The following is a 57,671-nucleotide window of genomic DNA, read 5'->3' as shown; positions in this document are numbered from 1 at the left end:
CTGTCTGCAAGTAATGATAGCGAGATTACGCTGCTGGAAGCGATGAAGAATTATCCGGCTCCAGAGGTTAATGTTGAGGGCGATCGCTTAGTCGAAGCTTACGGCAAACTTGTAGCTTTGTCTGAACAATTTGGCGGCGTTTCAGAACGGCTGCAAGACATTTTGAACAAGATTCGCCTGCCTAGATTGTAGCGGATTTTCTCCTGGAGGGTTGATTTGTGCGATCGCAGCATCTTTCTTTCGCTGCATAAATTACAGCGGAGTCACATTTTATTTGTGCAAAATTTGCCGGATTTTAACTTGCCTGCAAAAGAAGTGTCGCGATAGATGTTCGATGGTCTACAAAAAGTTTAAATAAAATAACCGTATTTTTACTGAGGCAATTATTTTGACAACAAAATGCGGGCAAGAGCTTGTGTATCCCCCATCAACTAAAATACGATCGGGTAGCACCTTGCAAATTATCTATCTTAAGATAGAGAAACGGTGTCAGAGCAAGGCGCTGGCGGAAAAATGGCAGGTCATTAGTAAGCTCCTACTATAAAAAATGCCATTACGCAACGGATTGCCCAAAACTCTTGACCAATAAAAGCTAAAAAAACGGTGAGAGACTGGATTAATTAACAGCACCTCAAATCTCAATAAGTCGTACCGCTCGGGGTAGTAAACTTGCACTCCATTGACTCTATTTAGTTGGTAAAACTAGCAACATGAACAACAATCCTATTCGTTCAAAAGAGCGTTTCTTGGTTTTCGGCTCTCCGGCGATCGAAGATGCTGAAATTCAAGAAGTGGTGTCAACAATGAAAACAGGTTGGTTGGGTACAGGCCCGAAAGTCATGACTTTTGAAAATGACTTCAAAGCTTAGAAGGTTTCCCAGCACGCGATTGCAGTCAATTCCTGTACGGCGGCACTCCACTTGAGCATCCTCGCTGCTTCGTTAAAGCTGGGGGATGAGGTCATTACTACTCCGATGACTTTTTGCGCTACAGTTTCAGAAGAAGGCGCTCCTGACTCAATCGCGCTCATCCTAGAACTCAAACTGAACGTACATTGATTAGGCGACACGCCGGTTACGCTCGCTTTTGCTACAACATAGCGCGTACCCTTTACTCGGGTTCGCTTTAGATAAATCTTATGTAGCAGAAATACTCTCCCCTGCAATTTGAACTCCGAAGTTGAGAGTTCACTCAGATAGCATATTGGAGGGGATAGGGGCGGAATTTGACGTTGAATTTCACAAACCATTACAATCTCTGGTCTTGCTACGCTCAGTAAGCCAAAGTTTCTAAAGTTTCCCGCAGATAGGAGCGAACCTGCTGATCGATGGTGACATTTTGCTGCTGCAGGTCAAAATTGAGTTCTAGCTGCCAGCGTTGAAATCCTGAACTTGCGCCGATCGCGGATTTGAGACTGCCCCAGATTTCAGAATCTTCGCACAGCTCGATCGGCTCTGCGGTGTGAGGTTCTTGTGCGATCGGTAGATAATTCGCCATATTTTTATACCTCTGTTTTAATCCCCTGTAAGGATTGAAAGCTTAGCTTGACACTCTCTATTATAGATTCTTCTCTCCAAATAGCCAATATAAAATATCCACAACCTGCGATTAAAATTTAAATATTAAGACTATTAATAATCTCTATCTGAGGAGGGGGATTACCTATTTTTTTTCACAGCATACATCTGTACAAATTAAAGTAGCTTAAACTACAATTGTGCTCATCTTAATTTTTTATTTCACTTTTTTTCGCTCGACTGTTCGGGTAGAGATGTAACGCCGTTGGTGTCAGCAGCTTTTGGGTTGACAATACTGCCGGCTGACGAATTCCCAATTGCCGATGCTGGCCCAATTGACTCTGCGGGTGCAGCCACAGCGGCAGTTGTCTCGGCTGCCAAAGCCGGCAAAAGTCGATCGCAGGGCCAAGGTGCGATCGTAAAATCCTGCCTAATTTTTTCTAAAACATGAGGCTTTGTCGCTGCAAATTCTGATTCCGGCGTCAGCAAAACCGCCATCACACTAGCAGACACCTGCAAAAACAAATTGCTCGCTAAAAAAGCCGAAGCTGCCAACAACAATCCAGCCCACCGCCAGGAAGGAGGAAACGGAGCAACCGTTGCCGCGAGGGGAGCAAATCGATATAGTTGCCACAAAATTACTGCCAGCAAAACAGCGACAAAAAGAGCGACTCCTTGATTTAACTTAGTTTTAAACCGAGCCAGAATCCGCTGCTGCAAAGAAGTTAAATTCTGCGGTTTCACCGCGACAACTAAAATACTAAAAATGTAAAAAGGGCGGAACCACTGCATCCACAGCACAGGAGCAATACCTGCTACAGCCACTATAAACACTTCTAACCAGACAGGGAGCATGGGAGAACCCACTGCGAGTCCCAGCAAGCACAGTCCGAGGAAAATCGGCAGTGCAGCCGCCCCAGAAAGGTGAATCCACAAGAAAGGATCTGACCAAAAAGAACGCACTTTAATTAATTATTAGCGATGAATTATGAGTTTTGAATTTGGAATTTTGAGATTCTTGGATGCACTCTTGACCCTGAAACCCAATGTGAGGAGTAAATATTTAGCGCTAAAACCGAGGATGTTGGGGATAAACCCGGTTGCTTTGCGTAAGTCTTATTTGAGTGCGTGAATTTTGAATTTTAAGCAAGGGTAAAGACGATTAGGAAGTTATTAATTCCTTCTTCCTTCTTTCTTCTTGTTTCGGTCAACTGTCACAGGTCAACTGTCAACTGTCAAGGGGTCAACTGTCACAGGTCAACTGTCACAGGTCAACTGTCAACTGTCAAGGGGTCAACTGTCAACTGTCAGATGAGTTTGGGAGTATTGAGTGAAGAGAATAGTTGCGAGCGATCGGCAATTTAGTTGCCTTCACTCAAAACCTCTCTTCCAACTCAACACTCACAACTCAACACTATTGAGATAGAGTCCGGCGCTTAGTAACCATGCGGTAGGCTTCAATAATATCGCCTTCGGCCCAGTCGCTAAACCCGCTCAAGGAAATACCGCATTCGTAGCCTGTATTGACTTCCTTGGCATCTTCCTTCATCCGTTTGAGGGAGTCGAGGACACCTTCGTAAACGACACTGTTGCCGCGGCGCACCCGCACCTTACAGTTGCGGATGACCTTGCCTTCGAGTACGTAACATCCAGCCACAGCCCCGCGACCGATCGCGAAGACAGCGCGCACTTCCACCTTACCCAGAGGTTCTTCCACCAGTTCTGGTTCCAGCAGACCTTCCATCGCCCCTTGAATGTCATCCAAGAGGTTGTAGATGATGCTGTATTCCCGCACGTCTACGCCCGCAGAGTCTGCCGCTTGGCGAGCGCCGGTGGCGAGAGTAGTATTGAACCCGACAATCACAGCATTGCTGGCTGCTGCTAGGTCAATATCCGTTTCTGTGATTTCCCCGGGAGCAGATAGCAGCAGTCGGAGTTGAACTTCTTTTTGAGGAAGTTGAGTCAGAGCGCCGACAATTGCTTCGAGGGAGCCTTGGACATCTGCCTTCAAGATCAAGTTTAGTTCCTTAAGAACGCCTTCCTTAGCTTGTTGAGAGAAGCCGCTGAGGCTGATCCGGCCGCCTTGCAGCAGGCGGGAATCTCGTTGGGATGTAGCTCTTCCGCTGGCGATCGCCGCTGCTTCTTTTTCGTTTGCGAAGACATCAAACTCGTCTCCGGCGCGAGGAACTTCCCGCAGCCCCAGCACTTCCACCGCAAAGGAGGGAGTTGCTTGGTCTACGCGATCGCCCCGATCGTCGATCATTGCCCGCACCTTACCCAGAGCCGAGCCTGCGACCACAATATCGCCCACTCGCAGAGTACCGTTCTGCACCAGCAGAGTTGCCACCGGGCCCCTTGCCTTGTCGAGGTGAGCTTCAATCACAGTACCCTTAGCAGGTCGGTTCGGGTTAGCGTTGAGGTCTTCCATTTCCGCGACTGTCAGGATCATTTCCAACAGCGTATCCAGGTTTTCCCCTCGGATAGCGCTGACTGGAACCATCGTGATATCGCCGCCCCAGTCATCTGCGACCAAGCCGTACTCAGTAAGCTCTTGCTTCACCCGTTCCGGCTGAGCGCCCTCCTTGTCAACTTTATTGATAGCCACAACAATTGGCACTTTCGCCGCTTTCGCGTGGCTGATAGCTTCAATTGTCTGGGGACGCACGCCGTCGTCCGCCGCCACCACCAAGATGGCGATGTCCGTAACCCGCGTTCCGCGAGCCCGCATTGCTGTAAAGGCTTCGTGGCCGGGCGTATCCAAAAATACCACCTGCTGGCTGTTGCCTTCGTGTACCACATCCACGTGGTAAGCACCGATGTGCTGGGTAATTCCCCCAGCTTCTCCCTGAGCCACCTTTGTTTTGCGGATCGAGTCTAGCAACGTAGTTTTGCCGTGATCCACGTGGCCCATAATCGTTACCACTGGCGGACGGCGCTGGAGGTATTCCAAATCTGCTTCGTCCAGCATCTCGATCACTTTGATCGCTGGGGCTACTTTTTCGGGAGTTTCTACCTCTACGCCCATTTCTTCGGCTACCATTCTCACCGCTGGAATGTCCAGGGTTTCGGTAATGTTGACCGCAATGCCTTTAGAGAACAACCGCTTAATAATTTCGGTTTCGGGAACTGCCAAAGTAATTGCTAGTTCTTGAACGGTCATCGGCCTGCTCAGCAGCAGCTTTTCAGGACGTTCTACCTTAGCTTCGGCTGTTTTGCCGCGGTTGCCGCGTCCCCCGGTCGAACCTGAAGAACTTTTATCGTGAGAAGGGCCCGGTCTCTTATTTTTGCCGCTGCTTCCGGGTGCGCCCGGAGTTGGTGTTGACTTGGGTGCTGCTTGTCCTTTTGCTTTAGCTGGGCGGGCTAGGGACAGGCTGACGGTGACTGGTGCTGGCAGATCCAAGCCGTTTTCTAAGTCATCGTCATCCTCGTCTATCGGTTTGAGGCGAGAACGTTTTGCCTTAACAGCCTTGGCAGCTTTGGCAGCATCTGAGTTTTCGTCATCATCTTCTTCCCAAATGACCGATGTCTTTTTGGCAGGACGAGGGAGAGTTGGCCTGCTCAGGAGAGGAATCTCCAGCAACGGCGTATTATCTTCTTCATTGTCATCAGTGTCATCCCCTGCGGCTCCGGTGTCACCGCCCCGGCTGCGCAGCCCGGTAGCTGTCGTTGCGGGGGCAAGGCTCCGGCGCGGGCCACCGGGCTGGGGTCGATCGGCAAGTTGAGTTTTGACTGGGCCACCAGCGCCTTCCCGGCGCGGTATGCGCGCGTCGCGAGATTCGGTAGGAGATCCCGGTGTAGGTCTGCTGGGGCGGCTCGGTTTAGCCGGCGCTTCCAGAGTTTCTGCCTGTTCTGATTGCTCTTGCGAGGGAATGGCAAGTTTCAGTACCGGCTTGCTTCCGAGATTTTGTGGGTTGCGGCTGGCCGACTCGGACGCCGGTCTGACTGGTGGCGACGTGAGTTTTGCCGACGGCCCGGGGGGGGCGACCGGCGGGCGCTGGGTGCGTTCGGGAGCCTTGGACGACGGCGCGATCGGTGCTGCTGGTGCTTGAGCCGGGGCGGTTGTTTCCTCGGAGATCGCACCTACAGTTTCCGACACTGTTTCTGACTCCGACGCCGACACAGCGACATTTGGCTTCGACAGTACAGGTCGATTGATATTTGGTTTAGCTGGAGGCTGGAGTTGTTGAGCTGCAGGCGATTTGGGAGGAGTTGCCACGGTTGCCCCTGGCTGGTTTTTTTGCTCCCCGTTGCCTGCAGGCTGGGAGGAAGCACCAGCCTGCCGTACTTTTGGACTGCGTATTTCTAAAATTTGCTGCTTTTTTTGTTGGTCGTTAGGGTGAGGGCCAGATTCTCTAGATGGCGCTGCTGCTCTTTCGGGGGGAGCTGGCTTGCCGGGGGAAGAGTGGCTGCTGGCTACGTATTTTTCCGCCGTTTTGCGAATGCGTTCTGCTTCTGATTCTGTAATTGTGCTGCTGTGGCTCTTGACTGAAATATTGAGCCGCTCGCAAACTGCCAAGATGTCTTTATTATCCAAATTTAGTTCCCGTGATAATTCGTAAATTCTTACTTTGCCGTTGTTCATCCACTCTGCCCTCTTTTGTGCCAACCAGTTTTTACATTTTGATTTTTTGTTCTAATGACGACATCATTCGCTGTGATTGATTCAGTGTCAGGAATCGGGTTTTGGTACTCGCTCAGCAATTTTATCTAAAAGATGCAACTCGCTGAAGTCTGCGGTTGGAGAATTCTCAAGTCTTTTTGGGAACGCGGGAACTCTGGAGTCTGAATTTTGGCAACTGCCACTTTCTCAAGCTTCAAAGTTTGCCTTTCCACCTTGAGGATACCTCTGCTAGTACCCTACCCTTATCTAATCTGACACAAATCTTTCCAGACTGGTGGGCAGATCGGATTGGGGTTTGAGAGCTGGCGCTACCAGTAATTATCTGGTTTGGGGTGCCTAGAGTGTTTATGTCGAGGCCGAACTCTTGTCGGTTTGGCGCCCGGTTGAGGCACTGTCAGATGTACAGTCAGATGTGGCTAAACGCTGCCCAAGTGTTTGGTACAGTTCGTCAGGCACAGGCGCTTTGAGCGATCGCCCAAGTCGATTTTTTTTCTGAGCTGCTTTGAGGCATTCTACTTCCGGACAAAGGTAAGCGGAACGACCGAGGCCACGATCTAATTGTACCTGATGAGAAGGATAGAGCCTGACTACTCGCCAAAAAGCTTCCTTATGACCTATTTTTCGACAACTTGCACAACACCGGTAGTTCGGTTTCATTTCTTGTCATCCGGGGAGAGGGGGAGACGGGGAGAGTGTCGGAGGGGGAGAGAGTGTCCGAGGGGGAGAGTGGGGGAGTTCTCCTCCTTGTCTCCCGTGCGGGAAAATAAGAGTGAATCTCGCACTTTTTAGACTGTGGCAGCCGTTTCGTCCGTGGCTGCTGCCTCCTCTTCCTCAAATTCTGCGGTTTCCGGAGCGCCGTCGAAGCCTGATGCTTCGTCTTCGTCTTCGTAGTCATCGCCTGCTAGTTCTTCGAGCCTGCTTGCTTCTGCTGCCAATTTGGTGTCTTCGGCGTCGCGATCGTACTTAGCAATATCTTTGATATCGATTTTCCAACCAGTCAGGCGGGCTGCGAGGCGGACGTTCTGACCTTCTTTACCAATGGCGAGACTCAGTTGGTCTTCAGCGACCAAAATGTGAGCGCGCCTGCCTTCTGGGGCAACCAAACGCACTTCATCTACTCTAGCTGGGCTCAGAGCGTTGGCAATATAGGTTGCTGGGTCTGGAGACCAGCGGATCACATCTATTTTTTCGCCGCGCAATTCGTTGACTACTACCTGAATCCGCGATCCCCGCGCTCCGATGCAGGCTCCTACCGGGTCTACGTCGCGATCGAGGGTATCTACTGCTATTTTAGTCCGGGGGCCGACGTGGCGGGAGGGCGGATTTGCCTCCCTGGCTACGGCAACAATCCTCACCACCCCGTCTTCTATTTCTGGTACTTCGTTAGCAAACAGGTAAACCACCAAACCTGCGTCTGCTCTAGAAACAAGTAACTGCGGCCCTCTAGTAGAGCCTTCGCCTACTTTTTTGAGATAAACCTTGAATGTAGCGTTGGCCCGGTAATTGTCGTTGGGCAACTGTTCGCGCTTGGGGAGTTCGGCATCTACTTCCGGCTGACCGAAGCTGCTGGTGACTGCTAAAATTACGGACTGCCTCTCAAACCTTAGCACTCTTGCTTGAAGAACGGTTTCTTCTAAATCTTTAAACTCTTCTTGAATCATTTTGCGCTGTTGGTCGCGCAGTTTTTGAGCGAGAACTTGTTTGGTCTGGATGGCTGCCATGCGACCAAATTCTTTTTGATTTGGTGTGACATCTACGAGCACGATGCTCCCAGGCTGAGCTTCCGTCGCTACTTCTTGCACTTCCGAAAGCGATATTTCGTGATCGGGATTGACGACTTCTTCGACAATAGTTTTGTTCGCTAAAACGCGGAAACCTTCTTGTTCTGCGTCGAGTTCCACATCAAAGTTGTCGAAGTATTCTTCGCTGAAGTGGTCTAGTTTTTGGGTGCGGCGGTAGCGTTCGTATCCTTTGAGCAGGGCTTCTCGCAAGGCTGCTTGGACGGCGTGTTTGGGTAAATTTCGCTCTTTGCTAATACCTTCGACCATTTCTTTTAGTCCGGGCAGGGGAACCATTGACATAATAAAACACTCCTTTTTTGCTGTGACAATACTTAACTGGTAATCGGTAATCAGTAATGGGTGATTTTAGAGAGAAAGTGATGGCTGATGATTGATGAGTTACAGGAGAGGATTAGGGAATTTGGGTGTTGTAACAATTTATTTTTGGTTCAATTATTCAACCCGCTCCTCTAGATGAGATGTGCTTAAAAATTAACTCGCAGCGAAGCATTTTCAGCTTACTGCGAGGCAATCTCAAAACTCAAATCTCTCGGTGAACAGGGGCACCGCCCCTACAACTCAAAATTCAAAATTTCCCTTTACTACTCCTTTCCTTCGTCTAGTTCAACTTTGACAATCTGAGGGCGGGGAATTTTCACCTGTCGCCCTTTTTGATTGAGATAAACAGTTGTTTCATCCCGGCCTACCAGTAGTCCTTTCCACTCTTTGATTCGCGAGTCCGGTTCGGTGGCTTTGACTGTGACGGGGAAACCTTTAAAAGTAATGAATTCTCGATCGCTGCTGAGCGATCGGGATATTCCGGGACTGGAAATCTCTAGCACGTAGGCGTCGGGGATGATGTCGGTTGCGTCTAACTCGGCTTCCAGGGCTGTGCTCATCCGCTCGCAGTCGGCTAAACCCGTGTCTTGCTGGAGGTTGCGGATGTCTACCCGCAAGACGGGAGGATTTTGGTTGGTGTGAAACACTGCTCCCACTACTTCCAATCCCAGTGTTTCCGCAACGGGGGTAGCTAAGTCAATGATTTGTGGGATTAGGGGATGAGTCATATCGAATACTTAAGTTAAAACTCCTGAACTCGTCTAAGGCAAGGAAAAATTTCGTGTTGAGATTGCTTTGCTTTGAGGTGGTTTTATTGGGTTGCTGCGACTTTCGCCTTCAACTTTGGGACTTACCCAACATCGCTGCTGGGGAGCTCAAGCGGGGGAATTATCCCTACTGGATGCGTCCTCAACGGGCAAGTCTGACGCCCCGATCTCTTTTCCTGCGACTAATGCAACAAAAAAAGTGGGCTTGACCCACTTCTAGGTAAAACAATTTCTTCCAAGAAGTTTGAGGTCCGCTTCCGATCGAAAGTCTGCCTCATTTTTCATTTTAGCTCGATCGCCCGCCCAGTGACAAACCGCCTTCGGAACGAGCCCATTGGCGGAGTGGGGAATTGGTCAAACAGGGCATTGAGCATGGGCCTGCATAGGGCATCGGCCTGCATAGGGCATCGGCCTGCATAGGGCATGGGGCATTAAGCATCGGCCTGCATAGGGCATCAGGCATTGAGCATCAGGCATTGAGCATTAGTTCGCCAACTGTCAACTGTCAACTGTCAACTGTCAACTAACTAACGCGGGGCTATGCGTTGCAGTTCTTTAGCTTGTTCTAAAATTTTCTCGAAGTCTTCTTCGCTCAAGCGCTGGATGTAGTTGATTTTGAACTCTTCTAGGAAGTCGCACAGCAGCAGTTGTATTTCTTGCAAGGTTTGCTGCTGTTGCAGTTCTGCTCCTAAAGCTTGCCCGAAATGCTGGACTAGCTGGCTTGAGAGTTTGGTACCTACAGGGTCTTCGCTGGCGATTTTAAAGGCTTCGTAGGCATCTTGGGGGCCGATGGTGACTAATTTGGATAGTTCTGCAACTAATTGCTCTGCTAGCTGTGCGGGAAGGTTTCCCAGTCCGGGTACTTGCTTCCATCCTTGATAGAGGGGGGATTGCTTGAGAAATATTTCTATATTGTAGCCCAGGAGGGCTTCTAGGTCTGGCTGGAGTTGGGGCAGGACTTTGTAGACGGTGATTTGGACTAGATGGGTGGCGATCGCTTCTATTTCATTGATATTGTTAATGTCTAGATAGCGCTGTTTGTGGGATTGAAACAGTTGACGGGCTAGTTCGCCTGTGGTAATTGATTGTTGCATCTGGTTGATCAGTTGAATTACTACTACTTCGGTCAATTCTTGGGCGAAGTTGGCGACGAAACCTCGGCTGATTTGAGTGCGTATGGGTTGGAGGTCGGGCATTTTTGCTTGGTGGATGCGAATTGTGACGGGTAATACTCGCAACAAGCGCCAGAATGGGAGGAACAGAAAGATGTCGTACCACCGCCAGAGCATGGCCGATCGCCAAGTGACGCTGGGGTGGCGGCGGCTGATCGAGTAGGTGCGGGCTAGAAATTCGATCGCGAATATGGCAATAAATGGCAGGTCGAGAAGCCAGAAGTTGTCGGTAAATTCGCCGTTTTCTCCGATCGTGCGGTAATAGTTGATGGCGATTAAGGGCTTGATTTTGGCGTCAAACCATTTGATTTCTTGTTGCCAGCCTTGTTTGTTTAAATAGTCAGGGTTCCAGAATGTTTGGAATGATTGTTTGGCGGAGTCTTGCGGATTGGGGGCGCGATCGCGTATCCGGTCTTTGATTTTTTCTAGGCTGCCGCTTTTTGATGCTACTCGAAAGGGATCTTCGTCGATCATGTTGGCGCTCAGATTGTTTATTTCCTGCAATTTGGCTGCTACTTCTGGAGAGGGCAAGCCTGTTTGCACTACTTGATTTTTTAATTGTTCTAAGGTTTCTAGATATTTCTGGGTGTCTCGGTGGGCTTTAATTCCTTTAAAGGGGTCGTATATTTGGGTGATAACTGGTAGTTGCCGGAAGTAGAAATCTCGCCATGGGACATAACTTATATCAAATAATACGAGGCTTAAATTTCCTAGGGCGACCAGTGCCATTAACCGCTCGAACAATGGTACTTTGGGTGATTGTTTGCGGGAGTTGGAAGTTTGAGAGGGCTGTAGTTTTGGTGTCACTGGCTATTCCTAATTAAGTAGACCGATCGAAATAAATGTAACTGGTAATAGCTGAAAAAAGGAAACAGCTTAAACTGGCTAATGGTCGCGATCGCGATCGGATTGCGGTCGAGCAAGCTAGTATTTATTTTAACCTCGGGAGAGTTGGGAAGTTTTGGATGGTTGATTTTACCGGGTTGGGTAAACTTTTATACTTGTAAAAGATTAAGGTCGATTCCAGCGGACAATAGCTTCGCTGCGCGTACTTGAGGGAAGCAGCAGCTCCGGTTAGTCTGGTTCTCTCTCGCAATAAAATTATATCTCAGGCAGAATCCTAAGTTTTTTTTCGGCGTTGCAGAGCCAACTGGGCTGGTAATAAATTACTATTTTTGTTTAATCTGCTGGCTGTTTGACCGCTAAATCAAATGTATTGCACCGATCGCAGTTTAAGGTTAGATTTGGACTTCGAGTTTGAGGTCAAACCCTCTTGAGGGTTATACTTGCTCAGGGGCTGTCTGGTGAGAGCGCCCCCGAGTGAGCGCGACGGTGGGTGCCACCTCCGTAAGGTTCGGGGTCTAGCCTCAACAAAAACCAGCTCGCGATCGGACTCTTGAATAAAATGACACCCTGAGTATAATTTTGTTCGCATTTTTTTAATATATGACATACTGCCTTAATCTCGATTGCCCAAAAGACAAGCGTCAGAACCCACCAGGCACAAAGTATTGTCTTAATTGTGGTTCAAAGCTGTTGCTAAAAGACCTTTATGCAGCAACTGAGCCGCTGCGCGACGGAGGATTTGGCAGGACTTTTAGAGCAGTAAATCATGGAAAATTTGAGGAATTGTGCGTTATCAAACAGTTGTCGCCGCCCCAGGAGTTTCAGCGGAAGCCCGCTCATTTTAAAAAGTATGTTCGACTGTTTGAACAAGAGGCAAGGCGGCTTTACGAACTGAAACACCCACAAATTCCTCAGCTAATTTCTTATTTTGAGGAAGATGGGCGCTTGTATTTGGTGCAAGAGTTTATTGATGGCAATAATTTAAAGGATGAGTTAGAAAAGTACGGTGCTTATAGCGAACTTAAAATTAGGGAACTGCTGTTAGATTTGTTGCCTTTGCTGAATTTTGTTCACGAGCGCAATGTAATTCACCGGGATATTAAGCCTGAGAATGTGATCCGCCGCAATCGCGATCGCAAGTTGGTGCTAATAGATTTTGGGGTTTCCAAACAGGTAGTAGCTGAGGCTCCGACCAAAACAGGAACTAAGTTGGGAACTCCCGGCTACGCAGCTCTAGAACAGCGGCACGGTAGGGCTGTTCCTGCTAGCGACCTTTACAGTTTGGGGGTGACTTGCATTCGCTTGCTGACTTCTGTTATGCCTTATTTGGATATCTACGGGGACATTCACGATGACCTTTACGACCCGCTCGAAGGTCGCTGGCTTTGGAGGGAGGCTTTGCCGAAAGGAACCAAGATTAGCGAGGATTTAGGTCAGATTTTGGATAAGTTGATTCAGGAATATGTTAAAGACCGCTACAAATCTGCTCTGGAAGTTTTTGAGATTTTAAAACCTGCTGCTGTTGTTGTCCCACCCGATTCTAAGTTGCAGCAAGCAACTGTTCTTAGTGCTTCTTTACCGACTCAACCTGTGACTCAGACTCCGCTAGTTTCTGTGAATTTAGAGTCGGAAAAAGGGATTGATTATTCTCAGTTGGAAAGGCTGCTGGCTGCTAAAAATTGGCGGGGTGCTGATGAGGAAACTTCTGTGAAAATGCTGGAAGTGATGGAGCAAGTTTCAAGGGGTTATTTGAGCGAGGAAGATATTAGAAAGTTTCCCGCTAAGGATTTGCAGACTATTGACCAACTTTGGGTGCGGCACAGTCACCGGAGGTTCGGTTTTTCTGTGCAAAAGGGTTTTTGGGTAAAGTCGGGGGGAAAGGCTGGTGTTTATGATGCTACAGTTTGGGAGAAGTTTGGCGATCGAGTGGGCTGGCGGGTTAACAATCAGTGGGTATACTATTCTGAACTGAATTTTACTTCTAAGGCAAAGCCTGGACATTTGCCGGGAGGGACTGTTTTTGGGTGGGAAGGTGGGGTTTTGTGCGGTGTTTTGGGTTTGGGTGGGATCTGGTTTTTGCTGTCGCGGCGAGATTTGTAGCAAGAAGGAAGTTCGCTGGCGGATTTTATAACGGATTTAACGGAGGGATTTGGAGGTGCCAGGGAAGAAAGTCCGAAAGGGAAGAAGGCGCTCAAGGCAAGAATTAGGGAATAATTGCAAAGGTGGCAATTATTTAAAGAGTTAACAGGTTTTTAATTCATTTCTTAATCAGGTGTCGCGTATTTGAATTGCATAATATTTCAATTAATGGCTCAAAAGCGTCAAATCCTCTTGGGTTCTCCGTTTCTTCCCCTCTACTCCGGACGTATCTACAGACGTTTTAGGTGGTAGCCGCTGATTACAGGTTGGGGATGGTCAGCGATATGTTATGTAGAAATTAGGTAGAAAAAAAGGAAAAATCAGATATAATCCAAAACCATTTTTTTTGTGATATGTTTTGAGAGAAGGGCAAGTTTACGAAGCTACAGACCAGTCCTTATCCGTAGAAAAGTATGAGGACGGGCTTTGGCTCCAATTTACCAAGGAGATTTCTCTACTATGTTGCAAGAAAAACGTCTGAAGCCGTGGACTGTAGTTCGATCGCTTCCGAATGTGGAAAAGGTGGTTGTGGGTCAGTTTCGCAGTTGGTCTGATGCAGACGGTCACTTAAAAATTCTCAAACGGATGGTTCCGGCTGACCGCTTGACTGTTGTGTTCGATCCCGTAGTTCCAGCGTAATGTCGCTACTAAATTGATAAGCGTGCGATCGCTCGCGCGAACTCAGCGATCGCCTCTTTTGTTACATAAAAATTTATATTAAAATTTATATTAAAAATTGCGATCGCGCGGGCGATCGCAACTAAAGTCCTTGTCCTTAACTGCGGCGAATTTCAGTAACTTGGTCGGCAACATCCAAAATTGCTGGCGGCATAGAAGGCCCAGTCAAAATAATATCCAAATCGTGCGGCTTGCTGTCAATCAATGCCAGCACTTCTGCTTCGGGAATCAAGCCTAAATTCACCGCTAAACTCAATTCGTCGAGAATAACTAAGGCGTAACTGCCGGAGAGCACCGCATTTTGAACGTACTGCCACAATTGTGCGATCGATCGCGTTTCCAGCTCATTTAAATCGGCCTTGTCAATGCAGCGGGGCAAATCGCACCGCACCCAATCTAAATTTTGCCCGAGCCGCACCGGATGTTGATGCCCTTGATTGATTCCCCCTTTGAGGAACTGCACCGCCAACACCGGAGATCCCTGTCCTGCAATTCTCAGGGCCCCAGCCATGACACTGGTAAAAAAGCAGCGGTGCGGGCCTGTAAAAACTTGCACCAGCCCTTGAACTGTGTAGGGCAAGCTGTGGGTTAAATTGAGTTTAGGGGTTTGTAACTGAGCAACCATAGGGCAATATTTAATTAGCAACTAAGTCTTGAGTGCAGCTTTGACCGAAGAGCGCGGCTGAAGCCTGCTTAACAATATATAGTGTACTTGGCCGATCGCAAATCCGATCGAACGCTAGATATACAAATTGTCAAAAGCTAGTGGCAGTGGGATGCGCAGTCGTTTGTTCGATTTTTTGAACTCAAGCACAGCACTTGCGCACAAATCGGCTTTTTTTACCAAAATACGGAACGGAGCGCGACATTTATACAGTTATAGGCCCAAAAACCAAGGTGATGAGAGTCTTGCAAAGTCCAGGACTGTCAAGAAAACGTACACACATCGCGTAAAATTTGAATGTCGCGGCACTAGGAGCAAGCACTGTGAGATTGGTGATTCTGGGAGGGCCTGGAGCGGGAAAGGGAACTCAGGCACAGCAATTGTGCAGCAATTTGAGCATTCCTTTAATTTCTGTGGGGGACATTCTGCGAGAAGCCATCGCATCTCAAACAGATTTGGGCAAGTTGGCCGCACCTTATGTGCAATCCGGGGAGCTAGTTCCCGATCCAACTATGATTCAATTCATTCGCCACCGACTGCTAATGTCGGATGTGACTAAGGGTTGGCTGTTGGATGGCTATCCGCGAACGGCTTTTCAAGCTGAGGAGTTGGATTTTTTGCTGGACGATTTGGCTCAGCAGCTAGATTGGGCGATTTGGTTGAAAGTGCCGATCGAGGTTTTGCTGAGGCGATCGAGCGATCGGGCGCGATCGGACGATCGTCCAGAAATTTTACAGCGCAGGCTCGATTTGTTCCACGAACGCACTATCCCGATCCTAGATTATTATCAGTATCGCAACAGGCTGTTAACTGTCAACGGCGATCGATCCCCCGAAAAAGTCCTGCAGGATATTCTCAACACAATCGAGGCTAATAGCAAATAGTCAGACCATTTTAGATTTTAGATTTTAGATTTTAGATTGAATGACTGCATATGTAACGAATCAAAGAAAGCTGGAATATTAATGCCCACTTCCCAATTTTTAATTCCCAATTACCCATTACGAATTACCTAAATATTATGTCTTTCCAGCGTCCCGACGGCCGACAACCCAATCAACTTCGTCCGATTAGTTTCGATCGAGAGTTTACCAAATTTGCTAGCGGTTCCGTACTCGCAAAAAGTGGCGATACTCAGGTACTTTGCAGCGTTACAATCAAGCCGGGAGTGCCGAGATTTCTGGAGAATACCGGACAAGGTTGGCTAACAGCGGAATACCGAATGTTGCCTGGTTCTACGCCGCAGCGACAAGAACGGGAATTTATGAAGTTATCGGGACGCACTCAAGAGATTCAGCGGTTGATTGGGCGCAGTTTGCGATCGTGCTTGGATATGCAACTATTGGGAGAACGCACAATACTTGTCGATGCCGATGTTTTGCAAGCTGACGCGGGGACTCGCACAACTTCAATTACTGGCGGGTTTGTGGCTGTGGCTGACGCTTTGAACAAGTTGGTGCAAAAAGGTGATTTGGTGCGATCGCCCGTTATTCGTCAAGTGGCGGCCGTGTCTGTCGGACTTTTGGAAGGAGAGCCGTTTTTAGATTTGAATTATATTGAAGATGTGGCGGCTGAAATTGATTGTAATGTGGTAATGAATGGAGATTTGAACATTATAGAAATTCAGGGAACTGCGGAAGCAGGAAGTTTTAGCCGCAGTCAGTTAAATCAAATTTTGGATGTGGCAGAAACAGGAATTCAGGAATTGTTGGAGGCTCAGCGCCAAGCTCTTTAACACGGAAATTATTTATTAGACATCGACCAAATAGCAAGTCTTGGCAGGCAGGATGCCTACCCGATAAGAGTTATTGGAGATGTTTATTCATCCCCAACGAACTCAGCCAAAATGCTGCGAATCTCATTAGGACTGATATCTTCTCGGTCGGATTTAGCATAAATGGTTAATAGAAGTACGCTAGTCGGTGACTCAACTTGATAGATCAGTCGATAACCAGCGCTTTTCCCTTTTTGGATATTGCTATTTCTGACTCTTACCTTTAATATGAAATAATTTTCACCCATTCCGGGGATGCGATCGCCAGTAAAATTCCCCCCTTGGAATTGTTCAATAATTGGCTGAGTATCTAACCTGACATTGCGATATTTTTTTGATAATTCACGCAAATTCCGTTTGTACTCAGGCGTTAAATCAATCTGTACGAAAGGCATTTCATTCGACATCTATTCCCTCCCACATTTCCGATAGGGGGATGCGTTGTCCGGCTTTTGCTTGCTGTAATGCTCTCCTGAGACTTGCTTTCACTTCTGCAATGGGAGTATCATCAGGATCGGTTTCGACTTCCTCTGTTACTTCGGCAAAAAGTACGATAACTCGCACGCGGCTGGGGGGGAAGTCTTCGATCGCGCGATCGAGAAATAATTGACCTTTCTCATCTATAGTTCCCAATACTTCAACAGCTTTCATCTGTTTCTCCTCAAGGTATTTTTTACCAATTATGTCATATTTTATCAGGGTTTAGCAAACTTGATATTTGAGTGCGATCGCTCTTTGAATTAAATTACTTTTGTTCCCTGTTTTATTTCTCAGTACCAATCCCTTCACAGACAGTGCGATCGCCCGACGAGATCGAATTCCCGAGTAAAACAGCAATCATTCATCATATTTAGCAATTTCTGAAAAAAGGGCTTGACAAAAATTCCTCAACGCGCTATGTATGGTAAATACCGCTTAAAGCGTCGATCGCAAGTTGATCACTTTGCCCTCCGAGTAGTGAAAGCTACGCAATTAATCCAGGGACGCGAACAGCCATTGCTTTCAACTCCCCAAACCTTTGATGCCGTCAGGCGATAAACTCATCACTCCAGAGAAGGCTAGTGAATACTACACCTCTCAAAAATCAAATGTTTGCACTCCGAGTACAAAACTCGACAGACATTTCTTTCAGAGTTCACGGCTTAGAACTCCCAGCAGACCACGGTTACGGGCTGTTTGCGGCGATTTGCGAACAGGTGCCGATTTTGCGGGCCGATCGCACAATTCGGCTGCTGACGGTGGCGGGACATCCAGACAAACACGGGAAAATCACCCTGAAGCGATCTCGCCCCGGGGATTTGTCGCGAATGCGGATCAGGGTGGCAGAGGAAAACGCGCACCATTTCTTTAAACTGGGCGGGCGGCAACTGTCTGTAGGCATCCACCAAATTGTGCTGGGAGTGCCGACAATATTGCCGTTAAAGCCCGCTGCTGACTTGTTTGCGCGGATTGTGGTGATTGCTGACTACCAACAGCCGGATACTTTTTTAGCGGCGGTGAACCGACAATTGCGATCGCTGGGAGTGCGATCGGGCAATGCGGAAATTCCCCTCAACAAATACGGCCAAATCGCCAGAAAAACTATCAAAGTTAAGGGCGATACCAAGGTAGGTTATTCGGTTAAAATTGCCGGACTTACTGATGAAGATTCTCTGTTGGTGCAGCACAACGGTATTGGCGGCAAAGGACACATGGGAGGCGGATTTTTTGTGCCGCACTGGGAGGGAAAATGAAGCCAGTGCATTTTCCTCGACTTTTTGCTAAATCTTTGCCCGCTGATTTTGGCGCTCGCCCCAAGCAAATTCGGGAAACTTACTTTTTGCCCGGACATACCGCAGCGGTATATCGATCGGCCGAAATCATTCTCAACCAATTGCTGCCGGCCATCCTCCATCAATTAGGTTTGGGCGATGAATGGGCTCCATTGCTGCTGAAAACAACTTTGATGGGATGCTACATTCACGATTGGGGGAAAGCTAACGAGCACTTTTTGGGATTGATGGCCACCGAATCAGCTTATTTAAAAAATGAATGTGAGTGGTTGCAAGAGATTAAGAAAAAACTGCCACTTAACGAAAAAAACCAAGTCGATCAGAGAATTCGGCACGAAATTTTGAGCGGTATTATGGTGCTGCAAGTTCCCGAATTCCGGCAGTGGCTGGAAAGTTGCGAAGATGTCGATTTGTTGGCGGCTGTTTGGGGGGCGATCGGACACCATCTTAAAGTTGACCCAAACCGTGAATTTGTCAAAACCAAAGAGTGCGGCAATGCCCCGCTTTATATATTTTCCCAGCATCAAGCAGCTTCTAAATCTGCGGAAAAGTCAGTCAAAAATGACTGGAGAGCGCTGCTCAAAATTGGCACGGGAAGCCAGTTAAAACTGCCGCCAGCACTGCCGCTCGCCAAAAAACGCAAGTGGACGCCAGAAGAACTGACGGCTGCTGTAGAGGCACTGACGGACGAATGCGAAGCCCTAGCAACAACGATTGAAAAAAATAGCGATCGCCAGCGGTTTATTGCCGCAGTCAAAGCTACTGTCGTTGCAGCAGATATTGCCGGTTCTGCGGTGCCGCAGATCGCAAATCCGCGGGAATGGCTGAGGCAAGTTTTGCAGCAAGTATTGAGCCCGGAAGAGATACAGCAAGTTATCGATTCCCGACTCAAGAAACAGCAGCCGCGGGGTTTTCAAAAGTCGGTTGCTGCCACTAAAACTCGAATTACTTTAGTGAAAGCTGGATGCGGAACGGGCAAAACTATTGCTGCTTATTTGTGGGCGTTGATTTGGGCGATCGACCGCAAGCTGTTTGTGCTGTATCCTACTACTGGGACTGCAACTCAGGGCTTTTTGGATTACGCGGCGCTGACGGAAGCGGAGACAGCATTAATGCACTCGCGATCGAATATCGACTTAGAGGTTTACGAAGCTTTAATCAATGAAAACAACGACCACACTGAAAATGAGGACAGACTCCAGAGTTTCAAAACTTGGACGGCCAAACTCATCACCGGCACGGTAGATTCAGTTTTGGGGTTAATGCAGAACAACCGCAAGCCGATTTATGCTTGGATTGCGATCGCCCGAGGTGCATTTGTTTTTGATGAAGTTCACGCTTACGACAGCAAATTGTTCAGCGCTTTGCTGAGATTTATCCAAACATTTAAAGGCGCGCCGATTTTGCTGATGAGTGCTAGTTTCACTCAGGAACAGTTGCAAAAGATTCGTGCTGTAGTGGCAGAATTGGGCGAAGAGATGACCGAGATTGCAGGCCCGAAAGATTTGGAAGATTTGCCGCGCTATCAATTTCAAGTAGTTGAAAAATCCACCGATGTCATGGTGGATGTCGCGGCTGCTTTAGCAGCAAAGCAGAAAGTTTTGTGGGTAAACAATTCTGTTAAAAGTTGCGTTGAGACTTACCATACTGTTTCCGGCGAGTTAGCGAAGTACCCAAATTTAGATTTTTTGCCTTTAGTTTACCACGCTAGATATCGGTACAAAGATCGGGTCGATCGCCACATTCAAGTCATGTCAGCTTTTTCAGCGGAAGAAACTAGGGGCGTGCTGGCTGTCACCAATCAAATTTGCGAAATGTCCCTCGATTTGAGTGCCGATTTGCTAATAACTCCAGTTGCGATGTTTGCGGCGCTGATTCAGCGATTGGGCAGGCTCAACCGCCAAGTTAAATTTGATGAATCTGGCAATTTGGTACTCGCATCGGGACGAATCTGCAAAGCTGTATTCTACCCGACTAGCATCCCGTATCCCTATAAACCAGAACAGGTAAAAGCCGGGAAAGATTTCGTTCTAGAACTTGCTGAATTGGGCGAGATTTCCCAGACTGATTTGATGAATGCTGCCTTGAAAATCACCGGTGAACCAATAGAAGAATATGACTCTGCATGGCTAGACGGATTGTGGTGCAGCCATTCTCAACCTTTGCGAGAAGGTGGCAATACTATTACTGCGATTTTAGCAGAAGATAGGAAAGAAATCAACCAGTTTGCCGAGAAGCGCATGGCCCAAAAAGGCATCAGCAAAAACAAGGCTTTATCCGAAGAAGCACAGCGCTGGGCTGTTCCCCTGCGGCTTCCCCGCCCTATTTCCCAACTCCAAGATTGGAAAAGATTTCAAAAGATATATCCGATCGCCCCAGCAGGCGCAGTGATTTACAATGAGGTAACGGGAGCTAGTGAACAGTACAAAAATTGAAATTGTTCTCAACTTGCACAGCCCGCATTATACGGATATGCACGCGGCGGGTTTGGCTGGTTTGTACATGACTTTAAAGCAATTAGAAAAGAAAGGCATTGCCTGCGATAAACTCAAATGGCAGCTTGACGAATACGAAGTTAAAGTCGCTATTGAAGGAAGTCATTTAGCAGCGATTCAGTGGTTGCTCGAACAGTCTTTTTTGCTAGATGACGGATTGATTGGCTTTGGGGGAATTGATTCTGAAAATCTGTCAATCGAGTCGAGAGTAGCGCTGCATCAAGGGCTGTTGAATACATTTTTGCAGCAAGGAATACTTTCTAAAAGCGACGGGGTAAAATCAAAAGCATTTGAGATTGAAGAGGGAAAGTTGCCGATAGTAGTAAGTTACAAATCGCTAACTGAATACAGCCATCAAAAGTTTGCGAAAAGTTTGTGCGATAACCGCACTGGCTTGCTGCTAGAAAAACCCGTTGCAGTAGCGGGCTGGCTGAATCCGGGCGCGACAGTCAAACACACTGCTTTCACCAGCAAAACTAGCATCGAACAAAGCGCTTTGGATGCTTTAGTGTTGCTTTACGCCCCGGTAGTTTGCTGTTATTTCAAAATTCGATCGTTCACAAAGGGAGAGAAAGCATCTGCCGCTTTGATTGTTCCCGAAATACTCAATCTCGCAGAGTTTGCTGAGATCAGAATGAGTTACGCCAAGCGCTGTCAAGCCTACAAAGGTCAAGCCTACAAAGATTTTCACGCTTCCGGGATTGGAGATGCAGCGCTGCGTTTTTTAGTTACTTACGAATCAGCAGTTAGCATTGCGAAAACCTACCGAGTCAATCGCTGTCGTGCTGTGATTTTTGGCAAAATGCCCTGGAACGAAAAGCAAAAATCTCCGACGGATAAGTATTCGGTAACTGCTACTGCAAAAATCTGCAAAGCCTACCAGCAAGCGCAAAATGCTTTCAAGGAAAAATATGTAGTTTACGGCGATTCTGGGAGTGCTATTGTTCCTAGCTTGGCTAAGGATTTAATTGCTGGTGCTTTGATTAAACATCTGCCTTGGTACGGCGAGTTGGCGGCGAAAATTACTAGCAAGGATTTGTTCGATCGCCTGTGTTATGAAAGTAAAGGATTTCGAGATATGGTAAAATATGCAGAATGGAAGGAAGCATCGCACGGGCGGTTTGTTGAGGCTTGTCACGATGCTTTGAGAGGGATTTACGCGCGTTCTTTTGAGTTGGGAATAGACGAAGCCAAGCGCCAAAAAGCCACCAGCGAAGAGCATGGGAAAGATTTAGGTAGAAAGCGGATTTCAGATGAGCGTGAAAAAGTGCGATCGAAAATGATTCGGTGCAAAAACTTGTCTGCATTTTGTTCTTTCATCACCGAATTCTGGTCGAAAGCAGCTTTGTCACGAGTTCAACAAGAACATCAAGCAGAATTGTGGAATTTAGTATTAGATGATTGGGAAATGGCAAGAAATTTAGTTTTGCTTTCCCTCGTCAGTTACAAACCTCGCGAATCTGCTGATTTGCCGCCTCAATTGCCGAGCAGCGATAGGAGTAAGGATGAAGATTTTGATGATAATGAGGATGAGGATGATGATGATGGTGACAGCGTGTCTTTGCCACAATCCCTTCGCAATTTACGTTAGGCGAAGGTGCGCGGTTTATGGGTGTCAACAAACACGGGCTTCCCCACTACGAACTTTCCCACAATCCGGCAGGGGTTTAAACCCCTGCCGAGAGAGCGAAAGTCGGTTGAAACCGACTGGGAGTTTGATGAAAATTGCGAGGGATTGCAGTCCTCTTGTAGAGGGCTCTTAAATTCATCTTTTAGAGGACTTTTAAGTTCATCAGCTTGAGCCCGCAGTCCGGCAGGGGTTTAAACCCCTGCCTCATAGCAAAAGTCGGTTGAAACCGACTATAAAATCTCATAAAAATTGCGAGGGATTGCAGTCCTCTTTTAGAGGACTTTAGCTATGAGACGGGGGTTTTTAACCCCTGTCGGAATGTCGTACTCCACCGCAAGTCTCTGAAAACCGACTAGAGAGTTGGCACAATTATTAACTTTAACTGAGGAGATACGATGACTTATCATTTGTTTGGCAACATTTTGACGAATTACGGCATTGCTGCTAACAATCGCGGCGAAAACCAAGGTAACGTGACAACTTTGCAGCGGTTGGCTTGGAAAAACTCGCTGCGTACTACTGTATCGGCTGAGGCGATTCGGTGGGCTATTCGCTATCAGTGGCAGTTTTTAGGTGAAGATGTGAACCGCCGGTGGGATGATGATAAGAATGATAATTATCGCGTTCAAGAAGGTGTTTTTAATCCCGAGATGTACATTGATGATGATGTTTTGGGTTACATGGAGGCGAAAGCTGCAACGGAAGATATCAATAATGATGGGGTTCCTGAATCGAGCGAAGAAACACCAACTGCTAAAAAAGGTAAGGGCAAAGCTAAACTCAAGCAAGGGGAAAGCATTGCTCGCCGGGGAGTGCTGGAAGTGACTCGGGCGATTTCTTTGACTGCGGATACTGGGGATTTATTTTTTGGCTCTACTAGCGGCAAAAAAAACCGGAAGTCTATTCATCAAACGGAGGCTCACGCTACTCGCTATCAGTACGGTTTTGCGATGACTCCGCACCGTTTGAAGGTTGCAAGTCGGATTGTTTCTGTTTTGGATGCTTTGGCTTCTTTGGGAGGTGTTGCGGGAAATCATGCTCGGTTTCTTTATGATTTTTCTCCTGAAAGTATGGTGCTGAGGTGGACTCATGATTTTGCGCCTCGGATTCTTTACTGTTTTGAAGAAAATCGGCAGGGTGAAGTGTCAATATCCGATCTGGTTCGCCGCATTGAGGCGGGAGATATTGAGCCGGATGAGGTTTGGATTGGAGGTGCAATTTCTGTGGAACCGGAGGTGGAAGAATTGGAACAATTGGGGGTGAAGGTGTTTCCGGGAATTAAGCAGGCGGTGAGGGATTTGCAGTCGGTGATTTTGTCGGATCTAAATAATGAGGAGGCTGCATGATTGGGTTGCGAATTGAGGTGCCTGTTGCTGGCTGGCGGCATTCCTATGCGCGGGAATATGGGGAAAGTTATCCGGTGCCGCCGCCGGCTACGGTGTACGGAATGTTGCTGTCGATGGTTGGGGAAATTAATCGCTATTCTCACTGTGGCTGCAAGATTGCGATCGCCCTTTTGTCGAAACCAAATCGCTCTACTGTGCTGCGGACTGTTCGCCGAGTTAAGATTGCGAGGGAGGAGTTTGCTAAGCCGAATGCGCGGCCGGATTTTCAAGAGTTGTTAACTAATATTGATTTGGGGATTTGGGTTGATGGCGGTGCCGATGTTGGGAAACCGAAGCTGTTGGAAAGGTTGCAAGAAGCTGTGGCGCACCCGGAGTCGGTGAGGAGGTTTGGAGGGTTGTCGCTTGGTGAAAGCAGGGATTTAATTAATTCTGTTGTGCTTTGGCGATCGGAGTTTGAATCTGATATTTGTGAGTGGTTGGTTGGCGATCGAAATGGGTATTTAGCGCTGCCTTGCTGGGTGGATCATGCGGGTTCTAAAAAAACTTGCCCTGGCCGGTATGTTTTGGCTGATGCTGGGGATTTGTCGCTGGCTGATGTGTTGGCTGGGGCTGATTGCTGGAGTTCGATCGTCCCCAAAGGTAGTTGCAAGTATCTCTGAGTGTTAGGGGTTTTTGGGTGGGGGTAATGTCTGGATTGTTTGTGGGGGTGGGTTTTGAGGTTGTTGAGGCGGGTGTTTGGGTGCTTGCAGGGTTTGAATGCTTTGGCTGGTGAGGGTTTGAGATGTGCGATCGATCTGCTTTGATGTTGGAAGGAGTTTTTAAGGGTTTAGTCGGGCAAGGTGCTTGCAAAAAGGGTTGGGAGGGTGTATTGTGGAAGGGGTTGGGCGATCGGACTGAAATTACCTTTGATGCCGTTAGGCGTTGATCACTTCTTGATACAGTGTCAACCTATCCCAATCCTAATGCTGAAATTACCTTTGATGCCGTTAGGCGTTGATCACATTTATCAACATTATGCTGGGATTATCAATAAGGTCTGAAATTACCTTTGATGCCGTTAGGCGTTGATCACTATCAAGACGATACAGTGTCAACCTATCCCAATCCCTGAAATTACCTTTGATGCCGTTAGGCGTTGATCACGCAAAACTCCGATTAGAAATCCAGACTGACGGACCTGAAATTACCTTTGATGCCGTTAGGCGTTGATCACGTATTGAATTTTGGGAAACCGGAATGCACCCATCCTTCTGAAATTACCTTTGATGCCGTTAGGCGTTGATCACGGTTTTCGGGTTCTCGGTCTTTTGTCCCGTATTCCGTCTGAAATTACCTTTGATGCCGTTAGGCGTTGATCACCAGGAAGTTCGATCGACAGCGAATCGTTATCCACTCTGAAATTACCTTTGATGCCGTTAGGCGTTGATCACCAAATAAGCTAGCAGCGGCGGACAACAGGAAAGCCACCTGAAATTACCTTTGATGCCGTTAGGCGTTGATCACTCGGCAAGACGTGGTGAAATTGGTTTGTTTGTTGTCCTGAAATTACCTTTGATGCCGTTAGGCGTTGATCACGGGAGAGTCTGGGAGTTCTTTTCTGGCTCCTCCCAGCTGAAATTACCTTTGATGCCGTTAGGCGTTGATCACTTTCCATGTTTAGTAATTGTTAATCGTAGTACGTCCTGAAATTACCTTTGATGCCGTTAGGCGTTGATCACGTTTTATATTTCAAAAAAGGCAGCGGAGCATGGATCTGAAATTACCTTTGATGCCGTTAGGCGTTGATCACCATCAATGTAAGTTTGGTAAGCGGCGAATCGCCAACTGAAATTACCTTTGATGCCGTTAGGCGTTGATCACAAATTGAATATGAAGGCTTGCTGCTAAACAAGTCCTGAAATTACCTTTGATGCCGTTAGGCGTTGATCACACAGAAAAGCCACCTGTCGCTATCGATTTAGAGACCTGAAATTACCTTTGATGCCGTTAGGCGTTGATCACCTACCTGGAATTTGCTTGTTACCAAATCCTATCTTTGTCAACTGAAATTACCTTTGATGCCGTTAGGCGTTGATCACTGCTGCTCGTTAGTTGTTATGAGTGAAAATTACTCTGAAATTACCTTTGATGCCGTTAGGCGTTGATCACTAATCTTCAGATTGAATCATGATAATCCTCCTGAAATTACCTTTGATGCCGTTAGGCGTTGATCACTAAGGTACAGACAAAGTTTCTAGCAGCCCATACCCAGCTGAAATTACCTTTGATGCCGTTAGGCGTTGATCACTTGACCACAATAGAGTTGAGATTGGAATTCTCAAACTGAAATTACCTTTGATGCCGTTAGGCGTTGATCACTCTACCTGATCGGCGTTGATCCGATTTTGCGGACTGCTGAAATTACCTTTGATGCCGTTAGGCGTTGATCACAGAGAATGGCCGCGGCATTGGCAGGAACCCTTTCCTGAAATTACCTTTGATGCCGTTAGGCGTTGATCACTTACGAGCGCTTCCACCGCCCGAACTTGTTCTTTTCCCCTGAAATTACCTTTGATGCCGTTAGGCGTTGATCACTCTGGTGGGTTTGTGGGGAAGGCAGCCGCTTCATCTGAAATTACCTTTGATGCCGTTAGGCGTTGATCACGAATCGATCCGCTCCTGCCTGGTTTGTAATTTCTACTGAAATTACCTTTGATGCCGTTAGGCGTTGATCACTGATAAAACTCGCCCTGCACTTCCCGAACCAGCCCCCTGAAATTACCTTTGATGCCGTTAGGCGTTGATCACTACCTGTTTGTGAGAAAGTAATCGCGTATTGGAAAACTGAAATTACCTTTGATGCCGTTAGGCGTTGATCACAGAGCTATCGCGTTGGCGGCAAACAAATTGGCTGGCTGAAATTACCTTTGATGCCGTTAGGCGTTGATCACACTACTGGTCAAAAAAATAATCTGTGGGGTAAGATTCTGAAATTACCTTTGATGCCGTTAGGCGTTGATCACATTTTAGCCATGATTGTCAATTCCTAATTGTTGACCTGAAATTACCTTTGATGCCGTTAGGCGTTGATCACATCCGAAAAGTTATCGGTTTGACACCATTTTCCCCCTGAAATTACCTTTGATGCCGTTAGGCGTTGATCACATTTGTCGCACTTTTGATCTTCAACCAGGCGATTTCTGAAATTACCTTTGATGCCGTTAGGCGTTGATCACTAGGTTGAACTAAGAAACATACGATCGCTCTCTCCAACTGAAATTACCTTTGATGCCGTTAGGCGTTGATCACTCCATAATGCGATTGCGCAGTGCATCAATTAAATACTGAAATTACCTTTGATGCCGTTAGGCGTTGATCACAAAAATGGGAGCTCCTCCAGCAATTGCAGCCACTATCCTGAAATTACCTTTGATGCCGTTAGGCGTTGATCACCTGTAAATTGGTTTGCAGCCAGTGGGCAAAGTTTCCTCTGAAATTACCTTTGATGCCGTTAGGCGTTGATCACGTGATAAAAGCGTAGCAACCGCTTTCTTTCTTAACTGAAATTACCTTTGATGCCGTTAGGCGTTGATCACTATTTAACGCACAATTAAATACAACGGCTTCACAACTGAAATTACCTTTGATGCCGTTAGGCGTTGATCACAATCTCGCACCGCAGTCGAACCCGTCACTGTGGCTCTGAAATTACCTTTGATGCCGTTAGGCGTTGATCACGGGTTGTTGTTTTAGCCATTTGTTCAACTTTTTCCCTGAAATTACCTTTGATGCCGTTAGGCGTTGATCACTTATTGTTCGTGGCTTCTACCCCTTTGTCAAAAGGCCTGAAATTACCTTTGATGCCGTTAGGCGTTGATCACAGTAATCCCATTAAATAGAAAAGTTTCCAAGAATCCTGAAATTACCTTTGATGCCGTTAGGCGTTGATCACGACTTTTAACATGAAATTGCTTGAAAATATAATGCCTGAAATTACCTTTGATGCCGTTAGGCGTTGATCACTGCTACACGCTAGCTCACAAATACACTACAACCATACTGAAATTACCTTTGATGCCGTTAGGCGTTGATCACAAACTTAGCCTTGCTTTCCTGAAGGGTTAATTTTGCTGAAATTACCTTTGATGCCGTTAGGCGTTGATCACACACGCCGCCAAGCGTACTGGAAGAAATACTAAACCCTGAAATTACCTTTGATGCCGTTAGGCGTTGATCACAGGAACGGGACACCAGCTAGGATTGCCAACAATGAAACTGAAATTACCTTTGATGCCGTTAGGCGTTGATCACTCTTGTACTTCGGTTTTGAGTAAGCCGAGATCGACCTGAAATTACCTTTGATGCCGTTAGGCGTTGATCACTAATAATAACTAGCAATTGATCGACTACTGGTTGTTACTGAAATTACCTTTGATGCCGTTAGGCGTTGATCACTGCTAATTCTTTTTCAGCTTCGTCAATTTGAGCGCTGAAATTACCTTTGATGCCGTTAGGCGTTGATCACATTCATCAAGCAGCAGCAGTGCTCAATAATCCTCACTGAAATTACCTTTGATGCCGTTAGGCGTTGATCACTTGACGAAGACGGCGAAGATTACGACCCCAATTTTCTGAAATTACCTTTGATGCGGTTAGGCGTTGATCACTAATTGGACTGCCACTATTTCGTTTGTTTACTGGCCTGAAATTACCTTTGATGCCGTTAGGCGTTGATCACCTTCACATTACGCTAAAAAAAGAAACTTTTCTAGAGCCTGAAATTACCTTTGATGCCGTTAGGCGTTGATCACAAAAAGATAATTTTCTTTATCTGGGCGACCATCCGCTGAAATTACCTTTGATGCCGTTAGGCGTTGATCACAAACGTTCCGCCACCGTTACGCCTGCTCCAAAAGGCTGAAATTACCTTTGATGCCGTTAGGCGTTGATCACATTACTAAAGACTTAGGAACTGAATCAGCACATCTCCTGAAATTACCTTTGATGCCGTTAGGCGTTGATCACCTAAATGAGGAAGCTCGGACTCAAATGCTTTCTCCTGAAATTACCTTTGATGCCGTTAGGCGTTGATCACAATTAGTTCCGATCGAATTTTTGATGGCTGGTTCAAACTGAAATTACCTTTGATGCCGTTAGGCGTTGATCACAATTTGGCGGCGTGGCTGTCTTTCCACTGTCGGCGCTGAAATTACCTTTGATGCCGTTAGGCGTTGATCACCAACTGCAAATAGTTATTACAACAACTCTGTAGCTCCCTGAAATTACCTTTGATGCCGTTAGGCGTCGATCACAAAAATGCGGTAAATTTTGATGAGTGCAAAGAGTCTGAAATTACCTTTGATGCCGTTAGGCGTCGATCGCTTTACTACTCGCTGCCCAACGGCGGCATTGTAGCGATGAAATTACCTTTGATGCCGTTAGGCGTCGATCGCTTCTAATAGAACAACCTCAAGAATTCAATCCTCTGAAATTACCTTTGATGCCGTTAGGCGTCGATCGCAATCCAAAAAACATTGCGGGTTGGATCGTAGCCCACACTGAAATTACCTTTGATGCCCTTGTCGATCGCACTGCTAAACGTGCGATCCATCAACCGAAGCTCAAACTACCTCAGATGCCGTTAGGCGTGTCCCCACAAAACCTTACGGATATCCCATGGAAACACCAAACAATCACTACCCAGTAGAACACGAAACAATTCGCGTCAGCGCCCTGCACGCCCTCGCCTACTGTCCCCGGCTTTTCTACCTCGAAGAAGTCGAAGAACTTTACACTCAAAATGCAGAGGTTTTTGCCGGCCGCCGACTCCACGTAGAAATAGAAAAACAAGAAGAAGAAGAATGGGAAGAACTCTTCCTCGAAAGCCAAGAACTAGGCTTGCGAGGCCGAGTTGACGCCCTCCGCACCCGCGACGGACACACAATCCCCTACGAGCACAAACGCGGCCGCTGCCGCCGGGACGATCGCAAACAACCCCAAGCCTGGGAAAGCGATCGCCTGCAAGTCCTCGCCTACGCCTGCCTCCTCGAATCCGCCAAAGGCATCACCATTCCAGAAGGCAGAATTCGCTACCACGCCGACAACGTACTCGTTCGCGTGCCCCTCGACGACTGTGCCCGCGCCGATGTTCGCGCCGCCGTCGAAAAAGCCCGATCGCTCAAACAGTCAACCCAACGCCCCCCAGTCACCGACAACGAAAACCTCTGCACCCGCTGTTCCCTCGCCCCAGTCTGCCTCCCAGAAGAAGCCAGACTCGATCGCGATCCCCAATGGCAGCCAACTCGCCTATTTCCCGCAGACGACGATCGCCAAATCGTACACGTTCTCGAACCCGGAACCACAGTCGGCCGCACCGGAGAACAAATCAAAATTTCCCGCCGCAATCAACCCGTAGAAACCATTCCCAGCCAGCAAATCGGGCAATTAGTCCTCCACAGCTTCTCCCAAATTTCCACCCAAGCTTTGCACTTTTGCGCCGACTCCGGCATCGGAGTGCATTTTATCTCCGGCGGCGGCCGCTACATCGGCAGTTTCGACAGCAGACAAGGCAGCATTCAGCGCCGGATTTGTCAATATGCCGCCCTCACCAATCCCGATCGCTGTTTGGAATTAGCTCGCAAATTAGTAATTTGCCGCGCCCAAGGACAGCGCAAATTCTTGATGCGGGGCTGTCGCGGAATTAAGGAAGGTTCCGAGGAATTGAAACGGGCGATCGCCCAAATGCAAATTATCCTCAAACAAGTTCCCAAAGCTCAATCTTTAGCATCGCTGCTGGGATTTGAAGGCAACTTAGCCGCCCTTTATTTCGGCGCTTTGCCCTATTTAATCCGTCCCGGTGCGCCCCCAGAAATGCAATTTTTCGATCGCAACCGCCGCCCCCCAAAAGACCGATTCAATGCTTTAATCAGCTTCGGCTACGCATTGCTGCTCAAAGATATCACGAACGCCATCTTAACAGTCGGATTAGAGCCAGCATTGGGCTTTTACCACCAGCCGCGCTCTCAAGCAGCACCTTTAGCCCTAGATTTGATCGAAATCTTCAGAGTGCCGATCGTTGACATGACTGTTATCGCCTCCATCAACCGCAACCAGTGGGAAGTACAAGCAGATTTCGACATTCGGGGCGATCGAGTTTGGTTGAGCTCCTCCGGCTGCCGCAAACTGATCGGTTTGTACGAATCCCGCAAACAAGAAACTTGGAAGCATCCAGTCACAAATTATTCCCTCACCTACCGCCGCTTGTTTGAATTAGAAGTTCGCCTGCTGGAAAAAGAATGGTCGGGAGAAAGCGGTTTATTCGGTCAATTAATCCTGCGCTGAGGTGATACAATGGCAGAAGCAAAAAACTGGTATCTAGTTTGCTACGACATTCGCAGCCCCCAGCGCTGGCGCCAAGCTTACAAATTACTTCAAGGCTGCGGCGAGAGAATCCAATATTCGATTTTTCGGTGTTGGCTGAGCGCGCGCGATCGCGAAAAATTGAGATGGGAATTAGAGAAAGTATTAGCAGCAGAAGATGATTTGCTGCTAATCCGTTTGTCTCCTAATTGTGCCGAAACAATTCCCACCTACAACCGCCCCAATTCCTGGCCCGCAAACACCGAAACCTACCGAATTGTCTGAACTACAGGTTTGTAGTTGCACGGTTGACACCGCCAGCCCGATCGCAACTGCAAACCCAATTTCATCTACCATAAAATACTGAAATAATTAAACTACTTTACAAAAATTGCCTGGGGGCGATCGGAATCTCAACCATCAACTCCATACCCGATCTTTGAGTTATCCTATAAACAGACTTCATTCCCCGATCGCATTATGGTTGCTTTACCCGATCGCCCATTGATGAGCGCAGAAGAATACCTGACTTGGGAACCCACCCAAGAGGAACGCTACGAGTATTGGGATGGCGAAGTCGTCGCTATGACAGGCGGAACCCGCAATCACAATCGGATTTGCGTTAACTTCTTCAAGCTATTAGACGATCGCCTTAATCTCCCCTACGAGATTTACATCTTAAGTGTGAAACTACGGGGAGAACTAGGGCAAAATTATTTTTATCCTGATGTTATGGTAACTTGTGACGATCGCGATAACGATCCGCAATTGGTGCAATTTCCTTCCTTGATTGTCGAAGTTTTATCACCTTCAACTGAAGCTTTGGATCGCGGCGCAAAATTTGCTAAATACCGCCAATTTTCAACGCTGCAAGAGTACGTCTTGGTGCAAGTCGAACAGCCCGGAGTAGAGCTGTTTCGGCGCAGCGAACAAGGGCTGTGGGTGCTCTCGGAGTATAATTTAGGCGATTCCTTGCTACTTGAATCGGTGAATGTGGAAATTGCGATCGGCGATTTATACCGCCAAGTACAATTTTCTTAGTCTCGCGTTGCGCGGACGAAAGTTTGACAAGAAGCCAATTCCATTCGCCCTTTTTCTTTATTTCCTTACAAAACTTGCCTGGGGGCGATCGGAATTTCAATAATAAACTCGCTCCCCTCTCCAGGTGCAGAAACACAAGTCAACTTTCCGCCGTGAGAACTAACCACAATCGAGTGAGAAATAGACAATCCCAAACCAGTTCCCGAACCTACAGGCTTAGTTGTAAAAAACGGATCGAATATCTTGTGCAGCACCTCAGTAATCATCCCCGGGCCGCTGTCAGCAATTCTAATTATCGCAGAATTCCTGTCTGTCACCTCCGTAGAAATTGTAATAGCCGGCTGTTTCTGAGAGCTTTCCGGGCAATCTCTGGCCAAGAGGAGCGCATCGATCGCATTTGTCAAAATATTCATAAATACCTGATTCAACTGCGACGCATAACAAGTAATTAGCGGTAGCTTGCTGTACTTTTTAATCACCTCAATCCCCAAACGGCCGCCCTCTTTTCTCAGGCGCGGTTGCAGCAGCATCACCGTACTGTCGATGCCTTCATGGATATCAACCGACTTCATTTGCGCTTCGTCGAGGCGCGAGAAATTCCGCAAGCTCAGCACAATATCCCGGATTCTTTCAGCTCCAACTTTCATTGAATCCAGCAGCTTTTGCAAATCTTCGCTCAAAAATTCCAGTTCAATTGTTTCTATTTCCTCTAGGATTTCATCAGCAGGTTCGGGATAGTGCTGCTGGTAAAGCTCAATCAATTTCAGCAAGTCTTTAACGTATTCGCTAGCCGGATTTAGATTGCCGTAGATGAAACTTACAGGATTATTAATTTCGTGAGCTACACCAGCCACCATTTGCCCCAAACTAGACATTTTTTCAGTTTGAATTAATTGAGCTTGAGTGAGTTTCAGCTCGCGCAAAGTTTGTTCTAAACGCTCGTTTTTCTCATTTAACTCCTGCGTCCGCTCTTGCACTTTCTGCTCCACCGAATTGTAAAGCAGAGCATTTTCCAAAGAAATAGCAACTTGGGAAGAAAGCAGCCTTAAAACTTCCAATCTGTGGGCAGTAAACGCCCCGAGCGTTAAATTGTTTTCTAAATAAAGAATCCCAATTAGTTTACCTTGATTGATAATTGGCGTACACAAAAGAGATTTGAGCTGGTGTTTGGCGACGTAAGGATCGGCAGTAAATCGCCCCTCAGCCACCGCATTGCTCAACACCAAGTCCGAGCGAGTCCTTTCCACATAATTAATCACGGTAACAGGCAAATCCTGACATTCTTCAACAGGCGTAAATTGCAGCACCGCTACATCTTCAGCAACTACTGACGCTTTAGCGGAAATTAACAGTTTTCCATCTCTAACCAAAATTAAAAAACCGGATTGTGCACCCGCGTTTTCCAGCGATATCCTCATCAAAGAAGCCAGCAACTTGTCTAGGACAATTTCGCTGGAAATCGCCAGAGATGCTTTCATTACAGTTGCTAAATCCAGCACTCTCGCATCGCTGCCAGTAGAAGTATGAATAGTTGTTGTAGTTTGATTGTTGTTAAAACTTCCGTTGAGCGGCGTCATTTCCCGCAACTGCGGATACTTCTGTTCTAAATCTTCTACTTTGCGGACTGCACCCCAGCGCAAGTAGCACGAGTGAGCTTCGCGCAAGTGGATTTTGGCATATTGATACTTGCCTTTACTCAACCAAAACTTAGCTGCTAGTTCATTAGCCAGCGCTTCATTTTGGACAAACTCATTGTCTTGGGCTAAACTTATAGAGAAATCGTACAGCTCTACAGCTTCTGAATCTCTCTTGCAAATTCTCGCTATTTCTGCTTGTACTAAAAGGTACTTATGCAGAAAATTTTCGGCACAGTTGTCTGCCCAAATTTTCATCTGTTTTTGGTTGGCTTCTAACTTTTCCAAGTATTGCTTTTGCTTGTCTTCGGAAACATTTGGGAAAACGGCGGCTAAAACTAGAGAAAAGAAAAAATTCCATTCGGTAGCTGGTATCGCTCCGGTAATAAAAGATAGCTGTTTTTCTACTTCCAAAGCTAGTTGTAGCGCTTCATTGAAGTTGCCATACCAGTACATTACCTGGCATTTCCGAATCTGATAAAGGCAGAGAGAGTACAAATTTTGATGAGCTTTACAGTTGTGCACGTATTCAGCTTCGCTGATATCTTCGCTTTCAAATACAAACTTTTCAGGAGTTAGTTTGCTCAAGTTGCGGAGGATTAACTCTGCCCCTAATAATATATCGGTTACGAGCTGATTTTTGGTTTTTTGGCTGAACTGCAAATATCTGCTCGTGTCGGCCAGAATTTGCGAGATTTCTTTACCTTGAAAAAATGAGTTAGCTATGCGGTTGGACAGGATATAACCGGCATACTCTAAATCTCCTGATTCTAAAGCTGCTTGATATCCTTCATTGCTGATCGCGTGGGAATCTTTGATGTGGTTGAACCAGTAATAAAAAATACTGACCAGGGATGAACAAGCTCTGCACTTCAAGCCGATATTGCCAGATTTTTCGCTGAGATTCAGCGAGAGCAAGCCGAATTGATACGCAGCTTTGTAATCTCCCGAAACTGCGTTTAAGAACATACCGTAGCCAGCATAGCAAAGAGAGGCTTCGGGTACTAAACCGTATTGTAGAGAAAGATTGACTCCTTTTAAAACGCTGACTTTCCACAAGTCGGGATTTTTGAGGTACGCCGATGTGAGCAAGTTTGTAATTAATTTGACTGCAACTTTTTTGTCGGGGACAGTCATTTCGGGAGCGTCAATCAGCGAAGCTATTTCTCTACCTGCTAGAAATTTTGTGGCTGCTGCAAATTCTTCGGATATGACTTTTTGCAGCCCGTCTAGCGGCAAGTCAATTCCCAGCAAGTTCAAAGCTTTGATTCCGGCTTTAACTGCTTCCTCGTACTTGGCCCGGAGGGTGTACTGCACGATCAGCAGGTTGTAAATTTCTACCTTTTCTAAGGGCGATCGCGCTTTTTGCAAAGTTATGTTAATAAATTCTTCGGATTTCTCGAAATAGCCGTTGAGATACTCAACATTTGCCCGCTCCATGTGCAAGGCAAAGGCTAAATCGTAGTGGGCATCCCAAATATCGGCGCTCAAACCGTCCATACCTGCGGTCAAATACTGCAAGGCAGCAACATAAGCTGTGGCATCTTTGGCTCTGCGGGCGGCGTCTAAATTCAGCGTTGCCAGTTCAATTAATTCTCGCTCGTCTCGAATTAGCGATCGAGCTACATTCAAGTGATCGACTAATTCAAAGATTCTGTCAGCGCGATATTCAGCGGGAGTGTTTTCGAGGATTTGCCTGCCGATTTTCAGGTGAACTGCCTTTTTTTGCGAGTCGTCGATCAGAGCGTAAGCTGCTTGCTGTACGCGATCGTGCAAAAATTTATAATTGAGAATTAACAGCGGAAACAGCACGTAATCTAATGACTTGCTTTCCAATTCCGAAGTTGGCAGAATCAGTCCCGACTTGATCGCAGGCAACAGGTGAGAAAAAGTTTCCGACGCTTCTTTTTCATTAATTAAAGAAAGAGTATTCAAGTCAAATTCGTTGCCCAAACAAGCCACTAAACGCAAAACTTGCTGCGTAGAACTTGGCAGTTTTCTCAATTTTTGTACCATCAAATCTACTACATTGTCAGTGATAGCGCACTGCTCAATTTGAGTCATATCCCAATGCCAGCCGCCCTTGTTCCCCGACTGTGGCGGATGAAAAACTAGCAAGTTTTCCTGATATAATGTTTGTAGAAATTGATTAACAAAAAAAGGATTGCCGTCTGTTTTGCTGACAACCAGTTCAGCTAAGGGTTTGACAGATTCGCGATCGCTGTGCAAAGTCTCGGCAATCAAATGAGTGATGTTTTCCACCCCCAGGGGCGACAAAGCAATCTGATTAATGATGGCTTCCTGATTTCGCAGCGTCTCCACAGTCATCATTAAAGGATGAGTGGGACTGACTTCATTATCCCGATAAGCGCCAATTAAAAACAGATATTGAGTAGCTTCATCTGTCATCATCAACTCGATCAGCTTGAGAGTTGCAGAATCTGCCCACTGCAAATCGTCGAGAAAAATCACCAGCGGATGTTCGGGCTGGCAAAATACGCGAATGAAATTTTGAAAGACTAAATTAAAGCGGTTGAGAGATTCCGTCGGCCCCAATTCAGCTACAGGAGACTGAGCTCCGACAATTAGTTCTACTTCGGGAATTACATCAATAATAATTTGCCCGTTTTGACCGAAAGAATTGCGGAGTTTTTCGCGCCAAACTGCTAATTGAGATTCGCTTTCAGTTAACAGTTGCCGCACCAATTCCGAAAAAGCGCTGACAACGGCTGAGTAAGGAATTGTCCGCTTGTACTGGTCAAATTTTCCCCAAATAAAATAGCCGCGCCTGCGGGTAATAGGTTTGTCTAAAATCTTCACCATTGCAGATTTGCCAATGCCGGAATAACCAGCAATCAGCATCATCTCGCTGCGAGATTTATGCTGTCCTCTCGCGAGCACTGACAGGGAACTTGCTTTGGGCAATTTGCTCTCTTTTTTGATTACAGAAATTTGGGACTGTTCGATGCGGTAGGCTCGATTATTTGTTGCTGCTACCCGTTCAAATGCCGCTAAAAGAGTTTCAACTTCTCGCTGTCTGCCGTAAAGTTTTTGAGGGATTTGAAATTTGTCGGAAATATCTTGGCTGCCGAGAGCAAACTCGGAAATCACCCCAGATGTTTGCAACTGAAACAGACAGGATTCCAAATCTGCTTTCAGTCCCCAAGCACTTTGATAGCGATCCTCAGCCGCTTTTGCTAGCAATTTCATCACAATGTCTGAAATAGCTTGAGGAATTTCTGGTGCAATTTCAGCGAGAGGTACTGGCTGTCTGGCGATGTGACAGTGAACTAACTCCATGGGATCGGTAGTGGTAAAAGGGAGCTGTCCTGCCAGGACTTCATAGAAGGTGACGCCGAGGGAATAAAAGTCCGTGCGGTAATCGATTACCCGGTTCATTCTGCCGGTTTGTTCCGGCGACATATAGGCTAAAGTGCCTTCTAAAAAATTGGGATTTTTATTCGGAACGTTTTCCTGGTTTGATGCAGTTGAGATGCTAAAGTCTATGAGTTTAACTTGTCCTGTAGCTGGATTAAAAACTATATTAGAGGGGTTTATATCTTTGTGAATTACATTTCGGGCGTGAATTTCTCCCAAAGTTTCAGCAACTTTGATGGCTGTCGTCAAAAATCCTAAACTGGTGAATTTTTGGGTTGCCATAAATATTTTCAAAGATTCGCCACCAAAATCTTCTAAAATCATTGCCAGACTATTTCTCACCTGCTGCAACTTGTATACTTTAACAACTCCGTCGAGCAGGTTTAAGTTGGCAGTAATGTCATATTCGCGTTTGTATCTATTCAGTTCTTCGGGAGTCGGATAGTCTTCTTTGATAATTTTGATAATAACAGGTTGATTGTCCTGCTCGTTGCGGCCGCGGTAAACCAGGGAAGTGCTGCTTTCATAAATGAGAGCGAGAACTGCAACGCCGGGAATTGCCATCATAGTTGGGTTCTCTCAAATTAGGTGTGCTTGGTCAATGTTACAGGACTTACGCGCGGCGGGCTAGAAACCCGGTTTCTTTGTTGCTAGTCGTTGACAAACCCAAGATTTTTTTGTACAAACCGGGTTTTTTTTCGTAAATCCTATGTTATTCTTCATTATCACTCAAGAGCTATGTTTTGGGATGTGTGGGAAGACAGGCCGTATCCAGCAAAGAGCTGCTGCTGACTTGCAGCGTGCTGGGCTTTCCTCACCTCAGCAGTTAGGTAAACCAAAGCACAAATACAGGATTTGTGCAAGGATTTACTTGCAGCGCCGCCCAAAGACGGATAGAAGTTTCCGACTCCTGCGGTGGAGAGATCAAAATTTTAGACTTCTGTTCGGGCTCGGGTGATTCACGGCGCTGCAAGTAAATCGAAAAATGGAAAATGGAAAAGGGAAAATGGAAAATCGACTGATGCTCGATCGCTCCTGACTGCTAAATCATCTCAGTTTCCAAGCACTTGCTTGATTTTAGCCGATCGCCACCACATCCGGTTAAAAAACGCAAGTGCTGAAAGATTTATGTTTTCCGGCTCGAAGCCGCCAATTGCGGGTGCTAAAAAAAACGGGCGGTGCAAGTCTTAACTGCAATTCGCGGCCCCGGCGCAGAAGGAAGCAAGAGCAGTTTCAAAAAAGAATGCAACTGTCGGGCCGTGCTCCAAACCTGCTAGCTCAGTAAATCATCCCCAATCTCAAATCGAAAAATGGAAAATCGAAAATGGTATAAGTGTTGCTTCGGGAGCCGGAATTTTCCTCAATTGTGTCTGTTCGGGCCGATGGATTAACAATTCTAACTGACGGTTAGAGCCGACTAAGTTTGACAAAAAATTCAGAATTATTGCAGCTTGTCTGGTGCGTCGCAGCGCACCCGACATTAATCAAATTTGCCTTAGTCTTAACAAATTGTGACAATAAAATTATAATTGTGATGCTGACAAGACTTACGCAGCGGCGACCAAAGAAACCGGATTTTTTAACTGTGTTTTAGGACTGACTAGAAGTATTTTGCTAAAAAACCTAGTTTTTGCGCAACTGCAAGCTGAGGAAGATGCTTTCAGGCGAACCCTAGGGTGATTCCGGCTCGGGATAGCTACCCTTTGGGAACGCGAGAGCGAACGCCGCCCGTACTTGCCTAAGTATACAAGAAAATGTGAGGAAAGATTAAGAATTATTGCCATCAAACCAAGGTGAAGTTATTTGAATTGCGAGTCAAATCCCAAGCAGCAAAAGCGTTTGAGCATTTTTAAATTCTGTAAATCTTCAGAAAGTTACTATTTCTAAAGGATTCATCCGGTGAGAAAATCTCAAACAACCTTAAAATTTAGCAGTAATCGCCCGATCGGGCAAATCTCAACCAGCACCAGGAAAAATACCTATGAAATTGGCTTATTGGATGTACGCAGGCCCAGCCCACATCGGCACTTTGCGCGTTGCGAGTTCCTTCAAAAACGTCCACGCAATCATGCACGCACCGATTGGAGACGACTATTTTAACGTCATGCGCTCCATGCTGGAGAGGGAACGGGACTTCACCCCGGTAACTACCAGCGTCGTTGACAGACACGTACTGGCGCGGGGATCGCAGGAACGGGTGGTGGACAATATCACCCGCAAAGACAGAGAAGAACACCCTGATTTAATTGTACTCACCCCGACTTGCACCTCTAGCATTCTGCAAGAAGACTTGGAAAACTTTGTTAACCGAGCTCAGTTGGATGCGAAAGGCGATGTCATGCTGGCGGATGTCAACCATTACCGGGTCAACGAACTGCAAGCTGCCGATCGCACTTTAGATCAAATCGTCCAATTTTACATTAACAAAGCCCGCAAAAAAGGCGATTTAGAAGGTAAAAGCGAAAAACCATCGGTGAATATCATCGGTATGTCTACGCTGGGTTTCCACAACCAACACGACTGCACCGAGTTGAAGCGTTTGATGGCAGATTTGGGAATTGAAGTCAACGAAGTTATTCCCGAAGGTGCTTGTGTTCATAACTTGAAAAGATTGCCGCGCGCTTGGTTTAACTTGGTTCCTTATCGGGAATTGGGGATGATGACGGCGAGTTATTTGGAGCAAGAATTCGGCACTCCTTGCGTGGATATTACGCCGATGGGTGTGGTGGAAACTGCGCGCTGCATCCGCAAGATTCAACAAGTTCTGAATGCTCAAGGTGCGGATGTTAATTATGAAGAGTTTATTGACCGACAAACGCGGTTTGTGTCTCAGGCTGCTTGGTTCTCAAGGTCGATCGACTGCCAAAACTTAACAGGCAAAAAAGCCGTTGTATTTGGCGACAACACGCACGCTGCGGCGATGACGAAGATTTTGGCTCGCGAGATGGGAATCCACGTTGTGTGGGCTGGAACCTACTGCAAACACGATGCTGATTGGTTCCGGGAACAGGTTAGCGAGTATTGCGATGAGGTGCTCGTCACCGACGATCACGGGCAAATTGGGGATGCGATCGCCAAAGCCGAACCTTCCGCGATTTTCGGCACGCAAATGGAACGCCACGTGGGTAAAAGGCTTGATATTCCGTGCGGTGTGATTGCTGCGCCGATTCACGTGCAAAATTTCCCGATCGGCTACAAGCCATTTTTGGGTTATGAAGGCACGAATCAGTGCGTAGATTTGGTGTACAATTCCTTTACTTTGGGAATGGAAGATCACTTGCTGGAAATCTTCGGCGGCCACGATACTAAGGAAGTGATTACCAAGGGTATTTCGGCTGATTCTGATATGAATTGGACGAAGGACGGACAAGCTGAGTTGAATAAAATCCCCGGTTTTGTGCGGGGTAAGGTGAAGCGGAATACTGAGAAATTCGCGCGCGATCGGGGGATTGATAAGATTACCGTTGAGGTGCTGTACGCAGCGAAGGAATCTGTCGGCGCGTAGTTTGGATTGCGGTAAGGGCATCTCTTGTGGATGCCCTTGCTTATCTAGAAAATTTCAGATAAAATGACGCAGGATAGTAATCTACTTTGGAGTGGCTATTCATTCAATAATGTTCCTATCCGCATCACTAGACAAAGGTGGGAGCATATATTGCAACAACACCCTGAGATGCAAGATCAATACGATCGGGTTTTAGAAACTTTAGAGAACCCGGATTTAATTCAAATTGATGACGTTACAGGTGGGTTACTTGCCCTGCGCTTCTATTCCTTGATTCCCGAAAGTAGGAGATTTGTGATAGTAGTGTATCTAGAAATAAGTAACTATGATGGATTTATCACAACAGCTTACCTAAGAAAACAGCCATCATCAAATAAACGAATTATATGGATAAAACAGTAAAAATTCTCGAAGATTCCCCAACTATTACAGGTTTCTACGATAAAGAAGCGGATGTTCTGTATATCTCTCTGGGAGAACCGCGTGAGGGTGTAGCTGTGGACATTAGCGATGGTGCGATCGCCCGTTATAATGAGGATAGTGAAACAATTGTCGGCATTACTTTAATTGGATTGCGACAGCGGGTTTTGAAGGAGTTGAATCACAAACTGCACGTAGCACCTCATCCAAATGGGTGGGCGGTGACTGAGGAAAATGTAGAGTCAAGTCAAAAGGTATTTCCGACTCAGGAAGCAGCCTTTAAATATGCAGTGGGTTCTGCAAAAGCTCAATGGCTTGATGTGGTAATTCACGGTGAAAATGGAGAAGTTCAGGAAACGATCAATCCAGCGATAGATGCGCTGTTGCAGGGTAGAAGCGAGCGCCCCGAATCTGACGGAGAGAAGCGCGAATGTTTGGGAAGTGTTTAGATTTAGGGCAATAGATATCTGTTACACAATGGAGAATAGATCGGCTTATTTAGCTGTTGTATTCTGTGATGCTCGTAAATTCTTTCAATGCTGCATCAAGCCAGTGTTCGTACCACTGAAAAAAGGTAAAGTGCTTTGGGAGATCGGCACGCGGTTCTTGCTCGGAATCGTGAAGGTGAACGGCATAGCCGAAAGGACAATAGGATGGAGAATTGCTTCCCCAAATCCAAATTTGTCCGCGATACTTACCGTTGAGAACCAACCCCCCATAAATATCGCAACCGTAATCTGTTAAGATCAGGAAACCACCTTCAGGGATTTTTTCCCATTCATCAGCAAACTTCTTGTAAGCTTCCCATTCCTGTTCTCGATCGAGTTTTGAAGTGTCAATCGATCCTAGACCTAAAAATGGTTCAACGAGGGGAAAAGGCTCTTTTAGATGCGGCGTTATATTCGTCTCGGGGAGCTTCCACATCCCATAACCGGGGCCTGCCGGGCCTTCTCCAATTTCGCGGAGAAATAATCGGTATTCTTCTGGGAGTTTTACCTCAGCACGAGCTTCCCAGTTGGCGATCACTTCTTCGGACAAGGGAGGGGAAAGCTGGTATTTGTGCATATTAGCGCCTGTCTCCCACAACTTGGTGTCGCGCTCTCGGAGTTGTGTCAACTTTTCCTTAATTCGTTCGATCGCGCCCATAACAAACTTCTATCTTGCCTGCTAGCTATTTACTAAGCCACTCATTCTAATCTCACACATTCATCCATAATAACATAATTATCTTGAATAAACTTCCCGATTCTTTCTTCGCGCCTATCGGGAATAATTGTATCCCAATTAATCAGTTCTTGATTTTTTATTGATGATGCTTTGACGACTAAGACTCCACCAACATAATGAACGTCGCACTCTTCATCGATATTTGCTGGTTGACTGTTTCCAGTTTCATCCGGCGGCGAAGCTGATTCTTGCTGTCTCCGCTGCCCTAACAGGAAGTCAGCAAAGTTGAGGATTTCTTGCAGTTCGATTTTAGAGAAATTTTTCAGTTTGTCAACAATTTTTTCTGTGAGAGGTATCACGGCTATTTTTTCCTTGCTTAACACTGACCGCTAGATTCAGTTTAACACGAACTAGGAGCGTGAAGCGAAGCTATCCCGAGCGTGAATCGCCCTCACACCTCATTCTGATTATTCTCTTTTTCAATTTCTTCAAAATTAACTTGTTCGTAAACATCAGATAGAGGAACCTCTACCTCGAATGAATTAAACACTAATGCGGTATCTTCCTCATCATACTCAGAATACAACCATCTTTTGTTCTCGGTTTTAGAATACTGCTCGACCTTAATTTTTGTTTGGTCAATCAGAATGTATTCTCGAAAACTAGGAATAGTTTTGTAAAATGTAAACTTGTCACCGAGATCGTAATTTTTAGTAGACTTTGATAAAACTTCCACAATCACTTGAGGGTTAGTAATCATGTCTGTGCGATTGTTGTGGTACTCAGGTTGCCCAAAAATAACCATTACGTCGGGATAAGTGTACAGACGCTTTTTTGGTACCCACAGACGCACGTCACCGATGAAGATGCGATAATTCTGTTTTTTGAGAGCAAGACTCAAAGCAATGTACAAATTACCAGCAATTTGATTGTGATTGGTAGATCCGCCTGTCATAGGAATAATTTCCCCGTCGAGATATTCGCTTTTGTCCTCTGCTGTTTCTTCCAGTGCTAAATATTGCTCTTCTGTGAAGTAATGTTGCTCGGTTGTTGGCAAAGTGGTTGTCATGAAGATATTCTCCCACCAGGATGTTGAACAATACTTTGATTAGTGCGATCGCTCTTTTAGATAATAACCCAGATTTCCAGCAATCGGTATATAGAGGATCTCGCCCGCCAGAAACATTGCTACAATAAAATTAGTCGATCGCTCTTTGGTAACAAAACGATGTCAACACCAACCGATACCCAAACAAAAATAGAGTTCACCCTCAGCCAAACACATAAAGAAATCCTCGAAAAAGCAGCCGCAGCGAAGTGCTTGAGCCTCAACGAATATTTGCTAGACATAGCACTGAAAGCAGCCAAAGAAACTCCTGAAGTAGAGCAGATTGTGTTGAGCGAGCGCGACTGGGAAATTTTCGCATCTGCGATCGAAAACCCGCCGGAGCCCAACGAAGCACTAAAAGCAGCCATTAAAGAGCATCAAGAAAAGTATGGAAAGTGGTAAACATCGGAAAGCGCGATCGCACTTTCAGACAGTCTTATTCTTCCGCACTTTCTTCTGGCTCATTTTCCGCCTCAAAATCAACCTTCTCATACATATCTGCTAGCGGTACTTCAACTTGAAAAAAATCAAAAACTAGCGCTGTATCCTCTTCATCGTACTGACTGTACGACCAGCGCTTGTTTGCCAACTTGCAATACTGCTCTACATAAATTCGCGATTGGTCAATCAGAATATACTCTTGAAAGGTCGGCAGCGTTTGATAAAACTGAAACTTATCGCTGCGATCGTAACTTTTGGTAGATTTCGATAAAACTTCAATAATAACTTGAGGATTTATTACCGTATCTTTGCGATTGTTGTAATACTCAGGTTTGCCTAAAATTACCATCACATCGGGATAAGTATAAAATCGCTTTTTCGGCATCCACAGGCGCACGTCACCCATGAAAACATTATAATCAAGTCCCTTAAGAGCAAGACGTAATGCTATACTCATATTCAGGGAAATGTGATTGTGATTTGTACTTGCACCTGTCATGGGAATAATTACTCCGTCGCAATATTCACTTTTAGACTCTGCTGTTTCTTCCAGAGCTAGATATTCTTCTGGAGTAAAGTATCGCTGTGCTGTTGGCTGTTCTGTTACTTGTAGAGTAGCTGTCACGGTTTTTTACCCAATTCAATTCATATCTTGCGTCCAGTCTAACATTGCCCAAAAATGCGATCGCCCGAATCAAACATTCGGGCGATTAAGAGCGGGATAGCTTCGCCGCGCGCACTTTCAGACAGTCGCCACCAAAATTAGTCGATCGGATCGAAAACCAGAGTCAATCGAGTACCGGGAAGCAGTTGTTTGAGAACTCGCAAGTGACCCTCTGCATCTGACCAACTGCGAAAGCGACCAACAACGACTCTTTGCAGATTCGGAAGCAAACGAACAACGATCCACGGTTTGAGACGTTTTTCATACCGCATAATAGATGTATCTCCTTTGTAAATTGGAGCCATAGCCAGTCCTGAGCCCTCGGAAAGCATCGGACTGGCTTTTGACTTTTTCATACTTAAGTTTAATTGAAATGAAACAATTTGACAACCGCAGCGGTCTATTTTACAACTGTTGCAGTCTATAAAGCACAAAATTTAGCAGACAAAGTGTTAGCATCTGCCTTGCAAAGGTTTTGTTAGAAATTGAGCAGTTAAACAGTGATCCGGTGGAGATTAGCAGTTGTGATGGCCGATCGGAATATCAGTAACAAGGAACTGGCTGTCCTAACCGGCATGAATCCCAGGTCTATTTCTCGACTCAAAACTCGCCGTTACCTCACCAGAATAGACGCAGCAACGTTAAACGTTCTCTGCAAATCACTCAATTGCAAGCCCGGAGACTTAATGGATTACGAGGAGGACAGTCCCGATCGAGCCTGAAGTTTGAGAACACAAATAATCCCATTGTTTTAAGGTAATTCGCACGATCGATTCGGAGCAGCCAAAACACCGCTAAAATTGAGTGCGATCGCCCTTTTGAAACCGGAAGGGCGATCGCACTTTCAGACAGTCGCCACCAAAATTAGTCGATCGGATCGAAAACCAGAGTCAATCGAGTACCGGGAAGCAGTTGTTTGAGAACTCGCAAGTGACCCTCTGCATCTGACCAACTGCGAAAGCGACCAACAACGACTCTTTGCAGATTCGGAAGCAAACGAACAACAATCCACGGTTTGAGACGCTTTTCGTACCGCATAATAGATATATCTCCTTTGTTAATTGGAGCCATAGCCAGTCCTTGCTTTCCACGGCCCGGGGCTGGCTTTTGACTGATCCGGAGTCGGATTAGAGGAATTGTAACATAATAAGCCCAAATTTGTGTCACTACATTTTTAAGAGCAGAGTAACAACACGATCGAGAACCTAAGCTTGTACCATTAAAAGCGTTAGTCAACAAACCAACTTTTACATTGAGCAAGCGCGTTCACGTCACATTTCCTGATTACGTATATGAAGCTTTAGATCGATGGGCTGATAAACAAGGCAGATCCACAGCTAACCTGATAGCCTTTCTCGTGGAAACGGCTTTATTGGAAGCCCAACAAAGGGGAGAAGTACCCTCAGGGCCAGAAAAACCCAAAAGCGAGACTTAAAAAGTTCCCTCGTGGGTTACGGGTGCGTATCACCCGATCGCACTTATAGTTAGTTCGTAGGGTGCGTCGCCACCCAAAATCTCAGACTTGCATATCGACAATCTGATAGCGACGCACCTGTGCGATCCAATATAAACAAACCAACACAAATTTTGTACTAAAATTGTGTAAAAATGATATTAAAATACAACCAGCTCGTATCGGCCAAATTGATTAACTTTCCCATACAATTTGGCAAATCCACCGCACAATTGCTCCAATCGAATCAGATTGACTGGGTGAAAAAGCTGTCAGCGAATCCGCGTTATTCTCGCTAACAATAGCAATATTGCCGTCAAACTTGCTTAAATCCTTGACAAATGTCTCGCTAAATCCAGTCGCCTTTTCCCCCCGCGAGTTGTAGAATACTAAGATGAAAGATTTCTCGCTATCCATCAGCAGCAAATCCCAATAAGTTTGTAAATCTGCCATTGTTTTCGGTGTGCCATCCTCACTTTTGGGACAGCCTTGTTTCAGCATTTGGGTGTAAATCTTGGCGGCGGGGTTGTCGGGGTTGATGAAGTTTTTGCTGTCGATGCACAAAAGTTGGATTTGATTGGATAATTCGGCTTGATTATTGATTTGTCTGGCAATGTCTTGGGGGAAAGTTTGCCAATCGGGAACTTCGGGATGGGGTGTGGTGGGTGGATGGTGCCATGCGTGATAGAAGGTGGGGTAAGGGAGATTTTGGGCACAGTGCCAGATGACTTCGTAGGAATCTTTGAATTTGTCAAAGTCATTTTTGTAAGTCTCATCGGATAGGCAATCTTTTAAGGCAGTGACAACTCCTGTCATTTGGTGAGTTTTTGTCATAATTGTTAAAAAAAAGGCTGCTGTCCCCTGTCTAGATTTATCCTCACAGGTGAGGATTAATTGAGTTAAAGCGGCGATCGCATCTGGGTTGCCTTCGTCTATTTCCCCTAACCTATTTGTGTCTATTTCCCCTAACCTATTTGCTGCTTGGTACCGAATATTTTCATCCCCAGAGGTGTGGATTAACTCAGTTAAATCAGCTATCGCATCTGGGTTTCCTTTGCCTATTTCCCCTAAGCTATTTACTGCCTCCCACCGGATATCTTGATCCTCAGAGGTGCGGATTAACTCAGTTAAAGCAGCGATCGCATTTGGGTTGCGTTTGCCTATTTCCCCTAAGATTACTACTGCCGTACACCGGGTATCTTCATCCTCAGAGGTGCGGATTAACTCAGTTAAAGCGACGATCGCATTTGGGTTGCCTTCGTCTATTTCTCGTAAGCTTTCTACTGCCCCCCACCGGATCTCTTCATTGTCCGATGTACGGATTAACTCAGTTAAAGCAGCGATCGCCTCTGGGTTGCCTTCGTCTATTTTCCCTAAGCTATCTGCTGCCTCCCACCGGATCTCTTCATCCTCAGAGGTGCCGATTAACTCAGTTAAAGTGGCGATCGCATCTGGGTTGCCTTGACCTATTTTTCCTAAGATTACTACTGCCTCCCACCGGAGATATTCATCCTCAGAGGTGCGGATTAACTCAGTTAAAGCAGCGAACGCATCTGGGTTGCTTTCGTCTATTTTCCCTAAGTTTACTACTGCCTCCCACCGGATATATTCATTCTTAGAAGTGTGGATTAACTCAGTTAAAGTGGCGATCGCTCTTGTCCGATCGCTCTCTGGCAATACTGCTTTTGCTCCTTGTTCAATTGGATATAGAAATGTCTGCAACTCCTGTTTTTCAATATTGAAATATCCAAATCCCCACTGGATAATTTGTGCAACGATCGCATCACCCAAAGAACAATCCTTAAACTCATCAATTAAGACAGTCGCTAAAAAATAAGCTCGAAACCCATAAAAACTACTACACCCATCCTCAAACTCCACCAATGCCTGAATAAACGCTTCCTTCTCCTCCCTATCCACATCCTTTCGCCCCATCCACAACAACATCACCTCTTTCCACTGCCGCTCAAAAATCCGATAAATCCCCTGCTGCGGATTCTGCGGTACATGATTCAAGAAAAAATGCCAATCCTCAATCTCGCAGGCTGCAAAATATTCCTGAAAAGAAGGATGATAGAAAGCATAAACAGATTTCAGCGGGTTTTGGGCATCAACTCCCACTCGATTCAGCCAACCTAATTCAATAGCTTTTTCAAATAACTCTGGATGCGGTTGCTCCAGATTTTTGCTGACAAACCAATCGGGCAATATCGATTTATATCCAGCTTCAATTGCTGTCAGTGCCAACTTTCCCAACGCAGCATTTAAGTTTGTTCTCTGTGCTGCTGTTGTCGGGAAAGCTTGTTTTTTGAAATCATAAAGCGCTGCGACAAATACCTCATAAAGTTCGGCTTTAGTATCCGGTAATTTTTGCTGTCCGAATTCCCAAGTTAAACACAGCAGGAATAACCGCAGGGGATTGCGTGCTAAATCTTTGATTCGCTCTTTTCCCGGTTCGTCTAAGGCGGCGCGGAGATCCGCCCCCTTGGTAAGGGGGGGAGCAGGAATTGAGGTGGTTTCTTTTGCGCGTAGAACCCCCCCCAGCTCCCCCTTGGTAAGGGGGGGAGCAAGAAGTGAGGTAGTTTCTACCCTTGGTAAGAGATTAGGAATCGGGCCAGTTTCCCCCCTTGCCAAGGGGGGATTAAGGGGGGTAAACCATCGATCGATAAACAATTTCACGTCATCGCAATTATCGCCGTCTCCATAGCTGAAATCCAGCATTTTATAAGTATCAAAATCAGACAGGGAATTCCCCGTTGCCTCCCAAATATTGAGGCGGCAACTGATTACAATCCGCACTCGATCAAATACCCGTTCTCTCAACTGTGGCGAGAGAGTTCCCAGGGAATCGGCTATTCCCATTTCATCCGCGCCGTCCAACAGCAACCAAATTTTTCCTTCACTCAGTAATTCCTTAAATTCTTTCACCCATTCCGCAGGTGCAGCATCCAATTTTCCCGCCGCTATTCGCAGCCAATCTTCCATTAAATATTGGCACAAAGGTTTTTTCACCTCTGCTAAGGATATCCATACCGGCAAATATTTAGTTTCCGCCAATATGCGATCGCCAATTTTGAACAATTGAGTGGTTTTTCCCGCACCCGGTTCGCCGATGACTGCAAGGCGTTTGCCCTTGCTTTTAGGGCTGTCGCTGTTAGCGAGGACTTTTTCGCAAAATTCGTCGTAACTGAGGGGAGTGAGTTTTTCGGCTTCCTGATAAGCTTGGGAACCTGTTTGAGGGGAAAAATCATCGCGGCGCTGGGGTTTTTGCTGGCGTTCGATTAATCCCAAGGGCACGTGAATCTCGTCGAGGTCTATTTTTCGCCCTAAGTCGTTAGCAAAAAAAGTGTTGGCTGCTTGTCGCTTGGTTTGGGCTGCGGCGCGGCAGGTTTCGCGCCAGTCAATTTGGGTTGCTGGCGGTGAAGGTGGGCTCCATTCGTGGCGATCGACTATTTCGGTTATCTCTAAATTTAAAGCTTGGGCGATCCAACTAATAAAGTCTCTCCTAATTCGCTTTTTATCAAGAAACCGCTTAACCGTGTCAATACTCACCCCTGACTTTTTTGCCAAATCCTCTTGAGTCCAACCTTTCTTATCCGGTTTTTCAGGCTTGGGCAATTGGGCCATTCTTTCGCGAACTTTCTCTAATCCTTCTGGAGTAAGTCCTATGGTGCTGGAATTGGCAGTTTTGCTCATCGGTGATAAGTGGAGAGATTGCGACTATTCATAGTTTAGTAAACAGCTAGGGAAAAATCCTAGTGCAGATCTGTGCAGTTCAATCTGCACTGTTTTGCTCTGGATGCTGCCCCTGGTATGCGTTTATTTGTAGATTATGACATTTAGGAATACCGCCATGAAGTTCAAAGATATTGTAAAAAATCACAAATTCACCTGCGTTGCTGGACAATTGACCGAGTTTGGCATCGTCAATTTAATCTCGTGGTTAGATCCAGTTTCAGGATTTTGGATTGGTATTGTTTGCTTGATTTGGCATATTTTCCAGGATATTAGGGAAGAAGAGGAAGACAGCGATAGTCGCTTCAAATAGGTTCGTAGTCAGGACTTTAGTCCTGTGAGTTGACTCAAGAATAATTAGAGGTTATGGTGAGCTTGTAAACCTTCCTTTGATTGCAGGGAGAGCGAGTATGACTAAACTATCTAAGGGAACTTCTTTGCTAACCGCCACAGGAATCGGCTTAGCTTTGACTACCCTAAGCATAGGTTTGACACTAAACCTGACACCAGCATCAGCAAAAACCCAGAAAATGTCCGATGATTCTAAAATTGTCGCACAAAAAGTTAGTTTGAATCAAGCTGAAATTCTCACAGCCCATAATCAATACCGCCAAGAAGTTAAGGTGTCAGCCATTAAATGGTCTAGCAGTTTGGCTGCTTCGGCTCAGCAGTGGGCAAATAACCTAGCCTCTACTCGTTCTTTCCAGCATAGTAAGAGCCAAGGCAAATATGGAGAAAACATCTGGAGGGGGACAAGTGGAGCTTATTCACAAACAAAGATGGTGGATAGTTGGGGTTCGGAGAAGCAATATTTTATTGCCAACCAGGCATTCCCAAATACCTGTAAAGGTGGTTGGCAAAAATGCGGTCACTACACCCAAATCATCTGGAAAAATACTACAGAAGTTGGCTGCGGTATAGCCAGTGGCGGAGGTAATGACTACTTCGTTTGTCAGTACAATCCTCCCGGTAATTATCAGGGTCAAAAACCCTATTAATTCAACTTAATACTACAGATTTTTAGGATTAACTTGAATTAAGCATGAGATCGATCGCCCTTTTCGCACTTGAAGGGCGATCGCACTTCTCATGAATGATATGCTTGAGCAAGGGATTAGGGCGCAATTAATGAGAATACCCTCAAACTTACTCATTCAAGACCAGAAGCTCACAAACTACTTACTTGTTTACCAGCCTAAAGATGATAAATCGGAGTATTTAGCTCTAGCGGGTTACAGCCAAGAAAATTGGCAAATTCTCAAGAGAGATATAATGGAAGCTGTAGAGGGTGCTGAAGTTGCAGAAGTTACCTCTACAGGTTGGGGTACTCGCTTTAAAGTCAAAAATCAGTGGTATGGCCCTAACAATCGATTAGTTAAAGTTGTCACTATCTGGCAACAAGATGAGGCATCCGAGACGGTTAAATTTATCACCCTTTATCCTGACAAGTCATAGGGAGGCTCAACAATGACAACAGCAACATTATTTCAGTGGGTAAAACTCAAGCAAGATATTCCTAATAGTCTAGTAAAGAAAGGGGACACAGGAGTTGTTTTAGATTATCTCCCACCCACTAACAAGCAGCCAGAATCTGGATATACTTTAGAAGTCTTTAAAAATGGTGAAACTTTAGATGTGATTTCTGTACCGATTTCCTGGGTGACACCGCTACCTGAAATTTGGGGAGATTCTCAGCACGCGCCAACTGATATTAAGGTGAAGGCTCTAGATTAGGTAAATAAGGGCGATTCACGCTCGGGATAGCTACGCGGCACGGACGATCGCTAATTCGCCCGCACAAAACAAGAAACCCTCCCCAACAAGGAGAAGGGAGGGTGAAAAAGACAGTTAGAAATTTAAGTTTTTGCCGAATTAACAATAGGTCGTCACATCCTCGCCGCACTCGTCAGCCAAATAACACAAAGCACGAAACCGCAGCCCAACCACTTGCTCGTAAAGCGGATTTAACTTGCACAGCGGCGGAATGTAAAATAAAGTGCGATCGCAAATTTTAACTTCCCGCTCAAACGGACACTGGCTGGGAATAAACTTGCACAGAAACCGAGCTAACTTTTGACTCTTAATTGCAGTGTTATCAAGCCACTGTTTCAGCGGATGCAACAAGTCAAAGCGCGGCTTGTGACCGTAAGGTTGAGGATTTGTAGCGACACTAACTGGGGTTTCTTGTTTGCCATGCCATACCCAAATTGGCAGAATTCGATGGGGCACTGTATGCTCAAATACATTCATTTTGCTCTGTTCCTCTTTTACAACGAGGTGCCAAGAACTCTCTGTAGAGCTTGTGCGAGATTTTGTCTACAATAAGTACCTACAGCAGCTCGTTTTGCTTTACCGGATGAAACTTCTTGAATTAATGACTTAATCCGAGAAAAGTAGTTCCTGATTTTTTTTGAGAGACGGTGTGCGCTCTAAAAAGTGTCCTCATTTCAAGCCCAACAATTGATTGATAGGGTAAAAATTCTGTCTTCTACGTTCTAGCTTCAACCTTGGGTTGACTCTCCTTTTGTAGTTCAATTACAATTGTGACGCATCGAGGTGAATTATCCTATACGTGAAAATGCGGAATTTTTAATAAAACTTATAATATTTCTAAATAAGCTCTGCTGCAAAAAACCCGGAAACCTCGCCCCAACAATCTTTGCTCGAGATCGGCAAAAAACTCCTACAATTATAAATAACCGGCATTACCGCCCTCACCACCCATGAGCAACCCAGAAACCAAATCTATCACCCGCGAATTGCAAAGCCACGCCGCCATTCTCGGCGGCTTCGTCTCCCTCCTCTGGATTATCGAAATTGTCGATGTATTCCTGTTTCGAGGCGCGCTGAATGCCTACGGAGTCCGCCCCCGCAGCATCGACGGACTTGAAGGCATCCTGTTGATGCCTTTTCTGCACGGCAGTTTTGCTCACTTAGCTGCCAATACCCTCCCTTTAGTGACATTGGGTTGGTTGATTATGCTGCGAGAAATTAGCGACTTTTTTATCGTGAGTGCCGTCACTGTGCTAGTCAGCGGATTCGGAGTTTGGCTGACCGGCGCGCCTAATTCCGTTCACATTGGTGCTAGCGGATTAATCTTTGGTTACTTCGGCTTTTTGCTGCTGCGGGGCTATTTTGAACGCAGCTTTACCTCTATTTTGTTATCTTTAATTGTCGGTTTCTTCTACGGCAGTTTAATTTGGGGAGTTTTGCCCTCGCAGCCGGGAGTTTCCTGGCAAGCGCATTTCTTTGGCTTTGTCGGCGGGGTATTAACAGCTCAACTTTTGGGGCGGCAAAAACGGCAAGTTAACTAGGATTAGGACTTATGCTGCATGGTATCATCACCTTGGTTTATTGCCCCGAAATGATCTAAAAGCGTAGGTTTTTTGTCAATAAACCTGGTTTCTTGTTTCAGTTGACTGCTTGACAGTTGACCTGTGACCGCAAGAGGGCGACCTCTACCTGGAAGTCCGAGGATTGGAGTAATGAATAGTCTGATTTTAATTTCTCCCGATCGGGGCTGGGGCTTTAAACCAATTCTTTCTGGTAACAAGTGCGTCCCGGATAGCAAGACTAATTGCTGACCAATAATTCAACGCGTGCCGGCAAGCACACAGTAAAAACCGAACCGCCACCTAACTGGCTTTGAACTTGCATATCGCCGCCCATCATCAAGCAAAAGTGACGGCTGATAGTCAATCCCAAACCCGTACCCCCGTACTTGCGCGTAGTAGAGGCGTCGCCCTGCATAAAAGCTTGAAATAAATGCTGCAATTGTTCGGGGGGAATCCCAATGCCCGTATCAGCTACGCGAAAAATTATTGAGTCGGAAGGTTCTGCTATTTCTTGAGTTGTTAAGCTGTCATGTTTAACTCTTTCAATGGACAGGGTAATAGTCCCGCCTTCGGTAAATTTGGCTGCATTGCTCAGCAGGTTGAGCAATATTTGACGAGTTTTGGTAATGTCAGCATACATCATTCCCAAGTCGCCAGCACAATTAACTTCAAACTTATTAGAATTTTTCTCTACCAAGGGTTCGACAGTAGAAACTACCTCGTCAATTAAATTAACCGGGTTGAACGTTTCTAAGTAAAGTTCCATCCGCCCCGCTTCAATCTTAGAAATATCGAGAATGTCGCTAATTAAAGATAGCAAGTGTTTGCCGGCTGTTTGAATTTTGTGCAAGTCGGGGATAAAATCTTCGCAGCCTAAATCCTCGGCGTCTTCTTTGAGCATATCGCTGTAACCGATAATGGCGTTGAGGGGAGTGCGCAATTCGTGGCTCATATTGGCTAAGAATGCGCTTTTGGCTTGGTTTGCAGCTTGAGCGGTTTGAGCGACTTTTTGGAATTCTTCTGCTAATTTGCGCTGGGTAATGTCTTCAGCAATGCCGACGATGCGGTAAATTTCCCCTGTTTCGCTGCGGACTGGAAAAGCCCGATCGCGCACCCAGCAAACTGAACCGTCCGCTCGCACTACCCGATACTCCTCATCATAATCCCCCCGCACCTGTTTTTCAAAAGCAGCCTCGACGCGAGATCGATCGTCCGGGTGAATAGCATCCCAAAAAGCCTCCGGATGTGACAGCAAACTCCGATAGCTCAAATTCCATATTTTCTCGCAAGCAGGGCTCACATAAATTATGTGCTTTTGATTGGGTTCTCTAATCCAAAATACCTCATGAATATTTTCTGCCAACTGGCGAAACCGCTCCTCGCTGGCGCGCAACTGCTCCACAGCACTGTGAAACTCTGTCACATCTTGAACCAGCGATGCCACCCCGATTATACAGCCGTCAGCATCAACCAAAGTCGTATTGTACCACTCGCAAAGAATAATTTTGCCGTCCTTTCTAATATTCTCGTTAAGGCTGGTAACTCCTCCTTGATTGGTGAGCAAAGTAATAGATAGTTGCCTGACATACTCCTGAGCACTTTCAGGAACTATGAGATCGACTCCGTGCCGTCCCATTGCTTCCAAGCGGTTGTATCCAAAAATTCTTTCAGCTGACAAATTCCAATCGGCCACTTCAAAATTTAGATTCCATTCAATCGCCCCCAAAGGAGTTTGATAGAGGTGAAGAGCGAGTTTTTGCTGAGATTTTTTCAGAGAGCCAATTAATTTAGTTTTATCAGCAATCGCAGCTTCCACCCGCTCTTCGAGAGTAGTAAAAGACTCTTCCAATTGACCGGCCATCGTATTAAAAGAGCGAGCCAGGACACCGACTTCATCCTCCCGCTCAACAGACGCCATCAAGCGCGGATCTACCGCCATCGAGTCCCATTCTCCCCGCGACAAAGCCTCCGCAGCCTTGCTCAGACGCTGAACCGGCATCACAATCCACCTCGAAGTCACGCTCCCTAGAGCCGTCGCCACCACCAAAGCACCGAAACACAGCAAAATTGTGTAGCGAGTGTTGGCGTTAATCGCTTCCATAAAATCGGCTTCGGGAACCGCCACCACAATCAACCAGTCGAGGCCCCTGCTGTCTGAGAGCGGCGTCACCTGTAGAAATTGTCGTTTCCCGTCGATCGTAAAATCTAACTGCTCAGAGCCCTCAATCTTGCTCAACTTCCCGAAGCGTTGTGTCAAATAGCGGGCACTCGATCGAATCAGAACATTCTGGCTGCTGACTGCTGCAATCCGTTTCGGAACGCCGTTGCTAATAATAAATGGCGGTTCGGGAGTAGAATTGGCCACCAATTCTCCCGACCTTTCTACAATAAAAGTCTGTCCTGATTTACCAATTTTTAGGCTTTCCAAGAATTGATTGATAGTGGAAAGTGTCAAGTCAGAGCCCAGGATGCCAATCAGTTTGTTATCCTTGGCGTAAACTGGTTGAGCCGCCGTAATCGCTAGTTTTGGAGTGTCAAAATAAGTATAAATTTTAGTCCATGTCGGCTTGAGAGCCCGCACTGGAGCTATGTACCAAGGTCGGGTGCGAGGGTCGTAGTTAGGAGTAGTTTTTAAGAGCTTAGTTGATTCCCCGAACTCGGACGGCGCGTAACTGTAAAAGTTATAGCCAGTAGATTTATTAGAAATCCGAACTTGCAACTTGCCATCGTCGAGGCGTTCAACTCCCACAAAAGTTTTTTGTTCGGAGCCGAATTGAATGTAGCTAACTTTATCAAACGTTTGGAGTTGTTTGGAGAAGTAGCTGCGCAAACTAACTTCATCCTGCACGTTCAAAATGCCGAGACGGATGGCATCGAGATTGAGCTGATTGATTTGGTGCGGCGTTTCGATGAAACTGTAAATGTGTTGCTGGATGCGCGATGTGACTTCGGCCCGCAGTTGCGCGGCAACATCGTTGACAGCTATGCGCCCGTTCCGCAGCGACAGCCACCCCGTCAGCCCTACCGCAGCGAAAGTCTGGATGGCAAAAGGCACCACAAGGACGATGCGAATTGGCACTTTGCGCGACATTTTGAAAATCTGGTCGCTCAGATATCTAATTGGCATGATGAAGCAGAACTATGACGAACCCGCAACGTTTCGGTAAAGTGCAACCTGATGAGCGCAGATTTTGAAGTTGAGATCGTTGTCTGTGGCAAAGTGCTGTTAATAACTCATAATCTGCTACTGGTAACTGAATTGTTAACGGCTGCCACCGCCATCTTAGCGCGATCGCGCGCTTTGTCAGGGCGATCGAGATTAATGCAGTATCACTCCTGGACTGAATGTAGACGCTGATACTATTTGAGATGGGAGATTTGAGATTGGGTAGTTTGCGCTCGCAGTCGCAGGGCCGAGAAACCGGGTTTTTTTCACAGCAACACTTCGTTGCATCCGGCAGAGCGAGTAAAAAACCTGGTTTCTGAGACTCAAAGCGCGATCGCAAGTTACAAGTTTTCGCGGTAAATTTAATTTACATCTCCACAACCAGCTACTTTTGATAGAGCGCAAGTTAATTCCGGCTGGGTACAATAAGCAATAGTAGGATGCAACTAGCGGAGGCATGGATGATGAACGCAGTTATTGCTACTCTTGGCACTGCTCTCGGACTGAGTTCAATTTTTATCGGTTTTACCCCGGCGGTTATCGCCCAACAAAGACCGCAACCAGCGCCCCAAACTTCGGAAACGACTTTATCTGGGGACTCCCTCAGGACTGTGGAGGACAGAACCGTAGACTCGGACTACCAAAACTTGATTGGTGAATCAGAAACGGCGCCTAATGCTGCTATTCGGGAGCGCAGCTTGGGCGACAGATTTCGGCTCAAAATCAATCGCGAATTGGAATTTATCACTACTCCTTCCGACGCCGGACGCCAAGGAAATCCCGTTCCTCTCAAACCCAGCGACAGCGGCACTGAAGCCGGAGTTCAGCTTCAGCTAGGACTTTAGCAATTTTAATTGAATTGAGGTCAAGCAAACGAGCGATCGCACAGCCCGATTTTTGAGGCTCTAAGCTCTTGTGACTGCGATCGCTCGTTTCTCTGAATTTTATCACAAGTTTTGTGCGGCTTCCATCACAGGAGAGTCTTGATTCTCAACGTACAATTGGGGCTATTAAACATCAGACGCATCCCAATTAGATACGTATCTTTACAATATCGCATAAAACTGGCGGTGAAGGTCATGGGAAAGGCTCAACTAATCGATTATTTGCGGGGGGAGTTGGCGATCTCGAATTCTGCGATCGCCGTTGCTTTGAGACACGATGAACAAGATGCCGGCCAACTGCCAATGGTGCTGTGGCAGTACGGATTAGTTACCCTAGAACAGTTAGACCTAATTTTTGATTGGCTGGAATCTCAGCCCGCTTAGCAATGCCCAAATTCCGAGTTGAAAAATATGGATATCGGATTGCAGATTTTTGACAAATAAAGCTTACACCAACGGTCGTCGAAAAGTATAGGGTTGAGTGTTGAGGTTGAGGTTCTGTTTGATTTTTTACCTTTGGGTAATATCTAAATATGCGGTAGGGATTCAGCACTGCTGTGTCCCTATTGTTATGGCTCCAGACAGCATAAAACAAGCCCCAGCAACTTTTAGGTGGCCGGGGCTTATCTGATTGAATTTGGTGGCGGGAAGTGGATTTGAACCACTGACCTTCGGGTTATGAGCCCGACGAGCTACCAGGCTGCTCTATCCCGCGTCGCTTTGTCTATCTTTATTCTCAAAAACCAAACCCTGCAACCTTAAGGATTACAGGGATTGTTTCAAGTTGGTGGCGGGAAGTGGATTTGAACCACTGACCTTCGGGTTATGAGCCCGACGAGCTACCAGGCTGCTCTATCCCGC

The 57,671-nt window shown here is 46.3% G+C and carries 50 protein-coding genes, 1 tRNA gene and 1 CRISPR repeat array (1 of these 52 running past the window's edge); of the genes, 30 read left to right on the top strand and 21 right to left on the bottom strand.

Annotated features, from left to right (window positions below; translation table 11 throughout):
* From QUB63_RS07895 to QUB63_RS35000, 3 genes are all read left to right on the top strand, one after another.
* Window positions 1–192 carry the 3' end of an alpha/beta hydrolase gene (locus QUB63_RS07895; RefSeq protein ID WP_332944298.1) on the top strand. The gene continues 384 nt to the left of window position 1, outside the view, so 192 of the gene's 576 nt are visible here — the last part of the coding sequence; the start codon falls outside the window, past its left edge; its stop codon occupies window positions 190–192.
* Window positions 193–710: 518 nt separating this feature from the next.
* Window positions 711–869 (top strand): hypothetical protein, encoded by a 159-nt coding sequence (locus QUB63_RS07890; protein ID WP_332944297.1) that lies wholly within the window; start codon window positions 711–713, stop codon window positions 867–869.
* A gap of 51 nt (window positions 870–920) precedes the next feature.
* Window positions 921–1,058 (top strand): hypothetical protein, encoded by a 138-nt coding sequence (locus QUB63_RS35000; RefSeq protein WP_332987524.1) that lies wholly within the window; start codon window positions 921–923, stop codon window positions 1,056–1,058.
* 214 nt (window positions 1,059–1,272) lie between these two features.
* Here the strand turns inward: QUB63_RS35000 and QUB63_RS07880 are convergent, their stop codons facing one another.
* From QUB63_RS07880 to QUB63_RS07850, 7 genes are all read right to left on the bottom strand, one after another.
* Window positions 1,273–1,497, bottom strand: coding sequence for a hypothetical protein (locus QUB63_RS07880; protein ID WP_332944295.1), 225 nt, complete (start codon window positions 1,495–1,497; stop codon window positions 1,273–1,275).
* 242 nt (window positions 1,498–1,739) lie between these two features.
* On the bottom strand, window positions 1,740–2,480 hold the full coding sequence (locus QUB63_RS07875; RefSeq protein WP_332944294.1) for a low-complexity tail membrane protein: 741 nt from the start codon (window positions 2,478–2,480) through the stop codon (window positions 1,740–1,742).
* A gap of 451 nt (window positions 2,481–2,931) precedes the next feature.
* Window positions 2,932–6,099, bottom strand: coding sequence for a translation initiation factor IF-2 (gene infB / locus QUB63_RS07870; RefSeq protein WP_332944293.1), 3,168 nt, complete (start codon window positions 6,097–6,099; stop codon window positions 2,932–2,934).
* 384 nt (window positions 6,100–6,483) lie between these two features.
* Window positions 6,484–6,795, bottom strand: a complete 312-nt coding sequence (locus QUB63_RS07865) for a YlxR family protein (protein WP_332944292.1) — start codon at window positions 6,793–6,795, stop codon at window positions 6,484–6,486.
* 128 nt (window positions 6,796–6,923) lie between these two features.
* Window positions 6,924–8,219, bottom strand: coding sequence for a transcription termination factor NusA (nusA, locus tag QUB63_RS07860; RefSeq protein WP_332944291.1), 1,296 nt, complete (start codon window positions 8,217–8,219; stop codon window positions 6,924–6,926).
* 302 nt (window positions 8,220–8,521) lie between these two features.
* Window positions 8,522–8,986 (bottom strand): ribosome maturation factor RimP, encoded by a 465-nt coding sequence (gene rimP / locus QUB63_RS07855; RefSeq protein WP_332944289.1) that lies wholly within the window; start codon window positions 8,984–8,986, stop codon window positions 8,522–8,524.
* 566 nt (window positions 8,987–9,552) lie between these two features.
* Window positions 9,553–11,004 (bottom strand): hypothetical protein, encoded by a 1,452-nt coding sequence (locus tag QUB63_RS07850; RefSeq protein ID WP_332944288.1) that lies wholly within the window; start codon window positions 11,002–11,004, stop codon window positions 9,553–9,555.
* A gap of 639 nt (window positions 11,005–11,643) precedes the next feature.
* Here QUB63_RS07850 and QUB63_RS07845 point away from each other — a divergent pair.
* Both QUB63_RS07845 and QUB63_RS07840 read left to right on the top strand, forming a co-directional pair.
* A complete protein-coding gene (locus QUB63_RS07845; RefSeq protein ID WP_332944287.1) occupies window positions 11,644–13,143 on the top strand; it encodes a GUN4 domain-containing protein in 1,500 nt (499 codons plus the stop codon).
* Between the two features lie 465 nt (window positions 13,144–13,608).
* Complete coding sequence (locus QUB63_RS07840) at window positions 13,609–13,821, top strand: hypothetical protein (RefSeq protein ID WP_332944285.1); 213 nt, start codon at window positions 13,609–13,611, stop codon at window positions 13,819–13,821.
* A 136-nt stretch (window positions 13,822–13,957) separates the two neighbouring features.
* On the opposite strand, the gene QUB63_RS07835 is transcribed toward QUB63_RS07840, so the two are convergent.
* A complete protein-coding gene (locus QUB63_RS07835; protein ID WP_332944283.1) occupies window positions 13,958–14,485 on the bottom strand; it encodes a P-loop NTPase family protein in 528 nt (175 codons plus the stop codon).
* 362 nt (window positions 14,486–14,847) lie between these two features.
* On the opposite strand from QUB63_RS07835, the gene QUB63_RS07830 reads away from it, so the two are divergent.
* Window positions 14,848–15,408 (top strand): adenylate kinase family protein, encoded by a 561-nt coding sequence (locus QUB63_RS07830; RefSeq protein WP_332944281.1) that lies wholly within the window; start codon window positions 14,848–14,850, stop codon window positions 15,406–15,408.
* Between the two features lie 137 nt (window positions 15,409–15,545).
* Window positions 15,546–16,259, top strand: coding sequence for a ribonuclease PH (rph, locus tag QUB63_RS07825; protein ID WP_332944280.1), 714 nt, complete (start codon window positions 15,546–15,548; stop codon window positions 16,257–16,259).
* Between the two features lie 83 nt (window positions 16,260–16,342).
* On the opposite strand, the gene QUB63_RS07820 is transcribed toward rph, so the two are convergent.
* The gene (locus QUB63_RS07820; RefSeq protein WP_332944279.1) at window positions 16,343–16,705 is read right to left on the bottom strand and encodes a type II toxin-antitoxin system RelE/ParE family toxin; all 363 of its coding nucleotides are present in this window, start codon (window positions 16,703–16,705) and stop codon (window positions 16,343–16,345) included.
* Window positions 16,695–16,949: a type II toxin-antitoxin system RelN family antitoxin gene (locus QUB63_RS07815; RefSeq protein ID WP_332944277.1), complete on the bottom strand. Its 255-nt coding sequence runs from the start codon at window positions 16,947–16,949 to the stop codon at window positions 16,695–16,697. Before QUB63_RS07815 ends, QUB63_RS07820 begins: the two co-directional genes overlap by 11 nt.
* 410 nt (window positions 16,950–17,359) lie before the next feature.
* Between QUB63_RS07815 and cas6 the strand changes: the two genes are divergently transcribed.
* The 8 genes from cas6 (at window position 17,360) to QUB63_RS07775 (ending at window position 31,920) form a co-directional block, all read left to right on the top strand.
* On the top strand, window positions 17,360–18,031 hold the full coding sequence (cas6, locus tag QUB63_RS07810) for a type I-MYXAN CRISPR-associated protein Cas6/Cmx6 (protein WP_332944276.1): 672 nt from the start codon (window positions 17,360–17,362) through the stop codon (window positions 18,029–18,031).
* On the top strand, window positions 18,028–20,505 hold the full coding sequence (cas3, locus tag QUB63_RS07805) for a CRISPR-associated helicase Cas3' (RefSeq protein WP_332944275.1): 2,478 nt from the start codon (window positions 18,028–18,030) through the stop codon (window positions 20,503–20,505). Before cas6 ends, cas3 begins: the two co-directional genes overlap by 4 nt.
* Window positions 20,486–22,156, top strand: coding sequence for a type I-MYXAN CRISPR-associated Cas8a1/Cmx1 (gene cas8a1 / locus QUB63_RS07800; RefSeq protein WP_332944273.1), 1,671 nt, complete (start codon window positions 20,486–20,488; stop codon window positions 22,154–22,156). The genes cas3 and cas8a1 overlap by 20 nt, the downstream gene beginning before the upstream one ends.
* 434 nt (window positions 22,157–22,590) lie before the next feature.
* Window positions 22,591–23,541: a DevR family CRISPR-associated autoregulator gene (locus tag QUB63_RS07795; RefSeq protein WP_332944272.1), complete on the top strand. Its 951-nt coding sequence runs from the start codon at window positions 22,591–22,593 to the stop codon at window positions 23,539–23,541.
* On the top strand, window positions 23,538–24,200 hold the full coding sequence (gene cas5 / locus QUB63_RS07790; protein WP_332944271.1) for a type I-MYXAN CRISPR-associated protein Cas5/Cmx5/DevS: 663 nt from the start codon (window positions 23,538–23,540) through the stop codon (window positions 24,198–24,200). Before QUB63_RS07795 ends, cas5 begins: the two co-directional genes overlap by 4 nt.
* Window positions 24,201–24,434: 234 nt before the next feature.
* Window positions 24,435–29,041: direct repeats of the CRISPR family, unit length 36 nt; unit sequence CTGAAATTACCTTTGATGCCGTTAGGCGTTGATCAC.
* 155 nt (window positions 29,042–29,196) lie between these two features.
* Complete coding sequence (locus QUB63_RS07785; RefSeq protein WP_332944270.1) at window positions 29,197–30,861, top strand: type I-MYXAN CRISPR-associated endonuclease Cas4/Cas1; 1,665 nt, start codon at window positions 29,197–29,199, stop codon at window positions 30,859–30,861.
* A gap of 9 nt (window positions 30,862–30,870) precedes the next feature.
* Complete coding sequence (gene cas2, locus QUB63_RS07780; RefSeq protein ID WP_332944269.1) at window positions 30,871–31,164, top strand: CRISPR-associated endonuclease Cas2; 294 nt, start codon at window positions 30,871–30,873, stop codon at window positions 31,162–31,164.
* A gap of 195 nt (window positions 31,165–31,359) precedes the next feature.
* Entirely contained in the window at window positions 31,360–31,920 is a 561-nt protein-coding gene (locus tag QUB63_RS07775) for a Uma2 family endonuclease (RefSeq protein ID WP_332944268.1), read from the top strand.
* Between the two features lie 65 nt (window positions 31,921–31,985).
* Here QUB63_RS07775 and QUB63_RS07770 read toward each other — a convergent pair whose 3' ends face one another.
* Window positions 31,986–37,499 carry a trifunctional serine/threonine-protein kinase/ATP-binding protein/sensor histidine kinase gene (locus QUB63_RS07770; protein WP_332944267.1) on the bottom strand — a complete coding sequence of 1,838 codons (5,514 nt, stop codon included), beginning with the start codon at window positions 37,497–37,499 and terminating at the stop codon, window positions 31,986–31,988.
* A 387-nt stretch (window positions 37,500–37,886) separates the two neighbouring features.
* On the opposite strand from QUB63_RS07770, the gene QUB63_RS07765 reads away from it, so the two are divergent.
* From QUB63_RS07765 to QUB63_RS07750, 4 genes are all read left to right on the top strand, one after another.
* Window positions 37,887–38,123 (top strand): hypothetical protein, encoded by a 237-nt coding sequence (locus tag QUB63_RS07765; protein ID WP_332944266.1) that lies wholly within the window; start codon window positions 37,887–37,889, stop codon window positions 38,121–38,123.
* 790 nt (window positions 38,124–38,913) lie between these two features.
* A complete protein-coding gene (gene bchB, locus QUB63_RS07760; RefSeq protein ID WP_332944264.1) occupies window positions 38,914–40,437 on the top strand; it encodes a ferredoxin:protochlorophyllide reductase (ATP-dependent) subunit B in 1,524 nt (507 codons plus the stop codon).
* A 63-nt stretch (window positions 40,438–40,500) separates the two neighbouring features.
* Window positions 40,501–40,839, top strand: coding sequence for a hypothetical protein (locus QUB63_RS07755; protein ID WP_332944263.1), 339 nt, complete (start codon window positions 40,501–40,503; stop codon window positions 40,837–40,839).
* On the top strand, window positions 40,824–41,306 hold the full coding sequence (locus tag QUB63_RS07750; RefSeq protein WP_332944262.1) for a DUF2188 domain-containing protein: 483 nt from the start codon (window positions 40,824–40,826) through the stop codon (window positions 41,304–41,306). The genes QUB63_RS07755 and QUB63_RS07750 overlap by 16 nt, the downstream gene beginning before the upstream one ends.
* 49 nt (window positions 41,307–41,355) lie before the next feature.
* Here the strand turns inward: QUB63_RS07750 and QUB63_RS07745 are convergent, their stop codons facing one another.
* The 3 genes from QUB63_RS07745 to QUB63_RS07735 all read right to left on the bottom strand — a co-directional run bounded on the left by QUB63_RS07745 (window position 41,356) and on the right by QUB63_RS07735 (window position 43,093).
* Window positions 41,356–42,003 carry an SMI1/KNR4 family protein gene (locus tag QUB63_RS07745; protein WP_332944260.1) on the bottom strand — a complete coding sequence of 216 codons (648 nt, stop codon included), beginning with the start codon at window positions 42,001–42,003 and terminating at the stop codon, window positions 41,356–41,358.
* A 41-nt stretch (window positions 42,004–42,044) separates the two neighbouring features.
* Complete coding sequence (locus QUB63_RS07740; protein ID WP_332944258.1) at window positions 42,045–42,383, bottom strand: hypothetical protein; 339 nt, start codon at window positions 42,381–42,383, stop codon at window positions 42,045–42,047.
* Between the two features lie 92 nt (window positions 42,384–42,475).
* Window positions 42,476–43,093, bottom strand: a complete 618-nt coding sequence (locus QUB63_RS07735) for a Uma2 family endonuclease (protein ID WP_332944256.1) — start codon at window positions 43,091–43,093, stop codon at window positions 42,476–42,478.
* Between the two features lie 159 nt (window positions 43,094–43,252).
* Here QUB63_RS07735 and QUB63_RS07730 point away from each other — a divergent pair, with 159 nt between their 5' ends.
* Window positions 43,253–43,534, top strand: coding sequence for a type II toxin-antitoxin system TacA family antitoxin (locus QUB63_RS07730; protein ID WP_332944254.1), 282 nt, complete (start codon window positions 43,253–43,255; stop codon window positions 43,532–43,534).
* A 34-nt stretch (window positions 43,535–43,568) separates the two neighbouring features.
* Here QUB63_RS07730 and QUB63_RS07725 read toward each other — a convergent pair whose 3' ends face one another.
* Window positions 43,569–44,198 (bottom strand): Uma2 family endonuclease, encoded by a 630-nt coding sequence (locus QUB63_RS07725; protein WP_332944253.1) that lies wholly within the window; start codon window positions 44,196–44,198, stop codon window positions 43,569–43,571.
* A 137-nt stretch (window positions 44,199–44,335) separates the two neighbouring features.
* Window positions 44,336–44,542: a hypothetical protein gene (locus tag QUB63_RS07720; RefSeq protein WP_332944791.1), complete on the bottom strand. Its 207-nt coding sequence runs from the start codon at window positions 44,540–44,542 to the stop codon at window positions 44,336–44,338.
* Window positions 44,543–44,737: 195 nt separating this feature from the next.
* Between QUB63_RS07720 and QUB63_RS07715 the strand changes: the two genes are divergently transcribed.
* A complete protein-coding gene (locus QUB63_RS07715; RefSeq protein ID WP_332944252.1) occupies window positions 44,738–44,959 on the top strand; it encodes a helix-turn-helix domain-containing protein in 222 nt (73 codons plus the stop codon).
* A 142-nt stretch (window positions 44,960–45,101) separates the two neighbouring features.
* Here QUB63_RS07715 and QUB63_RS07710 read toward each other — a convergent pair whose 3' ends face one another.
* Complete coding sequence (locus QUB63_RS07710; RefSeq protein WP_332944790.1) at window positions 45,102–45,308, bottom strand: hypothetical protein; 207 nt, start codon at window positions 45,306–45,308, stop codon at window positions 45,102–45,104.
* 181 nt (window positions 45,309–45,489) lie between these two features.
* Between QUB63_RS07710 and QUB63_RS07705 the strand changes: the two genes are divergently transcribed.
* Complete coding sequence (locus QUB63_RS07705) at window positions 45,490–45,672, top strand: ribbon-helix-helix domain-containing protein (protein ID WP_190659196.1); 183 nt, start codon at window positions 45,490–45,492, stop codon at window positions 45,670–45,672.
* A 213-nt stretch (window positions 45,673–45,885) separates the two neighbouring features.
* On the opposite strand, the gene QUB63_RS07700 is transcribed toward QUB63_RS07705, so the two are convergent.
* On the bottom strand, window positions 45,886–49,386 hold the full coding sequence (locus tag QUB63_RS07700; protein WP_332944249.1) for an NACHT domain-containing protein: 3,501 nt from the start codon (window positions 49,384–49,386) through the stop codon (window positions 45,886–45,888).
* Window positions 49,387–49,543: 157 nt separating this feature from the next.
* Here QUB63_RS07700 and QUB63_RS07695 point away from each other — a divergent pair, with 157 nt between their 5' ends.
* From QUB63_RS07695 to QUB63_RS07680, 4 genes are all read left to right on the top strand, one after another.
* Window positions 49,544–49,738 (top strand): hypothetical protein, encoded by a 195-nt coding sequence (locus QUB63_RS07695; protein WP_332944248.1) that lies wholly within the window; start codon window positions 49,544–49,546, stop codon window positions 49,736–49,738.
* 97 nt (window positions 49,739–49,835) lie between these two features.
* Window positions 49,836–50,423, top strand: a complete 588-nt coding sequence (locus QUB63_RS07690; RefSeq protein WP_332944246.1) for a CAP domain-containing protein — start codon at window positions 49,836–49,838, stop codon at window positions 50,421–50,423.
* A 91-nt stretch (window positions 50,424–50,514) separates the two neighbouring features.
* The gene (locus tag QUB63_RS07685; protein ID WP_332944244.1) at window positions 50,515–50,880 is read left to right on the top strand and encodes a DUF6883 domain-containing protein; all 366 of its coding nucleotides are present in this window, start codon (window positions 50,515–50,517) and stop codon (window positions 50,878–50,880) included.
* A 12-nt stretch (window positions 50,881–50,892) separates the two neighbouring features.
* Window positions 50,893–51,159, top strand: coding sequence for a DUF4926 domain-containing protein (locus QUB63_RS07680; RefSeq protein WP_332944243.1), 267 nt, complete (start codon window positions 50,893–50,895; stop codon window positions 51,157–51,159).
* A gap of 138 nt (window positions 51,160–51,297) precedes the next feature.
* Here QUB63_RS07680 and QUB63_RS07675 read toward each other — a convergent pair whose 3' ends face one another.
* A complete protein-coding gene (locus QUB63_RS07675) occupies window positions 51,298–51,675 on the bottom strand; it encodes a Mo-dependent nitrogenase C-terminal domain-containing protein (protein WP_332944241.1) in 378 nt (125 codons plus the stop codon).
* A gap of 473 nt (window positions 51,676–52,148) precedes the next feature.
* Between QUB63_RS07675 and QUB63_RS07670 the strand changes: the two genes are divergently transcribed.
* A complete protein-coding gene (locus QUB63_RS07670) occupies window positions 52,149–52,739 on the top strand; it encodes a rhomboid family intramembrane serine protease (RefSeq protein ID WP_332944240.1) in 591 nt (196 codons plus the stop codon).
* 259 nt (window positions 52,740–52,998) lie between these two features.
* Here QUB63_RS07670 and QUB63_RS07665 read toward each other — a convergent pair whose 3' ends face one another.
* Window positions 52,999–55,851, bottom strand: a complete 2,853-nt coding sequence (locus QUB63_RS07665) for a PAS domain S-box protein (RefSeq protein ID WP_332944238.1) — start codon at window positions 55,849–55,851, stop codon at window positions 52,999–53,001.
* An 87-nt stretch (window positions 55,852–55,938) separates the two neighbouring features.
* Between QUB63_RS07665 and QUB63_RS07660 the strand changes: the two genes are divergently transcribed.
* From QUB63_RS07660 to QUB63_RS07650, 3 genes are all read left to right on the top strand, one after another.
* Window positions 55,939–56,118, top strand: a complete 180-nt coding sequence (locus QUB63_RS07660; RefSeq protein ID WP_332944237.1) for a hypothetical protein — start codon at window positions 55,939–55,941, stop codon at window positions 56,116–56,118.
* Between the two features lie 248 nt (window positions 56,119–56,366).
* Entirely contained in the window at window positions 56,367–56,771 is a 405-nt protein-coding gene (locus tag QUB63_RS07655) for a hypothetical protein (RefSeq protein WP_332944236.1), read from the top strand.
* A gap of 234 nt (window positions 56,772–57,005) precedes the next feature.
* On the top strand, window positions 57,006–57,194 hold the full coding sequence (locus tag QUB63_RS07650; RefSeq protein ID WP_332944771.1) for a DUF2949 domain-containing protein: 189 nt from the start codon (window positions 57,006–57,008) through the stop codon (window positions 57,192–57,194).
* Window positions 57,195–57,448: 254 nt separating this feature from the next.
* On the opposite strand, the gene QUB63_RS07645 is transcribed toward QUB63_RS07650, so the two are convergent.
* Window positions 57,449–57,525 (bottom strand) — tRNA-Met (locus tag QUB63_RS07645).
* Window positions 57,526–57,671 lie beyond the last annotated feature (146 nt).

The organism is Microcoleus sp. ARI1-B5 (assembly GCF_036705795.1).
Lineage (GTDB): Bacteria > Cyanobacteriota > Cyanobacteriia > Cyanobacteriales > Microcoleaceae > Microcoleus.
Note: the sequence above shows the minus strand (reverse complement) of the source record. Positions and strands in the feature narration are given on the sequence as shown.

Excerpts from the sequence above, each read along its gene's own strand:
- QUB63_RS07890 (WP_332944297.1), top strand. The coding sequence starts at position 711 with ATGAACAACAATCCTATTCGTTCAAAAGAGCGTTTCTTGGTTTTCGGC.
- QUB63_RS07880 (WP_332944295.1), bottom strand. The coding sequence starts at position 1,497 with ATGGCGAATTATCTACCGATCGCACAAGAACCTCACACCGCAGAGCCG.
- infB (WP_332944293.1), bottom strand. The coding sequence starts at position 6,099 with ATGAACAACGGCAAAGTAAGAATTTACGAATTATCACGGGAACTAAAT.
- QUB63_RS07865 (WP_332944292.1), bottom strand. The coding sequence starts at position 6,795 with ATGAAACCGAACTACCGGTGTTGTGCAAGTTGTCGAAAAATAGGTCAT.
- nusA (WP_332944291.1), bottom strand. The coding sequence starts at position 8,219 with ATGTCAATGGTTCCCCTGCCCGGACTAAAAGAAATGGTCGAAGGTATT.
- rimP (WP_332944289.1), bottom strand. The coding sequence starts at position 8,986 with ATGACTCATCCCCTAATCCCACAAATCATTGACTTAGCTACCCCCGTT.
- QUB63_RS07845 (WP_332944287.1), top strand. The coding sequence starts at position 11,644 with ATGACATACTGCCTTAATCTCGATTGCCCAAAAGACAAGCGTCAGAAC.
- QUB63_RS07835 (WP_332944283.1), bottom strand. The coding sequence starts at position 14,485 with ATGGTTGCTCAGTTACAAACCCCTAAACTCAATTTAACCCACAGCTTG.
- rph (WP_332944280.1), top strand. The coding sequence starts at position 15,546 with ATGTCTTTCCAGCGTCCCGACGGCCGACAACCCAATCAACTTCGTCCG.
- QUB63_RS07820 (WP_332944279.1), bottom strand. The coding sequence starts at position 16,705 with ATGTCGAATGAAATGCCTTTCGTACAGATTGATTTAACGCCTGAGTAC.
- QUB63_RS07815 (WP_332944277.1), bottom strand. The coding sequence starts at position 16,949 with ATGAAAGCTGTTGAAGTATTGGGAACTATAGATGAGAAAGGTCAATTA.
- cas3 (WP_332944275.1), top strand. The coding sequence starts at position 18,028 with ATGAAGCCAGTGCATTTTCCTCGACTTTTTGCTAAATCTTTGCCCGCT.
- QUB63_RS07795 (WP_332944272.1), top strand. The coding sequence starts at position 22,591 with ATGACTTATCATTTGTTTGGCAACATTTTGACGAATTACGGCATTGCT.
- cas5 (WP_332944271.1), top strand. The coding sequence starts at position 23,538 with ATGATTGGGTTGCGAATTGAGGTGCCTGTTGCTGGCTGGCGGCATTCC.
- QUB63_RS07785 (WP_332944270.1), top strand. The coding sequence starts at position 29,197 with ATGGAAACACCAAACAATCACTACCCAGTAGAACACGAAACAATTCGC.
- cas2 (WP_332944269.1), top strand. The coding sequence starts at position 30,871 with ATGGCAGAAGCAAAAAACTGGTATCTAGTTTGCTACGACATTCGCAGC.
- QUB63_RS07775 (WP_332944268.1), top strand. The coding sequence starts at position 31,360 with ATGGTTGCTTTACCCGATCGCCCATTGATGAGCGCAGAAGAATACCTG.
- QUB63_RS07770 (WP_332944267.1), bottom strand. The coding sequence starts at position 37,499 with ATGATGGCAATTCCCGGCGTTGCAGTTCTCGCTCTCATTTATGAAAGC.
- bchB (WP_332944264.1), top strand. The coding sequence starts at position 38,914 with ATGAAATTGGCTTATTGGATGTACGCAGGCCCAGCCCACATCGGCACT.
- QUB63_RS07755 (WP_332944263.1), top strand. The coding sequence starts at position 40,501 with ATGACGCAGGATAGTAATCTACTTTGGAGTGGCTATTCATTCAATAAT.
- QUB63_RS07750 (WP_332944262.1), top strand. The coding sequence starts at position 40,824 with ATGGATAAAACAGTAAAAATTCTCGAAGATTCCCCAACTATTACAGGT.
- QUB63_RS07745 (WP_332944260.1), bottom strand. The coding sequence starts at position 42,003 with ATGGGCGCGATCGAACGAATTAAGGAAAAGTTGACACAACTCCGAGAG.
- QUB63_RS07735 (WP_332944256.1), bottom strand. The coding sequence starts at position 43,093 with ATGACAACCACTTTGCCAACAACCGAGCAACATTACTTCACAGAAGAG.
- QUB63_RS07730 (WP_332944254.1), top strand. The coding sequence starts at position 43,253 with ATGTCAACACCAACCGATACCCAAACAAAAATAGAGTTCACCCTCAGC.
- QUB63_RS07720 (WP_332944791.1), bottom strand. The coding sequence starts at position 44,542 with ATGGCTCCAATTTACAAAGGAGATACATCTATTATGCGGTATGAAAAA.
- QUB63_RS07710 (WP_332944790.1), bottom strand. The coding sequence starts at position 45,308 with ATGGCTCCAATTAACAAAGGAGATATATCTATTATGCGGTACGAAAAG.
- QUB63_RS07700 (WP_332944249.1), bottom strand. The coding sequence starts at position 49,386 with ATGAGCAAAACTGCCAATTCCAGCACCATAGGACTTACTCCAGAAGGA.
- QUB63_RS07695 (WP_332944248.1), top strand. The coding sequence starts at position 49,544 with ATGAAGTTCAAAGATATTGTAAAAAATCACAAATTCACCTGCGTTGCT.
- QUB63_RS07690 (WP_332944246.1), top strand. The coding sequence starts at position 49,836 with ATGACTAAACTATCTAAGGGAACTTCTTTGCTAACCGCCACAGGAATC.
- QUB63_RS07685 (WP_332944244.1), top strand. The coding sequence starts at position 50,515 with ATGAATGATATGCTTGAGCAAGGGATTAGGGCGCAATTAATGAGAATA.
- QUB63_RS07680 (WP_332944243.1), top strand. The coding sequence starts at position 50,893 with ATGACAACAGCAACATTATTTCAGTGGGTAAAACTCAAGCAAGATATT.
- QUB63_RS07675 (WP_332944241.1), bottom strand. The coding sequence starts at position 51,675 with ATGAATGTATTTGAGCATACAGTGCCCCATCGAATTCTGCCAATTTGG.
- QUB63_RS07670 (WP_332944240.1), top strand. The coding sequence starts at position 52,149 with ATGAGCAACCCAGAAACCAAATCTATCACCCGCGAATTGCAAAGCCAC.
- QUB63_RS07665 (WP_332944238.1), bottom strand. The coding sequence starts at position 55,851 with ATGTCGCGCAAAGTGCCAATTCGCATCGTCCTTGTGGTGCCTTTTGCC.
- QUB63_RS07660 (WP_332944237.1), top strand. The coding sequence starts at position 55,939 with ATGAGCGCAGATTTTGAAGTTGAGATCGTTGTCTGTGGCAAAGTGCTG.
- QUB63_RS07655 (WP_332944236.1), top strand. The coding sequence starts at position 56,367 with ATGCAACTAGCGGAGGCATGGATGATGAACGCAGTTATTGCTACTCTT.
- QUB63_RS07650 (WP_332944771.1), top strand. The coding sequence starts at position 57,006 with ATGGGAAAGGCTCAACTAATCGATTATTTGCGGGGGGAGTTGGCGATC.